This window comes from Aestuariivirga sp. (assembly GCF_020252395.1).
GTDB lineage: Bacteria > Pseudomonadota > Alphaproteobacteria > Rhizobiales > Aestuariivirgaceae > Aestuariivirga.
Genome location: NZ_JADCDB010000016.1, coordinates 1 through 55770 on the forward strand (window position 1 = coordinate 1; position 55770 = coordinate 55770).

At 66.0% G+C, this 55770-nt stretch carries 56 protein-coding genes (1 of these 56 only partly in view); 37 read left to right on the forward strand and 19 right to left on the reverse strand.

The annotated features are described in order from the left end of the window. Window positions 1-125: 125 nt before the first annotated feature. A complete protein-coding gene (locus IOC82_RS08600; protein WP_290545768.1) occupies window positions 126-1352 on the reverse strand; it encodes an MFS transporter in 1227 nt (408 codons plus the stop codon). A gap of 111 nt (window positions 1353-1463) precedes the next feature. Beyond that, complete coding sequence (gcvA, locus tag IOC82_RS08605) at window positions 1464-2354, reverse strand: transcriptional regulator GcvA (RefSeq protein WP_290545769.1); 891 nt, start codon at window positions 2352-2354, stop codon at window positions 1464-1466. 111 nt (window positions 2355-2465) lie between these two features. Between gcvA and IOC82_RS08610 the strand changes: the two genes are divergently transcribed. The 6 genes from IOC82_RS08610 (at window position 2466) to IOC82_RS08635 (ending at window position 11720) form a co-directional block, all read left to right on the forward strand. Continuing rightward, the gene (locus IOC82_RS08610; protein WP_290545770.1) at window positions 2466-3737 is read left to right on the forward strand and encodes an aminopeptidase P family protein; all 1272 of its coding nucleotides are present in this window, start codon (window positions 2466-2468) and stop codon (window positions 3735-3737) included. Window positions 3738-3862: 125 nt separating this feature from the next. Further along, window positions 3863-4978 (forward strand): ABC transporter ATP-binding protein, encoded by a 1116-nt coding sequence (locus IOC82_RS08615; RefSeq protein ID WP_290545771.1) that lies wholly within the window; start codon window positions 3863-3865, stop codon window positions 4976-4978. 9 nt (window positions 4979-4987) lie between these two features. Continuing rightward, window positions 4988-5704 carry a DUF1194 domain-containing protein gene (locus IOC82_RS08620; protein WP_290545772.1) on the forward strand — a complete coding sequence of 239 codons (717 nt, stop codon included), beginning with the start codon at window positions 4988-4990 and terminating at the stop codon, window positions 5702-5704. Window positions 5705-5723: 19 nt separating this feature from the next. Continuing rightward, window positions 5724-6857: an iron-containing alcohol dehydrogenase gene (locus tag IOC82_RS08625; protein ID WP_290545773.1), complete on the forward strand. Its 1134-nt coding sequence runs from the start codon at window positions 5724-5726 to the stop codon at window positions 6855-6857. A 2-nt stretch (window positions 6858-6859) separates the two neighbouring features. After that, window positions 6860-7660 carry an alpha/beta fold hydrolase gene (locus IOC82_RS08630; protein WP_290545774.1) on the forward strand — a complete coding sequence of 267 codons (801 nt, stop codon included), beginning with the start codon at window positions 6860-6862 and terminating at the stop codon, window positions 7658-7660. A gap of 115 nt (window positions 7661-7775) precedes the next feature. Beyond that, window positions 7776-11720, forward strand: a complete 3945-nt coding sequence (locus IOC82_RS08635) for a DUF4056 domain-containing protein (protein WP_290545775.1) — start codon at window positions 7776-7778, stop codon at window positions 11718-11720. A 24-nt stretch (window positions 11721-11744) separates the two neighbouring features. Here IOC82_RS08635 and IOC82_RS08640 read toward each other — a convergent pair whose 3' ends face one another. After that, a complete protein-coding gene (locus IOC82_RS08640) occupies window positions 11745-13202 on the reverse strand; it encodes an amidase (protein WP_290545776.1) in 1458 nt (485 codons plus the stop codon). Between the two features lie 92 nt (window positions 13203-13294). Between IOC82_RS08640 and IOC82_RS08645 the strand changes: the two genes are divergently transcribed. Genes IOC82_RS08645 through IOC82_RS08655 form a run of 3 tightly spaced genes read left to right on the forward strand, consistent with a single transcriptional unit; the run spans window position 13295 to window position 14838 of the window. After that, entirely contained in the window at window positions 13295-14215 is a 921-nt protein-coding gene (locus IOC82_RS08645) for a DMT family transporter (RefSeq protein ID WP_290545777.1), read from the forward strand. A gap of 38 nt (window positions 14216-14253) precedes the next feature. After that, window positions 14254-14535 carry a type II toxin-antitoxin system RelE/ParE family toxin gene (locus tag IOC82_RS08650; protein WP_290545845.1) on the forward strand — a complete coding sequence of 94 codons (282 nt, stop codon included), beginning with the start codon at window positions 14254-14256 and terminating at the stop codon, window positions 14533-14535. Window positions 14536-14547: 12 nt separating this feature from the next. Beyond that, window positions 14548-14838, forward strand: a complete 291-nt coding sequence (locus IOC82_RS08655; RefSeq protein ID WP_290545778.1) for a HigA family addiction module antitoxin — start codon at window positions 14548-14550, stop codon at window positions 14836-14838. Window positions 14839-14900: 62 nt separating this feature from the next. On the opposite strand, the gene IOC82_RS08660 is transcribed toward IOC82_RS08655, so the two are convergent. Both IOC82_RS08660 and IOC82_RS08665 read right to left on the reverse strand, forming a co-directional pair. Then, window positions 14901-16481, reverse strand: coding sequence for a trimethylamine methyltransferase family protein (locus IOC82_RS08660; protein WP_290545779.1), 1581 nt, complete (start codon window positions 16479-16481; stop codon window positions 14901-14903). Window positions 16482-16583: 102 nt separating this feature from the next. Beyond that, window positions 16584-17789, reverse strand: a complete 1206-nt coding sequence (locus IOC82_RS08665) for a cytochrome P450 (RefSeq protein WP_290545780.1) — start codon at window positions 17787-17789, stop codon at window positions 16584-16586. 73 nt (window positions 17790-17862) lie between these two features. Between IOC82_RS08665 and IOC82_RS08670 the strand changes: the two genes are divergently transcribed. From IOC82_RS08670 to IOC82_RS08700, 7 genes are read left to right on the forward strand one after another with little or no spacing between them, the layout of a single operon-like run. Beyond that, entirely contained in the window at window positions 17863-18660 is a 798-nt protein-coding gene (locus IOC82_RS08670; protein ID WP_290545781.1) for a M55 family metallopeptidase, read from the forward strand. Continuing rightward, entirely contained in the window at window positions 18660-19856 is a 1197-nt protein-coding gene (locus IOC82_RS08675) for a multidrug effflux MFS transporter (protein ID WP_290545846.1), read from the forward strand. Before IOC82_RS08670 ends, IOC82_RS08675 begins: the two co-directional genes overlap by 1 nt. Window positions 19857-19905: 49 nt before the next feature. Next, entirely contained in the window at window positions 19906-21165 is a 1260-nt protein-coding gene (locus tag IOC82_RS08680) for a sarcosine oxidase subunit beta family protein (protein WP_290545782.1), read from the forward strand. Further along, the gene (locus IOC82_RS08685) at window positions 21162-21407 is read left to right on the forward strand and encodes a sarcosine oxidase subunit delta (protein WP_290545783.1); all 246 of its coding nucleotides are present in this window, start codon (window positions 21162-21164) and stop codon (window positions 21405-21407) included. The genes IOC82_RS08680 and IOC82_RS08685 overlap by 4 nt, the downstream gene beginning before the upstream one ends. Next, on the forward strand, window positions 21404-24358 hold the full coding sequence (locus IOC82_RS08690; RefSeq protein WP_290545784.1) for a sarcosine oxidase subunit alpha family protein: 2955 nt from the start codon (window positions 21404-21406) through the stop codon (window positions 24356-24358). The genes IOC82_RS08685 and IOC82_RS08690 overlap by 4 nt, the downstream gene beginning before the upstream one ends. Then, window positions 24351-24890 carry a sarcosine oxidase subunit gamma gene (locus IOC82_RS08695; RefSeq protein WP_290545785.1) on the forward strand — a complete coding sequence of 180 codons (540 nt, stop codon included), beginning with the start codon at window positions 24351-24353 and terminating at the stop codon, window positions 24888-24890. Before IOC82_RS08690 ends, IOC82_RS08695 begins: the two co-directional genes overlap by 8 nt. A gap of 1 nt (window position 24891) precedes the next feature. Beyond that, window positions 24892-25686 carry a 2OG-Fe(II) oxygenase gene (locus IOC82_RS08700; protein WP_290545786.1) on the forward strand — a complete coding sequence of 265 codons (795 nt, stop codon included), beginning with the start codon at window positions 24892-24894 and terminating at the stop codon, window positions 25684-25686. On the opposite strand, the gene IOC82_RS08705 is transcribed toward IOC82_RS08700, so the two are convergent. Then, entirely contained in the window at window positions 25643-26695 is a 1053-nt protein-coding gene (locus IOC82_RS08705; RefSeq protein WP_290545787.1) for a carbohydrate kinase family protein, read from the reverse strand. The two genes, IOC82_RS08700 and IOC82_RS08705, sit on opposite strands and share 44 nt — an antisense overlap. Beyond that, window positions 26692-27681 carry a hypothetical protein gene (locus IOC82_RS08710; protein WP_290545788.1) on the reverse strand — a complete coding sequence of 330 codons (990 nt, stop codon included), beginning with the start codon at window positions 27679-27681 and terminating at the stop codon, window positions 26692-26694. The genes IOC82_RS08705 and IOC82_RS08710 overlap by 4 nt, the downstream gene beginning before the upstream one ends. A gap of 112 nt (window positions 27682-27793) precedes the next feature. Between IOC82_RS08710 and IOC82_RS08715 the strand changes: the two genes are divergently transcribed. Continuing rightward, the gene (locus tag IOC82_RS08715; RefSeq protein ID WP_290545789.1) at window positions 27794-28498 is read left to right on the forward strand and encodes an alpha/beta hydrolase; all 705 of its coding nucleotides are present in this window, start codon (window positions 27794-27796) and stop codon (window positions 28496-28498) included. Between the two features lie 178 nt (window positions 28499-28676). On the opposite strand, the gene IOC82_RS08720 is transcribed toward IOC82_RS08715, so the two are convergent. The 4 genes from IOC82_RS08720 to IOC82_RS08735 all read right to left on the reverse strand — a co-directional run bounded on the left by IOC82_RS08720 (window position 28677) and on the right by IOC82_RS08735 (window position 31333). After that, complete coding sequence (locus IOC82_RS08720) at window positions 28677-29396, reverse strand: YafY family protein (RefSeq protein WP_290545790.1); 720 nt, start codon at window positions 29394-29396, stop codon at window positions 28677-28679. A 75-nt stretch (window positions 29397-29471) separates the two neighbouring features. Beyond that, a complete protein-coding gene (locus IOC82_RS08725) occupies window positions 29472-29867 on the reverse strand; it encodes a Rid family hydrolase (RefSeq protein WP_290545791.1) in 396 nt (131 codons plus the stop codon). Between the two features lie 80 nt (window positions 29868-29947). Continuing rightward, window positions 29948-30835, reverse strand: a complete 888-nt coding sequence (locus IOC82_RS08730; RefSeq protein WP_290545792.1) for a cytochrome c — start codon at window positions 30833-30835, stop codon at window positions 29948-29950. 30 nt (window positions 30836-30865) lie between these two features. Next, window positions 30866-31333, reverse strand: coding sequence for a cytochrome c (locus IOC82_RS08735; protein WP_290545793.1), 468 nt, complete (start codon window positions 31331-31333; stop codon window positions 30866-30868). Between the two features lie 235 nt (window positions 31334-31568). Here IOC82_RS08735 and IOC82_RS08740 point away from each other — a divergent pair, with 235 nt between their 5' ends. Next, window positions 31569-31706: a hypothetical protein gene (locus tag IOC82_RS08740; RefSeq protein WP_290545794.1), complete on the forward strand. Its 138-nt coding sequence runs from the start codon at window positions 31569-31571 to the stop codon at window positions 31704-31706. A 53-nt stretch (window positions 31707-31759) separates the two neighbouring features. On the opposite strand, the gene IOC82_RS08745 is transcribed toward IOC82_RS08740, so the two are convergent. Continuing rightward, window positions 31760-32215 (reverse strand): response regulator, encoded by a 456-nt coding sequence (locus IOC82_RS08745; protein WP_290545795.1) that lies wholly within the window; start codon window positions 32213-32215, stop codon window positions 31760-31762. A gap of 96 nt (window positions 32216-32311) precedes the next feature. Beyond that, entirely contained in the window at window positions 32312-32959 is a 648-nt protein-coding gene (gene upp / locus IOC82_RS08750) for a uracil phosphoribosyltransferase (RefSeq protein WP_290545796.1), read from the reverse strand. Between the two features lie 171 nt (window positions 32960-33130). Between upp and IOC82_RS08755 the strand changes: the two genes are divergently transcribed. Then, entirely contained in the window at window positions 33131-33646 is a 516-nt protein-coding gene (locus tag IOC82_RS08755) for a VOC family protein (RefSeq protein WP_290545797.1), read from the forward strand. Between the two features lie 131 nt (window positions 33647-33777). Beyond that, window positions 33778-34851 carry an alkene reductase gene (locus tag IOC82_RS08760; RefSeq protein WP_290545798.1) on the forward strand — a complete coding sequence of 358 codons (1074 nt, stop codon included), beginning with the start codon at window positions 33778-33780 and terminating at the stop codon, window positions 34849-34851. 112 nt (window positions 34852-34963) lie between these two features. Here IOC82_RS08760 and IOC82_RS08765 read toward each other — a convergent pair whose 3' ends face one another. Next, a complete protein-coding gene (locus IOC82_RS08765; RefSeq protein ID WP_290545799.1) occupies window positions 34964-36067 on the reverse strand; it encodes a pyridoxal phosphate-dependent aminotransferase in 1104 nt (367 codons plus the stop codon). 103 nt (window positions 36068-36170) lie between these two features. Beyond that, the gene (locus IOC82_RS08770) at window positions 36171-36488 is read right to left on the reverse strand and encodes a hypothetical protein (protein WP_290545800.1); all 318 of its coding nucleotides are present in this window, start codon (window positions 36486-36488) and stop codon (window positions 36171-36173) included. Window positions 36489-36696: 208 nt separating this feature from the next. Here IOC82_RS08770 and IOC82_RS08775 point away from each other — a divergent pair, with 208 nt between their 5' ends. The 5 genes from IOC82_RS08775 to IOC82_RS08795 all read left to right on the forward strand — a co-directional run bounded on the left by IOC82_RS08775 (window position 36697) and on the right by IOC82_RS08795 (window position 41829). Next, window positions 36697-37476, forward strand: coding sequence for a hypothetical protein (locus IOC82_RS08775; RefSeq protein WP_290545801.1), 780 nt, complete (start codon window positions 36697-36699; stop codon window positions 37474-37476). Then, window positions 37427-38683, forward strand: a complete 1257-nt coding sequence (locus IOC82_RS08780; protein ID WP_290545802.1) for a patatin-like phospholipase family protein — start codon at window positions 37427-37429, stop codon at window positions 38681-38683. Before IOC82_RS08775 ends, IOC82_RS08780 begins: the two co-directional genes overlap by 50 nt. Window positions 38684-38928: 245 nt before the next feature. Further along, a complete protein-coding gene (locus IOC82_RS08785; protein WP_290545803.1) occupies window positions 38929-40071 on the forward strand; it encodes an AI-2E family transporter in 1143 nt (380 codons plus the stop codon). A 188-nt stretch (window positions 40072-40259) separates the two neighbouring features. Continuing rightward, entirely contained in the window at window positions 40260-40817 is a 558-nt protein-coding gene (locus IOC82_RS08790; protein WP_290545804.1) for a UPF0149 family protein, read from the forward strand. Between the two features lie 31 nt (window positions 40818-40848). Continuing rightward, a complete protein-coding gene (locus tag IOC82_RS08795) occupies window positions 40849-41829 on the forward strand; it encodes an NAD(P)H-binding protein (RefSeq protein ID WP_290545805.1) in 981 nt (326 codons plus the stop codon). Between the two features lie 42 nt (window positions 41830-41871). Here IOC82_RS08795 and IOC82_RS08800 read toward each other — a convergent pair whose 3' ends face one another. Further along, complete coding sequence (locus tag IOC82_RS08800) at window positions 41872-42522, reverse strand: GPP34 family phosphoprotein (RefSeq protein ID WP_290545806.1); 651 nt, start codon at window positions 42520-42522, stop codon at window positions 41872-41874. 213 nt (window positions 42523-42735) lie between these two features. Here IOC82_RS08800 and IOC82_RS08805 point away from each other — a divergent pair, with 213 nt between their 5' ends. Further along, the gene (locus IOC82_RS08805) at window positions 42736-43557 is read left to right on the forward strand and encodes an LssY C-terminal domain-containing protein (RefSeq protein ID WP_290545807.1); all 822 of its coding nucleotides are present in this window, start codon (window positions 42736-42738) and stop codon (window positions 43555-43557) included. A gap of 63 nt (window positions 43558-43620) precedes the next feature. Here IOC82_RS08805 and katG read toward each other — a convergent pair whose 3' ends face one another. Beyond that, window positions 43621-45828 carry a catalase/peroxidase HPI gene (gene katG, locus IOC82_RS08810; protein ID WP_290545808.1) on the reverse strand — a complete coding sequence of 736 codons (2208 nt, stop codon included), beginning with the start codon at window positions 45826-45828 and terminating at the stop codon, window positions 43621-43623. A 150-nt stretch (window positions 45829-45978) separates the two neighbouring features. On the opposite strand from katG, the gene IOC82_RS08815 reads away from it, so the two are divergent. The 9 genes from IOC82_RS08815 (at window position 45979) to IOC82_RS08855 (ending at window position 53779) form a co-directional block, all read left to right on the forward strand. Beyond that, window positions 45979-46902: a hydrogen peroxide-inducible genes activator gene (locus IOC82_RS08815; protein WP_290545809.1), complete on the forward strand. Its 924-nt coding sequence runs from the start codon at window positions 45979-45981 to the stop codon at window positions 46900-46902. Window positions 46903-46968: 66 nt separating this feature from the next. Next, complete coding sequence (locus IOC82_RS08820; RefSeq protein WP_290545810.1) at window positions 46969-48621, forward strand: GspE/PulE family protein; 1653 nt, start codon at window positions 46969-46971, stop codon at window positions 48619-48621. Further along, on the forward strand, window positions 48621-49829 hold the full coding sequence (locus IOC82_RS08825) for a type II secretion system F family protein (RefSeq protein ID WP_290545811.1): 1209 nt from the start codon (window positions 48621-48623) through the stop codon (window positions 49827-49829). Before IOC82_RS08820 ends, IOC82_RS08825 begins: the two co-directional genes overlap by 1 nt. Window positions 49830-49844: 15 nt before the next feature. Continuing rightward, window positions 49845-50300 (forward strand): type II secretion system major pseudopilin GspG, encoded by a 456-nt coding sequence (gspG, locus tag IOC82_RS08830; protein ID WP_290545812.1) that lies wholly within the window; start codon window positions 49845-49847, stop codon window positions 50298-50300. Then, window positions 50281-50730, forward strand: coding sequence for a GspH/FimT family pseudopilin (locus IOC82_RS08835; protein WP_290545813.1), 450 nt, complete (start codon window positions 50281-50283; stop codon window positions 50728-50730). The genes gspG and IOC82_RS08835 overlap by 20 nt, the downstream gene beginning before the upstream one ends. After that, a complete protein-coding gene (locus tag IOC82_RS08840) occupies window positions 50714-51088 on the forward strand; it encodes a prepilin-type N-terminal cleavage/methylation domain-containing protein (RefSeq protein ID WP_290545814.1) in 375 nt (124 codons plus the stop codon). Before IOC82_RS08835 ends, IOC82_RS08840 begins: the two co-directional genes overlap by 17 nt. Then, a complete protein-coding gene (locus IOC82_RS08845; protein WP_290545815.1) occupies window positions 51085-51777 on the forward strand; it encodes a prepilin-type N-terminal cleavage/methylation domain-containing protein in 693 nt (230 codons plus the stop codon). Before IOC82_RS08840 ends, IOC82_RS08845 begins: the two co-directional genes overlap by 4 nt. Next, entirely contained in the window at window positions 51774-52694 is a 921-nt protein-coding gene (locus IOC82_RS08850; RefSeq protein ID WP_290545816.1) for a hypothetical protein, read from the forward strand. The genes IOC82_RS08845 and IOC82_RS08850 overlap by 4 nt, the downstream gene beginning before the upstream one ends. A gap of 2 nt (window positions 52695-52696) precedes the next feature. Beyond that, on the forward strand, window positions 52697-53779 hold the full coding sequence (locus tag IOC82_RS08855; RefSeq protein WP_290545817.1) for a PilN domain-containing protein: 1083 nt from the start codon (window positions 52697-52699) through the stop codon (window positions 53777-53779). An 11-nt stretch (window positions 53780-53790) separates the two neighbouring features. Here IOC82_RS08855 and IOC82_RS08860 read toward each other — a convergent pair whose 3' ends face one another. Next, window positions 53791-54171: a hypothetical protein gene (locus tag IOC82_RS08860; RefSeq protein WP_290545818.1), complete on the reverse strand. Its 381-nt coding sequence runs from the start codon at window positions 54169-54171 to the stop codon at window positions 53791-53793. A gap of 96 nt (window positions 54172-54267) precedes the next feature. Here IOC82_RS08860 and gspM point away from each other — a divergent pair, with 96 nt between their 5' ends. Then, on the forward strand, window positions 54268-54843 hold the full coding sequence (gene gspM / locus IOC82_RS08865) for a type II secretion system protein GspM (protein ID WP_290545819.1): 576 nt from the start codon (window positions 54268-54270) through the stop codon (window positions 54841-54843). Further along, complete coding sequence (locus tag IOC82_RS08870) at window positions 54840-55514, forward strand: hypothetical protein (protein WP_290545820.1); 675 nt, start codon at window positions 54840-54842, stop codon at window positions 55512-55514. Before gspM ends, IOC82_RS08870 begins: the two co-directional genes overlap by 4 nt. Window positions 55515-55526: 12 nt before the next feature. Here the strand turns inward: IOC82_RS08870 and gspD are convergent, their stop codons facing one another. Then, window positions 55527-55770, reverse strand: the 3' portion of a protein-coding gene (gspD, locus tag IOC82_RS08875; protein ID WP_290545821.1) for a type II secretion system secretin GspD. It continues 1778 nt past the right edge of the window; 244 of the gene's 2022 nt are visible here — the last part of the coding sequence; its start codon lies off the right edge, out of view; the stop codon is at window positions 55527-55529.

Below are 55770 nucleotides of genomic sequence, written 5' to 3' on the forward strand. Positions count from 1 at the left end.
CTTAAATCCGCTCAGCCGCAACACCTGTGGAAATGTGGACAAGGCTCCGCCTTGCCCACAGTCCCACAGGAGAACAAAAGACAAGAAGCGGACATTTGATGTGCTACCAAAACCGGACAAGTTAATTAGCTATCGACACCTGCAGCTTGCGCGGCCATAAGCTGCTTCTGGCTGGGCAGGAACATCGCCAGGAGTCCGAAACCCGGCAGAAAGGAGCAGACGTGGAAAACGAAGCCGATGGAGGTCCAGTCCGCCACGATGCCCAGGAGTGCGGCACCCGCTGCCCCAATGCCGAAGGCCAATCCGAAGAACAGGCCTGAGATCATGCCCACCCGCCCCGGCATCAGCTCCTGCGCGAAGACCAGCATGGCCGAGAAGGCAGACGCGAGGATGAAGCCGATGGGCACGGAGAGCACCACCGCCCAGAAGTGGTTGGCATAGGGCAGGGCCACGGTGAAGGGGAGCGCGCCCAGCACGGAGAACCAGATGACGGCCTTGCGCCCGATCTTGTCGCCGATGGGGCCACCCAGCAGCGTGCCCGAGGCGAAGGCCGCGAGATAGATGAACAGGTCGATCTGCGCCTCCTTGGGGCTGAGGCCGAAAGTGTCGATCAGGTAGAAGGTGTAGAAGCTCGACATCGAGGAGGTGTAGACGAATTTCGAGAACATCAGGCAGAGCAGCACGGCGAGCGAGGTGACAACCATGCGCTTCGGCAGCGGACTCACGGGCACGGCGCTGCGCCTGGCCGCGTTCTTGGGCGAGAGGTGATGGGCATACCATTTCGCCGCATAGCTCAGCACCGCGACGGAGAGCAGCGCCAGCAGCGCCAGCCATGCGACACTGCCCTGGCCATGCGGCACGACGAAGAAGGCGGCGAGCAGCGGCCCGATGGAGGTGCCGAAATTGCCGCCCACCTGGAACACCGACTGCGCGAAGCCGAAGCGCCCGCCTGATGAGAGGCGCGCCAGCCGCGAGGCCTCCGGATGGAAGATCGACGAGCCGATGCCGATGAGCGTGGCGCCGGCGAGGATCATCTCATAGCTGTGGGCAAGGCCAACGACCACGAGGCCCACCAGCGACAGGGCGGGCGCGATGGGCAGCGAATAGGGAAAGGGCTTCCGGTCGGTGTAATGCCCGATCAGCGGTTGCAGCACCGAAGCCGTGGCCTGGAAGGCCAGCGTGATGAAACCCACCTGGGCGAAGCTCAGGTTGTGCAGGTCCCGCAGCAGCGGATAGATCGAGAGAAGCAGCGCCTGCAGCGTGTCGTTGATCAGGTGCCCCGCGGTGACGGCGAAGAGCACCGCATAGGTCGTGGTCTGGACGCGGGCGGGGGCGATGTGGGTGGTGGCCATGGGGAGTGCCTAGCGGGATTTGGCGGGGATGGCCAATGCCGGATGGGCAGGTTGGGTATGTGCGCGGTGGCCTTTCCTCTCCCCCGGTGGGGGACAGGAATAGATCGGGCCTTACTTCCCCTTCGCCGTCGACAGCAGCCAGTCCTTGAAGGTGTCCAGCGCCTCCGTCCGCCGGGCGATGCCGGAGGCGGGTTCGATGATCGAGTAGGCGTAGTCGTGCTTGATGTCGATGTCGAAGAGCTGCACGAGGCGGCCCGAGGCGAGGTCGTCGGCGATCAGGCTCCGGGGGCAGAGGGCGATGCCCTGGCCAGCCAGTGCTGCGGCGCGCAGCAGGTTGAAGTCCTGGAAGATGGGGCCGGGCGAGGGGCCGGCGTGCTTCAGGCCCGCATGGCGCATCCAGTTCTGCCAGTCCAGCCGGTCGGTGTCATGCAGCAGCGGCTTGCCGAGGATCGCCTGCGGCACGTCGAAGGGACCCTCCTTTTCGAGGTAGATGGGGTTGCAGATCGGCACCGTGCTGCCGGGCAGGAGCCTCGTCGAGCGGCAGCCCTCCCATTCGCCGGGGCCCCAGAGCACCGCGATATCCACTTCGTCGAAGTCGATCTTGTGACCGGCGAAGGCATAGACCACTTTGACCGAGATTTCCGGATGCTCCCGGAAGAACTGCGACAGCTTGGGGATCAGCCAGATGGTGGCGAAGGAAGGGAGTGCGGCGATGGTGAGCGCCGGGCCCTGTTCGCTCTGCTGGAGGCGGCGGCAGGCGGCGGACATGATGTCGAAGGCCTCCGCCAGCGACCGGGCCAGGTCCTGGCCCTTCTGGGTGGGCATGGTCTGGCGGCCCAGCCGGTCAAACAGGGTAAGGCCGAACCACTGCTCAAGCTGGCGGACCTGGTGGCTGACGGCCGACTGGGTAACGTTCAGCTCCTCCGCTGCCCTGGAGAAGGAGCCCGAGCGGGCGGCGGCTTCGAAGCAGCGAAGCGCATTGAGGGAGGGCAGGCGGGACACCGGGATGGCTCCATGAGGAAAACTCATGGAGTATGTGAGGGATCGTCTTTTGACACAAGGCCTCATTCGGGGAAGTTATTCCGTACATTTCAAACCCGGGAAAACGCCGTCATGAACCTCGCACGTCCTGCGCTCGTCGACTATCGCAACAATGGCAAGAAGCCAAAGCCGACCTTCTCGGACGCCGAGATGCAGCGCCGCCAGGACGGCATCCGCGGCTGGATGAAGACCGCCAAGGTCGATGCCTGCCTGTTCACCAGCTACCACAACATCAACTATCTCTCGGACTTCCTCTACTGCTACTTCGGCCGCAAGTATGGCCTGGTCATCACGCCGAACAAAGCGACCTCGGTGACCGCCGCCATCGACGGCGGCCAGCCGGCGCGCCGCACCTTCGGCGACAACGTTACCTATACCGACTGGTCGAAGGAAAACTACTTCGTCGCCATCCAGGGCCTGATGAAGGGCGCCAAGCGCATCGGCATCGAGTTTGACCATGTGAACCTCGACTTCAGGAAGCAGCTCGCGGACGCCTTCCCCGGAGTCGACTTCGTCGACGTCGCCGCTCCCTCGATGAAGCTGCGCATGATCAAGAGCGCGGAAGAGATCAAGCACATCACCAAGATGACGCGCATCGCCGACATCGGCGGTGCGGCCTGCGTGGAAGCCATTGCCGTGGGCGTGCCGGAGCACGAGGTGGCGCTGCATTCGACGCAGGCCATGGTGCGCGAAATCGCCAAGGTCTGGCCGCAGGGCGAGCTGCTCGACACCTGGACCTGGTTCCAGTCGGGTGTGAACACCGATGGTGCGCACAACCCCGTCACCTCGAAGAAGATCAGACGAGGCGACATCCTGAGCCTCAACTGCTTCCCGATGGTGGCGGGCTATTACGTCGCCCTCGAGCGCACGCTCTTCGCCGAGACGGCATCGAAGGAGCACATCCGCCTGTGGGAGATCAACTGCCACGTCCATGACGAGGGCAAGAAGCTGCTCGTCCCCGGCGCCAAGTGCTCGGACGTCGCCAAGGCGCTGAACGAGATCTATGCCAAGCACGATCTCCTCAAGTACCGCACCTTCGGCTATGGCCATTCCTTCGGCGTGCTGTGCCACTACTACGGCCGCGAGGGAGGCCTCGAGCTGCGCGAGGATTGCCACACGGTGCTCGAGCCCGGCATGGTCGTCTCGATGGAGCCGATGATCATGATCCCCGAAGGCCAGAAGGGTGCCGGCGGCTATCGCGAGCATGACATCCTGGTCATCACCGAGAAGGGCAACCGCAACATCACCGGTTTCCCCTATGGCCCCGAGCACCTCATCGTGAAAGCCGGCGGCGGGTCGAAGAAGAAGGCGGCGCCGAAGAAGGCCGCCAAGAATAAGCGCTGATCTCGCGCCAGGCACGAACTGAATTCATGGGGCGCGGCGCAGGAGGGACTTGCATCCCTAAGCCCGCGCCCTATGATATTTTTTCAAGGAGCTATAGAATACGTACAGGGTGAGGACACAGGGTAATGGCCAAGGACGCCGTCAACGACGCGATGGTTCGCTTCGTCAATGTGCAGAAGAGCTATGACGGCGAAACCCTCGTCGTGAAGAACCTCAACCTGGACATTGCCAAGGGCGAGTTCCTGACCATGCTCGGTCCGTCGGGCTCCGGCAAGACGACGACGCTGATGATGCTCGCGGGCTTCGAGCCCGCCACCCATGGCGAGATCTACCTGAAGGACCAGCCGATCAACAACGTGCCGCCGCATAAGCGCGGCATCGGCATGGTGTTCCAGAACTATGCGCTGTTCCCGCATATGTCGATCAACGAGAACCTCGCCTTCCCGCTGCAGGTGAGGAACGTGCCCAAGCCTGAGATCGAGGAGCGCGTCGCAAAGGTCTTGAAGATGGTGGAGCTGCCGCAGATGGGCAACCGCCGCCCCGGACAGCTTTCGGGCGGCCAGCAGCAGCGCATCGCGGTCGCGCGCGCGCTGGTCTTCGAGCCCGACCTCGTGCTGATGGACGAGCCGCTGGGCGCGCTCGACAAGCAGCTGCGCGAGCAGATGCAATACGAGATCAAGCACATCCATGAGCGGCTGGGCGTCACGATGGTCTATGTGACGCATGACCAGTCGGAAGCGCTGACCATGTCGAACCGCATCGCGGTGTTCAACGATGGCGTGGTGCAGCAGCTTTCGACTCCCGCCGAGCTCTATGAGCGTCCGGTCAATTCCTTCGTGGCGCAGTTCATCGGCGAGAACAACAAGCTCAAGGGCACGGTGGCCGAGATCGGCGCCGACAATGTCGCGACCGTGAAGCTCGAGACGGGCGAGATGGTGAAGGCGCTGGCCATCGGCCCGCGCGAGAAGGGTGGGCGCACGTTGCTTTCCGTCCGCCCCGAGCGCGTCGAGATCAACCCCAATGTCCAGACAGCCGACGTTATCCTGCCGGGCCGCATCGCCGAGCTGATTTACCTCGGCGATCACGTCCGCGCCCGCCTAGAGGTTGCGGGCGACAGCAACTTCATCGTCAAGGTGCCGAACAAGGGCGCTTCCAACGACGTGGCCGAGGGCCGCGAGGTGCAGGTGGGCTGGAAGGCCGCCGATTGCCGCGCGCTCGACTTCGCCGAGTTCCGGCACTGAGGTGAGGTGATGGCAGCCGGCCGCGGGTTTCGTCACGTCGCGTGCTGGCTCCTGGGCCTTGCGGTCTCCTTCTGCTTCCTGATGCCGCTGCCTGCGGGCCGCGCCGATGACTACCAGGTCGACCTCGCACTGGTGCTGGCGATCGACTGTTCCTTCAGCGTCGACTCGCACGAATTCGCCGTGCAGATGCGCGGCCTCGGGCAAGCCTTCCAGAACGAGGCCGTGAAGAAGGCGATCGCGCAGGGCGTGCGCCAGCGCATTGCCGTCACCGCCGTGCAGTGGTCAGACGACCGCAACCAGCGCGTTGTGCTGCCCTGGACCATCGTCTCCGGCGGGGCCGATGCCGATGAGCTGGGCCAGATCTTCATCCACACCCGGCGCCAGCTGACGGAAGGCGGCACGTCGCTCTCCACAGCACTCGTCTTCTCCGCCAGCCTGTTCGCGGCAGCGCCAGCCGCCGAGCGCATGGCGATCGACGTGTCGACCGACGGCCGCAACAACAGCGGCCCGCCCGTGGCCCCGGTGAGAGACCGCGTGGTGGCGCAGGGCATCACCATCAACGGTCTGACGATCCTCAACGAGTGGCCGACACTTAACACCTATTTCGAGGGCAATGTGGCGGGCGGACCCGGCCATTTCGTCATCCCCGCCAACGATTATGATGCCTACAGCGAAGCAATCTTGCGCAAGCTTGTGCGCGAGATCACCGGCCCGGGCATCACGTGACGTTTGCAATGAGCGCCTCATGTCCGGCTTCACGCTGAGCTTTATTCCCGAAATCCGCTTCGGCGCTGGCCGCCTCGCCGACCTCGTCCCCCTCGCGCAGGCCCGCGCCGGCCGGGAGGCCGTTGTGCTGCTGGTGGCCGACCCCGTCCTGAAGGGCCTCGGCCTTACCGGGCTGGCGCAGGATCTGCTGATGAAGGCCGGCCTCGAGTCGCATGTCTATGACGGCTTCGCCGGCGAGCCTTCGGTGGCCGATGCCGATGCGGCCACGGCACTGGCGCGGAAGCATGGGGCGAAGGCGGTAATCGGGCTCGGCGGCGGTTCGGCGCTCGACACCGCGAAGCTTGCCGCCTGCTGCGCGGTCTCGGGGCTTGGAGCCGCAGCCTATGCATTGTGCGCCACGCCGTTGCCCAGAAACCGCCTGCCCATCATCGCCGTGCCGACCACGGCGGGCACCGGCTCCGAGGTGACGCGCGTCTCGGTCTATGCCGATGCTGGCAAGGCGAAGGTCTGGGCCTGGGGCGAGGAGTTGAAGCCGGATGTGGCGATCCTCGATCCCGAACTCACCGTGGCGCTGCCGCCCGCGGTGACGGCAGGCTCCGGGCTCGATGCGCTGGTGCATGCGATCGAGGCCGCCACCAACAAGCAGGCCAATCCCGGCAACGATCTCTATTGCCTCGAGGCCATCCGGCTGATCACCAGAAACCTTGAGCGCGCGGTCACGCACCCGCAAGACATCGCGGCGCGCGGCGCCATGCTGCTCGCCTCCTGTTATGGCGGGATCGGCATCGACAATTGCGGCACGGCGCTGGCGCATAACATCTCGCATGCCGTAGCCAATCTTGCGGCCATTCCGCATGGCCGCGCCACCGGGCTTGCGATGCTCGCCACGATCGGCTGGGTGGCGGAGGGTAATCCGGCGGCATTCTCCCGCGTAGCAAAGGCTATGGGAAGAGATGATCCGGTGCCGGCCTTTGATCGCATCGTGCGGGCGAGCGGCATAGCCGTGGCGCCAGGCTTGGCAGACGTCATGCCGGAGGCGCTGGCGGCGCAGATGGCGGCCCCCGCCAACGCACCAATGCGCAAGTCGACGCTGCGCTATCCTACGGACGGCGACCTCGTGATGCTGGCCGGACGCTTCCTGTCGCTGGCCTGACAATGCTGAAGTTCGTCATTCTGCTCTCGGTGCTGGCTTATGTGGCGATTGCCGGCTTCATGTATCTGCAGCAGCGCAGCTTCCAGTATCACCCCGCGCACAAGGGCACGCCGCCGCAAGCGCTGGGCCTTTCGGGTGTTACCGAGGAGCGGGTCAAGACGCCCGACGGCGAGACCATCGTGCTGTGGTACGCCCCCGCCCAGCCGGGCCAGCCCACCGTACTGTTCTTCCACGGGAATGGCGGCGAGATCGCCGACCGCAGCGAACGTTTCGCCTTCCTGCAGGCGCAGGGCTTCGGCGTGCTCTTCCTCTCCTATCGCGGCTATGGCGCGAGCACGGGTGCGATCTCGGAACAGGGGATCATCACCGATGCGCTGACGGCTTATGAGTTCCTCATCGCCAAGGGCGTTTCACCCCGGCAGATCATGCTGCTCGGCGAATCGCTCGGCACCGGCGTTGCGGTGCAGGTGGCCGCGCGGAAGCCGGTCGCAGCCGTGGCGCTGGAGGCGCCCTATACCGCAACCGTCGACATCGCGGCGGAGACCTACTGGTGGCTGCCGGTGCGCCTGCTGATGAAGGACCAGTTCCGCTCGCGCGATTACATCGGAAAAGTGAAGGCGCCGCTGCTGATCCAGCATGGCGACGCGGACACCATCGTCCCGGTGGCCCAGGGCCGTGCCCTCTTCGCCATGGCCAATGAGCCAAAGCAGCTGGTGATCGTTCCGGGCGGCACGCATGACGCGGTGTTCGACAGGGGCGTGTGGGAGCGGGAGGCAGCCTTCCTGCTGGGGACGATCCGGTAACAGGCCCGCCATCTGGCACTACCCCCGGTTTCGACAAAAGCATTGCTATGAAACGTTCTTGTCATACATTTGTTAGGGTCCTATCGTTAGGTAAATAAGACGGTGGGAGCAAGCGATGGACAGCTATCCGGTTCGCCAGCAATACGTATCCGACACGCCGGTTCAGCTTCTGGCCAGGCCGGTGGGAGCGCTACTCTCCGTTTCCGTCGGGGCGGTGGCGCTTCTGGATGGTCTTGGCGTCAAGAGCGTGTTTGATCTCGGCGCATCTATGCTGTTCGGCACGGCACGGGCGATCGTGGAGGCCGCATCGGGCGTCCAGTCGATGCGGGCGATGGCGGTCTCGCGCGACATGATCGATTCCACTGTCGCGGATCTCACCCTCGCCGAACTGGCCGACCAGCCGCTGACGGCGCTGCGCATCGTCGATGCGCAACTGGGCCAAGCCATGGCCACGGCCTTCGGCACGGTAACAGTGCGTGAGCTTGCCGCCTGGCCGCCGTACCGGGCTGCACGGCGCATTTTCAATGACGCCTATGGCTTCGCAAATCAGCTGACTGACGACCCGGAGCGCCCCGCCGAACTCGTGCCCACGGCGCGCCAATACGCGACCGAGCGCGTCCAGTACGACGTGCTGGTTCTCGACCATGTGCTCGAGCCCGTGGACGAGGATGAGCGGCCCCGGTTGGATCTGAACCTGGGGATGATGGTCCCGGACTGGAACGGCAACGGCGGAACGCCCCGCGTCGAACTTGATGACGTGTTTCTCTTCAAGAAGAGCTTCGACATCCGCAATGCGGGCGGCATCGACGTGGCCGACATCGTGGCCGCGACGCTGATCGCCCAGCCGGCGGTAGGTGCCATCCTGACCTACCGCCAGAGCTGGTTCCAGCATGGTCTGGCGTTGGGCCAGCTGCTGCACTCGCTGGCGCTGGCACCGGGGGAGAGCACGCGCATCGCACTTGTGGACTGGACGCGCCGCGTGCGTGCCTCGAGCGACGAGTTCACAGAACAGATGGAGGCTTTGAGCGCCAGCGTCGAGCGTAACCGCTCCATCAGCGAGGTCACCTCCGCCGTGGCGCGCGAGGCGCAACAGGGCTTTTCCGAGTCCTCCACCACCGCCACCGCGCGTCAGACGGCCGAAACCGCCGGTTCTGCGGGGGTCGCGGCCTCGACCCCGGGGCTGCTCGGCGTCCTGGAGGCGGCGGTGTTCGGCGGCGACACCGCCTCGGTGGGTGTGCGCTCGACGGGCACGTCCTCCGCCACCTCCACCAACACCGGCTGGGCCTCCTCGCGCGCCTCTTCATCGGGCGAACGCACGCTGACGGGCGAGATGATGCAAAACGTCTCCGACCGCACCCAGCAGGCGGCCAACAGCACCCGCAACCGCCGTGCCACGGCGGTCACCGAAAGCTCCCAGTCCGAAAGCGAGAAGCTTTCGACCCGTGTGGTCACCAACTACAATCACATGCATGCGCTGAGCGTGCTCTATTTCGAGGTGGTGCAGGTTTACCGCGTGGTGCTTGAGGTGGCGCGGGCCACGTCGGCGCTGTTCCTGCCGATGAAGCTCGTGACCTTCAGCGAAACTGTCATCCGCCGCTATCGCAGCGTGATCGCAGCAGTGGGGCTGACGCCGGAGGTGCGCTCGCTTGCCATGGCGCGCGCGGGCCAGCTCGCCATCGCCGCGCCGCGCCGCCTGTTGTGGAACCGCGCCTTCCTGACGGAGGTCAGCAAGACGCTTGGCCTTCAGGTTGGGAACCCGGCGGATGCCGTGATCAACCTGCCGCTCAGCGAGCTGAAATTCTTCCAGGTGGGATCGTCCGATCAGGCCTTCTTCGATAATTTCTCAGGGGTCGCCGTGACCATGGCGAATGGCGCGCGCAGCGTCATCCCCATTGGGGACCGCAAGGAGGCGCATAGCGCCTGGACGGGGCGATTCGGCGCTGGCCTGCCGCAAGTGGATGCCCGCGAGATCGCGCGGATCGATCTCATCCAGAAGAAGGGTGAATTCGAGGGGGTCATCGAACTCCTCCTCTCCTTCGACGGGCGCCAGCCGGACGGCAAGCCGTGGTCTTATGCTCTGGATGTGCCTGTGATGGCCCTGAGCGTCAGCATTGAATGCCGCAAGGAGAAGGTGACGCCCGCCTTCGTCATGACTCCCGCCATCGGCAACAGCGATCTGATCGCGCATCTGGAGGAAAATGCGCTGCATTATTCCTCCGCCATCTGGCGCTCGCTCGATTCGGCGGCGATCACCACGCTGCTGGGTACCTACAGGCTCGGCGGCCAGCGCTTGATCGAGGTGATCGACCCCGTGCCAGCGGCGGTCTCGGGTAACTACCTCGTGTTCCGCTTCTATGGCGACCTCGGCACGGAGGCGTGGGAGGCGCTGCAAGAAAAGCTCGGCGAGGATGCCACCCCGCGGGAGGACATGGTGCCCCTGCCCAGCGGCGGCGTTTTCGCGGAAGCCGTACTGGGCCGTTCCAACGCGGCCGAAAAGCTCGACATCACGCGGTTCTGGAACTGGCAGGACTCGCCCATTCCCATCCTGCCCTCCGAGATCAGCCCGCTCAGTGCGGGCGGCAAGGCGAATGACAAGACGCCCCAGACGGGCGCACTCGAGGGCTCGATCGTCAACATCGTCAACCCGCCGTCGCTGCCTGATCCCGCAGGGCTAGGGCCCCTCTATTCCGCGGTCGCCAATGGCGGCATCTTCCGCGACATGAGCGGGCTCGCCCAGACGAGCGCCCTCGTCGGCGCGGCACTGCAGGCCGCACAGGCGGGTGCCGCAAACGCCACGGGTGCAGCGGGCGAGGCGCAGAGGGTGGCAGCCCAGCAATTGACAGAGGTCCTGAAGATCGCCGCACAGGTGGCACTCGCCGCCATGACGGGCGGCGGCAGCGCTGGCCTGAGCGCGCTTGGCGCCATTGGTGGTGCGGCGGCAGGTGGGGCTCCGGCCAAGCCCGGCGTCGCCAATACGCCGTCCAATGCCGGGGCGCTGATCAACCACGGCGCCGCGATGGATGCCCGGCCCCAGTCAGGTTCACCCGCTCCGGGAGGGGGAGGAGGCACGCCAACCCCCAGCAGCGGCATGGCACCACGCGGCGGCGCAGGCAGCGGAGGACAGACAACCAGCCGCGAAGCCCAGGCGGCTGACGTGGCGCTGACCGGTTCTGGTGGCGGGGGTGGGCCTTACAGCCTTCTCAACAAGGCGATTCAGGATACGATCCTGGCGGCGGCTCCATCTCCTGTTTCGGCATCACCTCCGCCCGCGGATAGGTGGTGCTGCGCGCTGATGTTCAATGACGCCATCGAGCCCGCCAGCGTGACCGGCCACCGGTACAATTCCTCGAGCACGAGCAATTGCGGCTATGTCTATACGGAGAAGGCCGGGCTGATCGATATCGGGCATATCCGCGATCATGTCGATCTCACCAAGCATGTCTATGACGAGATCGAGAAGGAAGTGCCGGTCATCCGTTGCCGGGAAGGCGTGGCGCGCCTGCTGTCTTCGCCGTCCGACAAGGTCCTGCTTGCCGAGGCCATTGCCTTTGTGGATTCCTGGGCTCATGAACTTCGGACCTATGAGGCAAAGGACGACTTTTCGTCCTTCTCGCCGGAGGACATGGTGTCGAATTTCCTTGGCACCTACATCGGCGGTATGGCGCTGAAGGGCGGAGGCGCGGCTTCCGTGCCGGCCTTCAACGCGATCGTCGATACGCTGCTGGCGGGCCTTCTCGCCGATCTGGGCGCCCGGTCCGCGGCGGACACGGAGGCTGTCATCGCATCGAAGAAGGGAACTGGAAAATGGTTCGATAGCTTTCCGCCGCGGCTCCTTCGCCGCAACTTCGAGGTCGTGCCATGGCCTGCCGGCATGCCCTACGACAAGTCCCCAGCACCGGCCTACATCAGCCTTGCCAGGCTGACGCCGCAGTTCGCCGAGTTCGAGTTCGACCTCAAGGAACCGTTGTATGATCGTTCTCGCCCGGCGCTTGCCGACTTCCCGGCGGCGACAGCGAAGATACGCGCACCCTTTGCGGCGGCGGGAACGGACAAGCCTTGAGTGATCGAGGTCCTTGCTGGCCGCTCAATAACCCGGCGGCGGCACGAAGCCGCCGTATTCCTTCTCCAGCAGTTCGGCGAAGCGGATGGAGGTCATGTCGCCATATGCCCGCGTGATGATCTGGATGCCCGCTGGAAGCCCTTGCGGCGTGAGGCCCATCGGGGCGACCGTTGAGGGCAGGTAGAAGCAGCCGGAATAGCCTGCCCAGAACAGCTGGTCGGTGGTGGGCACGCGCTTGTTGTTCACCGGGATCGTGCGCTCGTGGCGCTCGCCCGCATGGTCGTGCGGGAAGGCGGCAGACGCCGCGGCGGGGCAGATCATTACGTCCCAGTCGTTGAAGAACTGGTCCCACAGGAGCCGCATCTGGTGGCGGCGCTCGTTGTATCTGAGCCAGTCGCGGTGCGGCAGCACATAGGCACGCAGCATCTTGATGAGGTAGCTGTCATTCCTCGGATCGGAGGCCGCGACCCTGGCGGAATTGGCCGCGAACTCCGCATCCGACTGGCGGCGGCTGGTGGCCGAGCGCAGCAGCGCGATGTAGACGTCCATCGCCTCTTTCGTGGTGAAGGCGGGGCGGGCGGTGGTGGAGAGCTTCTTCACCCGCTTGCCGAGGAACTGGGTGAGCTTGCCGATCAGGTCCTGAACGCTCAAGTCCACCTCCGACTGCTCGTCGGTAACCATCACGGCTACGCGGAACTCCTTGAGCGTCTTCTGCGGCGCGGGCGGAAGGATGAGGGCATAGCCGCGGGCATCGGGGCCGACGGGTCCCGCGATGATCTTCATCATCGCCGCGAGGTCGCGCGCCGAGCGGGCCAGCGGTCCGGCAACGGTGATGTCGCCCGGCTGCACCACGCCCGGCAGCAGGTGGCCCTGATAGGGCACGACACCCCAGGTGGGCTTGTGGCCATAGACGCCGCAGTAGTGCGCCGGATTGCGTATCGAGGCGCCGATGTCGGAGCCGATCTCGAGGGCCGACATGCCGGTGGCGAGCGCTGCCGCCGAGCCACCCGAGGAGCCGCCGGGTGCGCGGGTCAGGTCCCACGGGTTGTTGGTGGTGCCGTAGATGGCGTTGTAGCTCTGCCAGTCCGCCAGCATGAGGGGCACATTGGTCTTGCCATAGACTACCGCACCTGCCGCCTCCAGCCGCTGTATGGCCACCGCATCGGTGGAGGCGATATTGTCCTTGAAACGCGGGTCGCCCCAGGTGGAGGGAAGGCCCTTCATGTCGAAGCTTTCCTTGGCCGTCATCGGCACGCCGTCGAAGGGGCCGATGGGCTTTCCGGCCGTTAGCCGCCGGTCCGCCGCGCGGGCGGCCTTTTTGGCGCGCGGGATGTCGGTCACCACCACGGCGTTGAGCGCCTTGTTGTGGGCCTGGTACTGGCCGAGGCAATCCTCCAGCAGGGCGGAGGCGGTGGTCTTGCCTGAGCGCAGCAAGCGGGCGAGCTCGGTGGCGGAGCGGAAGTGGAGGGGAAGGGCGGGCATGGCTTTCTCCTGTCGGGGCCAGCCTATCGCCGCATGCCAGAACTGCAATCGCCTTGGCTGACGGGCAGGTCTGCACGGTATAGAGAGCGGGGATGGACCGCCGCGCCCTCATTATCGGTTATCTGCTCGTCGCCGCGGGCTCGGCGCTGTTCGCCTCCAAGGCCATCTTCATCAAGCTCGCCTACCAGGAGCGCTATGATGCGCTCCTCATCCTGGCCTGGCGCATGGTCTTCGCGCTGCCCGTCTTCGTGGTGGTGGGCGCCTTCGAAGTGGCGCGGCGCAAGGCCGAGGGCAGGCCCATGCCGCGCCGCGGCGCGGTGCTGGGCGCGATCGGCATCGGCCTCATCGGTTATTATCTTGCCATGATCCTCGATTTCGGCGGGCTCCTCTACGTGACGGCCCAGCTGGAGCGGCTGGCGCTCTTCACCTATCCGATCTTCCTGATCTTCATCGGGGCGGCCTTCTTCGGCATGAAGCTGGCGCGGACGAGCCTGATCGCGGCGCTCATCTCCTATCTCGGTCTCGCCGTTGTCTTCGCCACGGATTTCTCGGAAGGCGGCTCCAACGTGCCGCTAGGCACCGCACTGGTGCTGGGCTCGGCCGTGGCCTTCGCGGTCTACCAGCTGATGGCCAAGCGCTACATTGGCGAGATGGGGGCGACGCTCTTCACCTCCGTGGCCCTCTCCGCCGCAGCGGTGACGACGCTCGCCCATGTCTTCATCGTGCGCGGCCATCTCGATACCTCGATGTCACGGCACTATTTCCTATTGGCGGCGGGCACGGGGCTTCTCGCTACGGTGATCCCGTCCTTCTTCGTCAACGCCGGCATGGCGAAGATCGGCGCAACCTCCACCGCCGTGATCTCCAATGTCTCGCCGCTGCTCACGATCTATTTCGCCGTCGTGCTGCTGGGCGAGGCCTTCACCTGGTCCCACGCGCTGGGCACGGCGCTGGTGGTGGGTGGGGTGGGATATCACACGTGGAAGGAGTTGAAGAAACCGGCGTCCGGATGATGCTTGCATCATGTATCATGATATGATACATGATGCCCATGATCGTGAGCGCCAAAGGTAAGCTTGCGTCCGAGGCGTTGAAGGGGCGCTTTGGAAAGGGCTTTCCTCCGGACCTCGTGAAGCGGGCTCGCGCGATGCTGTCCGCCCTCGATGCCGCTGTTGTGCTGGAGGACCTGCGCTTTCCGCCCGGCAACCACCTTGAGGATCTCAAGGGTGATCGTGTCGGCCAGCACTCGGTGCGGATCAATGATCAGTGGCGCATTTGTTTCCGATGGACCGAACAGGGCCCTGAGAACGTTGAGATCGTGGACTATCACTGAGGGAATGAAGACATGTCCTTACTCGTCAATCCATCCCACCCGGGTGACGTTCTTCAGGAACTCTATCTCACACCGCTCAATCTCAGTGTCATTTCCCTGGCCAAGCGCATCCATGTGCCGCGCACGCGCATTGAGCGGCTGGTGAAGGGGGAGACGGCCCTTTCGGCCGATACCGCGATGAGACTCGCGCGGTTCTTTGGCACGACACCCGAGTATTGGATGAATCTGCAGCGTGCCTGGGACCTCGCACGCGCACGAGAGACGATCGACGTTTCCAATATAAAGCCGCTGGCAGCCGCCTGAAGAGAAGAGGCCAGGCGTTGCGGCCCGGCCATGGAAGTTTGGGAGGAAATTGTCGCGTCGGCTCAGCTGACGTTGTCCGGCAGCACTTCCTTGCGCTTGGCCATGAAAGCCTGCAGCGCCTCGTCGATGCCTTCGTCGAGCGGCGGGGCCTGATAGTCGCGCAGCATCTGCTTCCAGCGTTCGTTGGCGCGGACCACGATGTCCTTCTCCCCCTCGTCGCGCCACTGCTCGAAGGAGTTGTTGTCAGCAAGGCCCGAACGCCAGAAGGCGGTTTCGAAATTGGCCTGGGTATGCGCGCATCCCAGGTAATGCGAGCCGGGGCCCACTTCGCGGATGGCGTCCAGCGCCTGGCCGTTCTCGGAGAAGTCCACGCCCTCGGCGAACTTCTGGTACATGGTCAGCTGGTCGGCATCCATGATCAGCTTTTCATAGCCCGAGGCGAGGCCGCCTTCGAGCCAGCCCGCGGCATGGAGGCAGAAATTGACGCCCGAGAGCAGCGTCGACCACATGGTGTTCGCACTCTCGTAGGCCGCCTGCGCATCCGGAAGTTTCGAGCCGCAGAGGCTGCCGCCGGAGCGGAAGGGAACGCCCATGCGGCGCGCGAGCTGGGCCGCACCGAAGGTGACCATGGCGGGCTCGGGGCTGCCAAAGGTGGGTGCTCCCGACTGCATGGACATGGAGGCCGCGAAGGTGCCGAACACCACCGGCGCACCGGGACGGCAGAGTTGGGTGAAGGCGATTCCGACGGAGGCTTCCGCCAGGATCTGAGTGAGCGTGCCCACCGTGGTCACGGGCGACATGGCCCCGGCCACGATGAAGGGCGAGATCACGGTCGCCTGGTTGGCGCGCGCCAGAACCTTCAGCGCGCCGAGCATGACGCCGTCCCACACCATAGGCGAATTGGCGTTGATCAGCGAGGTCATCACGCAGTTCCGGTCGACGAAGTCCTTGCCGAAGACCATCTCCGCCATGGCCACCGAGTCGGCCGAGCGTTCGCCCGCCGTCACCGAGGCCATGAAGGGCTTATCGGAATACTTGATGTGGGTGTAGATCATGTCGAGGTGGCGCTTGGCCACGGGAATGTCCACGGGCTCGCACAACGTGCCGCCGGCGTGGTGAAGGCTGGGCAGCATATAGACGAGCTTGGCGAAGTTGCGGAAGTCCTCGATCGTGGCGTAGCGGCGGCCCTCGTCGAGGTTGCGGATGAAGGGCGGGCCATAGACGGGAGCGAAGACCGTGTTGTTGCCGCCGATCGTCACGTTGTTGGCCGGGTTGCGGGCATATTGCACATATTCGCGCGGGGCGGTCTTGATCAGCGAGCGGACGAGGCCCCTGGGGAAGCGCAGGCGGAAGCGCTTGGGATCGCTGGCAGACGGCTTCACGTCGGCGCCGGCGGCCTTCCACATGCGGACGGCTTCCTCGTCCTCATAGATGTCGAGGCCCACTTCCTGCAGCACCGTCTCGGCGTTGGTCTCGATCAGCTCCAGCTGCTCGTCGGTAAAAGGCTCATAAGACCTGATGGCGCGGCGGATGAAGCCTGACTGCTTGACGGTGGTCGAGGTGCGGGCGGCGCGGCGGGCATCGGCGCCGCCACGGGCGCGGCGGCCGGAGGACGGAGCGGATGCGGGCTGGACGTCGGTCATGTCAAAGGCCTGTTGAACAGTTTTCACCTGAGGTGTGGTTTACGCGCTCCTCGCCCTGGCGGCGTGAAGGGAAACGTCAGGCGATGGTCGGGAAACGACGCCTCAGAAACTGACCTTCAGGGCCTCCAGCCCATGGAAATGATAGGCATTCCGGTATCTGGGCGGCTTTGCCAGCGTCAGCCGGGGCAGGCGGCGGAACAGGAGCGGCAGCGCGATCTGCAATTCCAGCCTTGCCAGCGGCGCGCCGATGCAAAAATGGATGCCGGCGCCGAAGGCCACCTGCGGGTTGGGCTCGCGGCTGGGAATGAAGCGGTCCGGCTGCGGGAAGCGGGCGGGGTCGCGGTTGGCGGCACCCAGCATGAGGCCCACGCTCTCGCCCTTCTTCAGGCGGGTCCCTGCATAGTCGAGGTCTTCCAGCGCATAGCGGGTGAAGAGGTGGAGCGGCGGATCGAATCGGAGCGTTTCCTCGATGCAGGCCTCGTCGATCCCGTCGCGGATGTTCTCCTCGATCAGGCACTTGATGCCGTTGCCCAGCGCATGGACGGTGGCTTCGTGGCCAGCGTTCAACAGCAAGATGGCGGTGGTGACGAGTTCGTCCACCGTCAGCTTGGCGCCTTGTTCCTCCACCCTTATGAGCTCTGATAGCAGGTCGTCCTTCGGCCGTTTCCGGCGCTCGGTGATGTAATCACGCATGAAGGCGGAGAATTCGACCGTGGCCTTCACAGCGCGCTCCTCGATTGCCCGGTCGCGGCGCGCCTGGTACATCGCCACCATGTCATGCGACCAGGCCAGCAACTGCTGCGCCATCTCTGCCGGAACGCCCAGCAGATCGCAGATGACGATCACCGGGATGGGTGTCGCGAAGGCTGTGAGCAGTTCCGCCTCGCGCTGGCTCTCGAAGCGGTCGATCAAACCATTGGCGAGACTCGTGATCGCGGGTCTGAGCCGCTCCACCCGGCGTGACAGGAAGGAACGGTTGATGAGGCTCCGGAGCCTGGTGTGCATCGGCGGCTCGAGTTCCAGCAGCGAGTGCGATTCGAAGTCGTAGAAGGGCTTGAGATGGTCCGGCGTTTCGGCCCAGCCCAGCTCCTCGCGGCTGGCAACGTGCAGGATCTGCCTGCCGAAGCGGCGGTCGCGCAGCAGCGCGTTCACATCCTCGAAGCGGGCGAAGCACCAGATGCCATAGTGTTCCCACTTAAAGACAGGGATTTCCGCCCGGATCGCGCGATAGGCGGGGTAGGGATCATTGTAAAAAGTGGGGTCGACCGGATCGAGGAAGACGGAACGGCGGGCTTTATCGATGCGCATGGCTGCCATCTTCCCGCGAAGTCGCCTATCGTGGCAAGTCCGGCTATGAAGGTCCGTGATTTGGGGGACGAACATGAAGGTCTATATCAGCGTCGACATCGAAGGCTGCGCCGGCATCACCCACTGGGACGAGGCCGAGAAGAACCATGCCGACTGGCAGGAATTCCGCGAGCAGATGACGCGTGAGGCGGTGGCCGCCATCGAAGGCGCCCAGATCGCGGGGGCGACTGAAATCCTCGTCAAGGACGCCCACTGCTCCGGCCGCAACATCATCGCTTCCATGCTGCCCGCCGATGTCCGGCTGATCCGCGCCTGGCAGGGGCACCCGCTCGGCATGGTGCAGGAGCTGGACGAGACATTCGATGCGGTGATGATGATTGGCTATCACGCCGCCGCGGGGTCCGAGGAGAACAGCCTCGCCCATACCCTCTCGCTCGACGCCGCCGAGATCCGCATCAACGGCCGGCGCGCCTCGGAGTATCTGATCCATGCGCTGGCCTCCTCCATGCTGGGCGTGCCCACGGTCTTCGTCAGCGGCGACAAGGGGCTGATGGATGAAATCGAAGAGGTGAACCCGCATGTTGGGCGCTGCGCGGTGAAGCAGGGCCGCGGCCAGTCAACCATTTCGATGACGCCTGCCGCGGCAGTGAAGGCGATCCGGGACGGTGCGGCCACCTCGCTGCGCGGCGAGCTCAAGGCGTCGCTGCTCGCGATGCCGGAGCACGTGATTGCCGAGATCACTTATTCCAATCCTGTGCTGGCCGCGCGCCACCAGTGGTATCCCGGCATGGAACATGCCGGAAACCGCACGCTTCGCTTCGAGACCAATCACTATTTCGACGTTCTGCGCATGCTGAACTACGTGACGTGATGCCCGGGACCCGCAAGCTCCGTGTCGAATTCATCCTGCTCGTGGCGCTGCTCAACGCCATGGTGGCGATGTCGATCGACACAATGCTGCCCGCCATCGGCGCCATCGCGCATGAGCTGGGTGCTGAGGACCCCAACAGCCGGCAGTTCATCATCACCACCTTCTTCGGCGGCTTGACGCTGGGCACGCTGATCTATGGCCCGTGGTCCGACGCGCTGGGCCGGAAGCCCACCATCATCATCGGCCTCGCCTTTTATGCGCTGGGCGCGCTGATCTGCCTGTTTGCGGTCAACTTCCCGATGATCCTGGTGGGCCGCGTCACCCAGGGTTTCGGCGCATCGGCGCCGCGCATCGTGTCGATCGCCATGGTGCGCGATGGGCAGGCGGGTGCGGCCATGGCGCGCGTCATGTCCTTCGTGATGATGGTGTTCATGCTGGTGCCGATGATTGCGCCCTCGCTCGGCACGCTGGTGCTGCTGTTCGCCGGCTGGCGCTTCATTTTCGTGGGCTTCCTGGTGGTGGGCATCATTGCCGGTTTGTGGCTGTGGTTCCGCCAGGATGAGACGCTGCCGCGGGAGAAACGCACGCCGCTGGCCGTGTCCTCTCTCGTTTCGGCGTCGGGCGAGGTGCTGCGGAGCCCCATCGCCATGGGCTATACGGTGGCGGCCGGCACCGTCTTCGGCGCCTTCATCGTCTATCTCGGCACCTCGCAGCAGGTGTTTGCGGAGCTTTATGGGCAGGGCGCCTATTTCGCGCTGTGGTTCGCTTTCTTTGCGGGCGGCATGGCGCTGGCGATGCTGGTCAATGCGCGGCTGGTCATGCGGCTGGGCATGCGCCGGCTGTCGAAATATGCGCTTCGGGCCTTCCTGGTGCTGGCGGCCATTGCCGTGGTGGTGAGCCTCCTGTCGGGAGGCCTGCCGCCCCTGTGGTTCATCGCGGGCTATCTGTTCCTCAGCTTCTTCTGCTCCGGGCTCCTGTTCGGCAATTTCAACGCCATCGCCATGGAGCCGATGGGGCGCATCGCCGGCATGGCGGCGGCCATCATCGGGTCGCTGTCTTCCCTCATCGCCATCGTGACCGGGGGCTCCATCGGCCAGCTTTACAACGGTACTGTCATTCCGCTGGTGGGCGGTTTTGCCGGGCTGGGGCTGGTCACCTTCCTCGTCACGGAATGGGCAGAGCGCCACCGCAGGTGAGGTTTCTACACCTTGCCGAGGAGCGGCCAAGTCTGATACCAACGCCGCCGTGTCCAAGCATTATTCAGCCTTAGCCCTCGCGCGCCACGCCCTCGACCCGGGTATGCCCTGGCCGAAGGCCTGGGAGTCGCCCGAACCCAAATCCTCCTATGACGTGGTGATCGTCGGCGGCGGCGGCCATGGCCTTGCAACAGCTTATTATCTCGCCAAGAACCACGGCATCACCAATGTCGCGGTGATCGAGCGGAGCTATATCGGCTCGGGCAATGTCGGCCGCAATACCACGCTGATCCGCTCCAACTACATGATCGGCGGCAACACCGCCTTTTTCGAGCATTCGCTGAAGCTTTGGGAAGGCCTCTCCCACGACCTGAACTTCAACTGCATGGTCTCCCAGCGCGGCCAGATCGTGCTGGCGATCAGCCCGGTGCAGATGGACGTCTTCGCCCGGCGCGGCAACATCATGCGGCTCAACGGCATCGACGCCGAGCTGCTGGACGCGGGCGAGGTGCGGAAGCTCCTGCCCTATCTCGATTATTCCAAGGATGCGCGCTGGCCGATCCATGGCGCCATCATGCAGCCGCGCGCCGGAACCGTGCGCCATGATGCCGTGGCCTGGGGCTATGCCCGCGCCGCCTCGGCCCTGGGCGTGCACATCATCGAGAATTGCGAGGTGACGGGCTTCGTCATCAATGACGGCAAGGTGTCGGGCGTGGAAACCCCGCGCGGCCGGATAAATGCGGGCAAGGTGGGCATCGCGGTGGCTGGCCACACGAGCCATGTGGCCAGCATGGCAGGCCTCAAGCTCCCGGTGGAGAGCCACATTCTGCAGGCTTTCGTGACAGAGCCGATCAAACCGATCGTTGACCATGTCGTATCCTGGGGTGCGGAGCTGTTCTATCTCTCGCAGTCGGACAAGGGCGGCCTCGTCTTCGGCGGTCATATCGACGGATTCAACACCTACACGCAGCGCGGCCAGTTCAACCGCATCCAGACGGTGGCGGAATGCGCGGTCTCGCTCATGCCCTTCATCTCGCGGCTGCGCCTGCTCCGGCACTGGGGCGGCATTCAGGACATGACGCCGGACGGCAGCCCCTTCATCTGCCGCACACCCGTCAAGAACCTCTATCTCAACGGCGGCTGGTGCTACCAGGGCTTCAAGGCCACGCCCGCCTCGGGCTGGACCTACGCCCACACCATCGCCCATGACCAGGAACATGAGCTCGTCCGCGACTTCGCCCTCGACCGTTTCGAGAAGGGCCGGGAGCTCGACGAGTTCGGCCTCGGCAACTGGACCTACAAGCAATGATGATCCCGTGCCCCCACTGCGGCGACCGCGACGTCTCCGAATTCCGCTATGGCGGCGATGCCTCCAAGCAGCGCCCCGCCCATGGAACGGGCGATCTCAAGGCGTGGCATGATTACGTGTTTCTGTTCGAGAACCCGAAAGGTCCGCACACGGAGTACTGGCAGCATGTGCTGGGCTGCCGCCGCTGGTTCAAGCTTGCCCGCAACACCGCCACCAACGAGATCGGCGGGGTGGTGTCATGACGCGTTTCCGCCGGTTGCCGCAAGGAGGCCGCATCGACCGCGCCAAGCCCGTATCCGCCCGCTTCGATGGCAAGGCGCTCGGCGGCTTCGCGGGAGATACGCTGGCCTCGGCACTGCTCGCCAATGACCAGGTGCTGATCGGCCGCAGCTTCAAGTATCACCGTCCGCGTGGGCTTGTGGCCGCCGGCATCGAGGAGCCGAACGGCCTGTTCACGCTGGGCGAAGGCGCCACCACCGAGCCCAACGTCGCGGCCACCATGGTGGACCTCGTCGATGGCCTCGTGGCGAGAACCCAGAACGCCTGGCCGTCAGCCGGGTTCGACCTGATGGCGGTGAATTCGATTCTGTCGCCCCTGTTCCAGTCGGGCTTCTACTACAAGACCTTCATGGGGCCCACGAAGGGCTCCTGGATGTTCTATGAGCCCTTCATCCGCGAGGCTGCGGGGCTCGGCAAGGCGACCGGCCTTCCAGATCCTGACCGCTATGACATGCGCTACGCTTTCTGCGACGTGCTGGTCGTGGGGTCCGGACCCGCTGGCCTCGCGGCAGCACTGACCGCGGGCCGCAGCGGCGCGCGCGTGGTGCTGGCCGATCAGGACTCCGACTTCGGCGGCTCGCTGCTCTCCGGAAATGATGCCGGGCATGAGGCCTGGCGCATTGCTTGCATCGGCGAATTGAAAAGCCTTCCAAACGCCGAGACCTGCGCCCGCACCACGGTACAGGGCCTCTATGACGGCAACCTCGCCGTGCTGGTGGAGAACCGCAGCCACCTTCGCCCCGATGCGAGGAAGGGCGAGGCGCGCATGCTGCTCACCCAGCTCCGCGCCAAGACCATCGTGATGGCGACGGGCGCCATCGAGCGGCCGCTGGTCTTCTCCAATAATGACCGGCCGGGCGTCATGCTCGCCTCTGCCCTTCGCAGCTACACCAACCGCTTCGCGGTGGCGCCTGACAAGCGCGCGGTGATCGTCACCAACAATGACACCGCCTATCAGGCCGCACTCGACCTCGCCACGGCTGGTGTCGCAGTCACCGTGGCGGACCACCGCGCATCGGTCTCGGCGGATATTCTGTCGCGCGCGGGAGCCAAGGGCATCGCCATCTTTCCGGGCAGCGGCATCTTCGATGTCGAGGGGGCCAAGGGTGTCACGCGTGTGAAGCTCGGCGGCGCCCATGCCGTCACCATCGAATGCGATGCGGTGGGTATGGCGGGCGGCTGGTCGCCGGTCGTCCATCTCTCGTCCCACGGCGGCATCAAGCCGAAATTCGACGAGGCGGCCGCGGGCTTCGTGCCGGGCGGTTTCCCGGCTTCGCATTATGGCGCGGGCGCGATGATGGGCACTTACGGTCTTTCGGCAGCGATCGCCGAGGGCAGCAATGCGGGCGCCTCCGCCGCGTCTTATGCCGGTTTCGGTAAGACGCGGCCCGTTTACGCGCCGGAACACGTGACGGACCGCAGCTATGCCATCCTGCCCACATGGGCCCCGGCCTACAGCGCCAAGGGCAAGGCTTTCGTCGACTTCCAGAGCGACGTGACCATCAAGGACGTGAAGATCGCGCACCAGGAAGGCTACCGCTCGGTCGAGCACCTGAAGCGCTACACGACGCTTGGCATGGGCACCGACCAGGGCAAGACCTCCAACATAAATGCCCTTGCGCTGATGGCGGAGTATCGCGGCATCACCATTCCGGAGGCGGGCACGACGACCTTCCGCCCGCCTTACGCGCCGCTCACCATGGGCGCCATCGCGGGCCGCACGGTTGGCGCGCATTTCCGCCCGGTGCGCCTGTCGCCGCTCCATGACTGGCATGTGAAGAACGGCGCCACCTTCATCGATGCCGGCCTGTGGAAGCGCGCCTGGTTCTATTCATGGGCCGGTGCGACGCCGGAGACAGCCTATGTGAAGGAGATGGAACTCGTTCGCCGCGGCGTGGGCCTTGCCGATGTCTCGACGCTGGGCAAGATCGATATCCAGGGGCCGGATGCGGCGGAGTTTCTCAATCGCGTCTATGTCAACGGCTTCGCCAAGCTGCCCGTTGGCAAGGTGCGCTATGGCGTGATGCTGAACGACGACGGCATCGTGCTGGACGACGGTACGACCGCGCGCATCTCGGACAACCAGTTCTACATGACCACCACCACGGCGCAGGCGGGCGAGGTCATGAGTTGGCTCGAATACCTGCTCCAGTGCCACTGGACGGATCTCAACGTGCAGGTCGCCTCGCTGACCGACGAGTGGGCAGGCATGGCCGTCTCTGGCCCCAAGGCGCGCGAGGCCTTGCAGCTGGCCTTCCCGGCCGAGGACCTCTCCAACGACGCGCTGCCCTATATGGGCTGCAAGGACTTCCCGTTCGAGGGCGTCACCGTGCGCCTGCTGCGCATGTCCTTCTCGGGCGAGCTCGCCTATGAGGTCCATGTTGCGGCGGACTATGCCATCAGTCTGTGGGCGCATATCCTCAAGGCGGCCGCACCCACCGGCATCAAGCCCTATGGCCTAGAGGCTCTGGCGAGCCTGCGAATCGAGAAAGGCCATGTGGCGGGCCTCGAGCTAGACCATCGCAACACGCTCGATGACCTTGGCCTCGGCAAGATGGCCGGCAAAGAGAAGGACTATGTGGGCCGCGCGCTCCGCTTCCGCGAGGATTGCCAGAGCCCGGAGCGCTGGAGCCTCGTCGGCCTCGAGCTGATGGAGCCTGACAAGAAGCTGCGCGGCGGGTCGATCCTCTTTGCCGCGACCGACGAGATCAAGGGCCATGGGCGGGGCTACATCACCTCGGTCACGTGGTCGACGGAGCTCAACACGTTCATCGCGCTCGGCCTCTACAAGGGTGGCCTCGGCCACGAGGGAGAGGAGATCATCGCCGCCTTCCCGCTCAAGAACGAGCAGGCGCGGCTGAAGATCGTGTCGCCCCACTTCATCGACAAGGAAGGAGCCCGCCTCCATGCTTGAGCGCAGATCGGCTCTGGCAAGCGCCAAGCCCTATGTGGGCAGCACGCTGAAGATCGCGGAGCGCCCCGGCTTCACTCTGACGCAGGTCGCGGGCCTCTCGCCCGACTTCGAGACGAAGCTTTCCACCGTTGTGGGTCCGCTGCCTGAGACAGTGGCGCGGGCGCAGGTGAATGACGCGCGCACGCTGTTCCGCCTCGGCCCTGGCCAATTCTGGATTGTCGGCCCCGAGACGGATGACGCGGCCGCGAAGCTGCAAGGCCAGTGCGCTGTGACGCCGCTGAACAGCAGCCGCGTGCGCGTCTCGCTGGAGGGCGCGCCGGCGCGCGAGGCGCTGTCGCGGCTCATGCCGGTCGACCTGCATCCATCGGTCTTCACGCCCGGCGGCGTGGCCCTGACCGGGATCCACCACACGCCCGTCACGGTGCATTGCGCGGCTGAGAACGCTTTCGACATCTACGTGATGCGCACCTTCGCGGTGACGGTGTGGGAGGCGATCACGGACGCGGCGCGCCTATTCGCGGATCGCAGCTAGCATGGCAATGCGCGACATCCTCGATCTCGACCGCTATCCGCTCGACAGGCCGGGAACGCCCGAATGGCACGCGCTGGTGGCGCGCTGCCGCGCCGAGCTGGCCCAGAACGGCATGTTCAACCTCGAAGGCTTCGTGACGCCGGGCGCACTGCAGCAAGCGATCGCCGAGATCCGCCCGGTGATGGAGACGCTGTCCTTCACCCACCGCCGCAACCACAACATCTATTTCCGCAAGGACGTGCCCGGCCTCGCCCCCGACCATCCCGCACTTGCCCTGTGCGAGACGGTGAACCGCACGGTTTGCGCCGACCAGATCATGCAGTCGGTCCCGGTGTGGATCTACGAGTGGTCGCAGTTTGTCACCTTCCTGGCAGCAACGATGCAGAAGGATGCGCTGTTCCCGGCGCGCGACGATCTCGCGAGGGTGAACGTGATGTCCTACCGCGAGTGCGAGGCGCTGAACTGGCATTTCGACCGCAGCGAATTCACCACCACGCTGCTGCTGCAGGCGCCGGAACAGGGCGGCGAGTTCATCTACCGCACTGACCTGCGCAGCGACAGCGACCCCAACTACGACGGCGTCGCCCGCCTGCTGCGCGGCGAGGACCCGGAGGTCAGGTCGCTTACGCTGTCTGCCGGAACGCTCAACGTCTTCCGTGGCAGGAACACCGCCCACAAGGTGGGCGCCGTGAAGGGCGGGCGGGACCGGATGATTGTGGTTTTTTCCTACTTCGACCGCCCCGGCGTGGTGTTCAGCCGCGAGGATCAGATGGGTTTCTATGGCCGGACGCGATGAGGGCTTCTTGCCAGGATCGCAGTCCCTTCGCCCTGGCATACTCCAGACACTCCGCCCACGGACGAATAGAGGCGCTAGTTGTTGGGGAATGGAGCGACGTCGCGGCGGCAGCGTTGCCGAGGCCGAGGCAGCGGTCCAGCGGCCAGTCCTCGTGGAGGCCGAAGAGAACGCCGGCATAGAAGGCATCGCCCGCGCCGGTGGAACCGGCGATCTCGGATTGGTCAACCTTCACCGAGGGGCGCTTGCAGACCTCGCCTGTGCGCGCCACGGCCACCGCGCCATCGGGGTGGTGGATACAGGCCAGTTCGGCAACGCCCATGGCGAGCAGCTGGCGGCAGGCCTCTTCGGCGACGGACCAAGAGAGCCGGCCACCGGGGGCCATGTCGAGGCCGGTGATGCTGGCGGCCTCGTAGTCGTTCACCACGAAGACATCCGTCAGGGCTAGGCAGGGCGGCACGAGCTTCGCCAGTGTCGCGGCAGGTGCGGGGCAGAGTTCGAGGCAGGTTTTCATACCGCGGGCCTTCGCCGCCTTCAGCAAGGCGCGCCAGCCATCGGTTTCGTCGAGGTGGCGGGCGGTTCCGGGGCTGCCGAGATAATAGAGCTTGGCGTTTGAGTTCTCGGGCGGCATCAGGTGCTCGACCGTCATCACATTGTTGCAACCCAGCTGCGCGAAGAAGGTGCGGCGGCCTGTATCCTTGCAGGACATGACATGGGTGTGGCTCGTCACCACGCCGGGGATCACCGTGACCTTCGACGTGTCGAGGCCATAGCCCCGCGCACTGGCCAGCATGATCTCGCCATAGGCATCATCGCCCGCGGCGGCGAGCAGCGTGACGGGGAACTCCGCGCCGAGCTTCAAAAGCCCGGCGCCCGCATTGTGCGGGGGGCCGCCCGCCGCCATCTCGGTGCGGTCGATGAAGGACAGCGTTTCCTCCGCGGGCCAGCGGTCGATCAGGTGCACGATGTCGAGCACCACGATGCCGGCCAGCACGATGCCGCGCCTGGTCACTTCCGGCAGCCCTCGAGCGCGGGCTCGGTGATCTTCAGGTCGTCCTCCAGCGAACGCTTGGGCTTCAGGCCTTTCTTGGAGAGGATGGCGTGATAGTGCTTCACCGCCTGCTCTGCCGTCACTTCCGATTCGATCACCGGGCGGAACAGCGCCACGAGGTCGAGCGGGCTTTCGGCCAAGTTGATCTTGCGGCCGAAGAGGGCGACCTTGGCGCCCGACTTCTCGCCTTGGCTCAGAAGTTCGAAACAGTCGCGCGTCGTTCCCGACGAGCCGCCGAGGATGCCGATGACGAGGCCCGGATCATGGCTTGCCAGCTCTTCCATCGCCATCCTTCCGTTGAACGGCATCTTGAGGAACAGCGGCCGCTCCACCTTGGCCATGCCGGCCAGCACGCGCATGATCATGTCGTTGACGAAGAGGGGCATCGCCTCGGCGCTCAGGTTCTGCGGCGCGTTGGGATTGAAGATCTCGAGGAAGTGGCGGAATTTGTGCTTCACCGCGTCCTGGCGGAAGTCGCGGTACTGCGCCACCGTGTCGAGGTCGCGCTCGAGGATGTTGTTGAAGGTCACCGAATAGAGGCCGAGGTCGCAGAACTTGCTCACATAGGAAAGATTCGCGGTGCGCCACGGGCGCGACGGCTCCTTGGCGAAATGGCCGCCGCGCGGGTGCCAGATGTCGGTGGTGTCATTGGCGCGGATGGCGGGCGTGACGCCCGACTTGTCGAACAGGCCTTCCCCGATCAGCGCCTCCATGTTGGAGACCGCGCCGAGCATCACGTCCATCTGCTTCTGGCGGACAATGTCGCGGATGGTCTGGCGGAACTCGGGGATGGAGCGGTGCTTGCCGGACTGGTCGAGATAATCGTGCGCCCCGGTGCCCTTGACACCGAAGGCATAGTCCGGGTCCTTGGCGTCGGCGAGGATGAAGTCCTTGCGTGTGTATTTGCCGGCGGCGATGGTCTTCAGCTTCTTGTCGAGGGATTTCACGGGGCTCGTCCTGCAGGTTGTTGTCAAGCCAGCCCTTGTACCAGCCCTCACGGTACGGACAACGGCAATGTGGGGCTTTTCAGGCGGACCCCGCCGTTGCAGGATGGCGGCCATGACAAATCTCGTGATGATCCCCGCCTTCGGCTGCGACGGGCGGCTTTATGGCGGCATCGCGCCACTGCTCCCCTCCAATGTGCTGAGCTCCACGGTGATCGCCGATGGCGTTGACTTCGCAGCTTGCGTTGCCCAGGTGCTGACTCAGGCGCCGGAGCATTTCGTGGTGCTGGGCACCTCCTTCGGCGGGCGCGTGGCGCTGGAAACCACACTCGCCGCACCCGGGCGCGTGCGCGGCCTCATCGTCATCGGCTCCAGCCCCGGACCGGTGGCGGACCCGCGGGCGGGACTTCGCCGTTCGGAACGCCTGCGCGCCGGCGAGGCGCAGCAGGTGGCCGAGGAGATGGGCGACATGATCGCCCATATGGAAGGCCCCAATGGGCCTGCCGCCCGCCGGGCCTTCATCGACATGTGCGCCACGCTGGGGCCGGACGCGATGACCCGCCAGTCGGACGCGCTGGCAAGGCGCGCTGACCTGTGGCCGCGCCTGGGCGAGATCGGATGCCCCGCGCTGATGCTGTGGGGCGTGCATGACAGGTTTTCACCCGCCGCCGATGGCCTGAAGATGTCGGCCGCCATTGCCCGTGGCTGCTACGTGGAACTCGCCGGCTGCGGCCACTTCCCCACCCTCGAATACCCGGACGAGACGGCGGCGGCGATCGACCATTGGATGGAGGACGTGGGGCTGTCGCCGAAACTCTGAAGTACCAGCGTCCTCTCCTGCGAAGCGGGAGAGGAGGGGGCCCTAACGAAGTTGGGGGAGATGAGGGGACGCGGGAAATGATCGTGCCGGCGTCCCCTCATCTCCCCGTTGCGTGCCGCAACGGGTCCCTTCTTCTCCCGCTGAAGGAGCGGGAGAAGACGACTTGCGCAGGTGCTTTTCAGCTGCCCATCTCTCGTCGGAGCAAGCGTTGCGGCGGCCCCGGCTGGGCGCAGCCTTCTTTCGCGTTGAAGGCCTTGAGGCTCTTTGAGTCATCGGGTGCGAAGCGATCGGGCGTCATTGCGAGTCGGGCGATCCGGTCCAGGCGGAAGGTGCGGAAGTCCTGGCGCAGCTCGCACCAGGCGGTGAACATCCAGCCATCGGGCAGGTTCCACACGGCGATGGGGCGCAGGCGGCGCGTCGAAATCTGCCCTTTGCCATTGGCATAGAGCATTTCGACGAAGCGGCATTCCCGGATCGCCGTGCGGATGAGCTTCGCATGGGCCGGGCTGCCGGTAGTGTGCGGAAAGGAGAAGTAAGGCGCATCCGCCAGGCGCCGGGTTTCGGGTCTGGGCAGGCTGGCCTGCAGCTTGGACCGTACCTCGCGGGCGGCGGCGGCCAGGCCCTCGTCATCGAGGCTTTCGGCGAAGGAGAGGCCGATGGCCAGCGCGTCCACCTGTTCATGGGTGAAGGTGACATTGGGCAGGTCGAAGCCCGGCCGGAGCAGATAGCCCACCCCGGCCTCGCCCTCGATGGGCAGGCCCGAGGCCTGCAGATGGGCGATATCGCGATAGACGGTGCGGAGGCTCACCTCGAAATGCGTTGCAAGGTCCTCTGCGCGGGTGACGCTGCGGGTCCGCAGCTCATTCACCAGTCTGAACAGTCGTTCGGCGCGGCGCATCGGTTTCAACTGCCTTAGTGCCTCCGCCGGTCAGGCCCAGCGGAGGTAGCGGCAGAATAGCCGGCCGGGGCGGCGTCAGTCCACGGCGGAGGCATCGAGTTCCACCAGCAGCATGGGCATCGCCAGCTGCGACACACCAAGCAGCGTCATCGGCGGAGCAACGCCGCAGGCTCCCAGCCTTGCGGCGATGACGTCCCAGTTCTGCAAGGTGGCATCGACATCCACCGTATAGATCGTGAGCTTCTTGAGATTGCCGAGCCCCATGTTCGCCGCACCCAGCACCGCCTCGAGGTTGGCCAGCGCAAGCGCAAGCTGGCCCCGCATGTTGCCGATGTGCTGGGGGTTGCCTTCGCCGTCGACCGCGGTCTGGCCCGAAAACACCAGCTCCCGCCGCGTCCCTTCGAGCATCAGCCCCTGCACATAGCCGTAGTTCAGCGACCAGGACCACGGGTTGACGTCAGTTCTCTGCATTTGTTGCCTCCATTGGTGAGTTGACAGAGGCAAGTCTGCGCCATGGCTCCTGACAGCGTTGTGGCAGGAATGATGACGGCCTATTTCAGGCTCGCAATATAATCCGCTATCGCCTGGATGTCGCTTTCGGGCAGCATCGCGATGTTGCGCTGGACCTGGCCCATGCCGCCCGATGAGAGTTTATCATAGCCCATGGCCCCGCCATATTGCAGGGCCGAGGCGAGGTCGGCGGCATCGCTGTAGCGGCCGCGTTCGATGAGGCCCAGCAGGCTCGGTACGCGGCCCTTGCCTTCCGGGTGCGGGCCGCCGGCGAAGGCCTTCGACGTGTCGAGTGCCATGAAGATGTTGCGCGGCGTGTGGCATTCCTGGCAGTGGCCGGGGCCGTTGACGAGGTAGGATCCGCGGTTCCAGCTCTCGGACTGCGTGGGATCGGGCTTCCATGGCGTGGTGTCGAGCCCCACCCACTTCCACAAGCCCACGCCGCGGCGGATGAGCGGCAGTGCGGTGATGTCCGCCGCGCGCTCCGGCGATCTCACCGGCGGCAGGGACGCAAGATAGGCGCGGATGTCCAGCACGTCCTCCGGCTTCATGCGGGCATAGGAGGTGTAGGGCAGCGCCGGGATCAGGTGCTCGCCCTCGGGCGAGATGCCGCGCATCACGGCGTTGAGGAACTGGAGGTCCGTCCATGAGCCGATGCCAGTTTCGGCATCGGGCGTCAGGTTCAGCGGGTAGAGCGTGCCGATGGGCGTGTGCAGCGGCGCGCCGCCCGCCGGGACGGTGGCCTCCACGCCGGCCAATTCGGAGGAGGGCTGGTGGCAGGAGATGCAGCCTCCCGCATGGTAGAGGCGCTCGCCATTGGCGATGTCCGCGGTGTGCCGGGGAACATCCGCCGCGGTGAGCGGGCGCGGCATGCTGAGCAGCCACAAGGCGGCGAGCCCCGGCACTGCAAGCAGAGCCAGGGCGATCAAGCTGCTTCTGACGCCGCGCCGCACGGGTGACTAGTCAGCCTGGCGGAACGTCTCGTGGCAACTCTGGCAGGACTTGCCGAGCGCGGGGAAGGCGGCCTTGAAAGAGGCTTCGTCGGTTGTTGCCTGCACCGCGGCTTCAGCCTTCACATAGGCCGCTCCGGCCGCTTCGAAGCCTGCCTTGTCCGTCCAGATCTCGGCCTTCGCCTCGGTCTTCGCGGCCTTGCCGGCGGGGGTGCCGGGCTTGGTGTCCTCGCCCCACCAGCCGGCCCAGCCGCCGCAGGCCTTCTGCGATTCGCCGATGGCGGCGTCGATCGCCGCCTTGTCATAGGCCTTCTGGCCCTTGATGATGGGGACCATCACCTTCATCATGCCGGCATTGGCCTTCATGCAGGCCTGGCGGGCCTCGATTGCGGCCTTGGCATCGGCCATGGCGGCCGAGGAAAGGCCGATGGCCAAGGCGGCCGCCGTGAAAAGTCCCACCGAAATCTTCGACACCATGAGAGCTGATCCTCCATTTGCTTGGTCCGCCCACATTACGCGCAAGACCGCTCCCTATTCCACCACAATTCGGAGTGTCCCGGCTGCAAGCCCCAAGGCCTTGTTAACACTGCCCCAAAACCGCCCGGATCGGGCCTCGCAGGCGCCATTGAGGCGCATCAAGCTGAAGTGGACGTCATCTTTAGGGTGACGTTAAGACCCTGGACCGACTATGCGCGCAATCGAGGACGGCAAGATGAGCAAGATGCAAGATGAAGAGAGCCAGCAACCGGCGCAAACCTCGGGCCGCAAGCGCAAGAGCGTGCTGAGCCCGGAACTGCGCGAGGTGCTTCACATGCTGAAGTCGCTGGAGACAAAGCCCGCCCAGGGCTGAGATTTCTGGCGATTGTTCTGGAAAAGGGCGGGTTCATCCCGCCCTTTCGCGTGTCAGTCTCCGGCCCTTATGCGCGCAAGCGCCGCCTTCACCGCCTCGTGGAGCTCGTTGCGGTTGGCGGGCTTGGGCAGTGCGATGTCGAAGGTGTCGCGCCATTCGCCGGTGCGGACCGAGTCCGCAAGAAAGGCCGACAGCGCCATCAGCGGCGTGGCGGCAATGGGACCGCCCATCCGGCGGATCGAGCGCGCGGCGGTGATGCCGTCCATGATCGGCATCTCGATGTCGAGCACGATCACGTCGAAGGCGTTCTCGGAAGCGCTCCTCACCGCCTCCTCGCCGTGGATCACGGCTTCCACATCGCAGCCCATGGCCTTCAGCATGGCGGCGGTGACAATGCGCACGGGGTCGGAATCCTCGGCCAGCAGCAGGCGCGGCCGTCCGCCGTGCCGCGCCTCGAGCTTCAGCGACTTCTTCTCCGGGTCCGCCACGACAACCGCCGGCTCTGACATAATTCCCACTAACCTCATCCCACGCAATCGACGCTACCCGGCCAATAGTTTGCAATTGGTGAGGCGGCGGCGCTGCCGGGGCCTATGGTAAACGGATTACTTGGTGCCAAACATGCGGTCGCCCGCGTCGCCCAGTCCCGGCACGATATAGCCGTGGTCATTGAGGTGGCTGTCGACGGCGGCGGTGTAGATCGGCACGTCGGGGTGCTCCCCGGTCACCCGCTTCACGCCCTCGGGCGCTGCCAGCAGGCAGACGAGGCGCACGTCCTTTGCACCCGCCTCCTTCAGCTTGGCGATGGCATAGGCGGTGGAATTGCCGGTGGCCAGCATCGGATCCACCACGATCGCCGGGCGCTCGCCAATGTCGGAGGGGACCTTGAAGTAGTATTCGACGGGCTTCAGCGTGACCGGGTCGCGGTAAAGCCCGATATGGCCGATGCGCGCCGAGGGCAGCAGGTCCAGCATGCCCTCCAGGAGGCCGTTGCCGGCGCGCAGGATGGAGACGATGACCAGCTTCTTGCCCTTGAGGAAGGGCGCGTCCATCTCGGTCAGGGGGGTCTCGATTTTCTGGGTGGTCATCGGCAAGTCGCGCGTCACCTCATAGGCCAGGAGAAGGCTGATCTCGCGCAACAGCTGGCGGAACACCGCGGAGGGCGTGTTCTTGTCGCGCATCAGCGAGAGCTTGTGGAGCACGAGCGGGTGATCGACCACAACGAGTGTCTTGGGGTGCTCGGTTTCGGCCATGGCGCCTCTCCTGTCGAAATACCTTCCGGTTTTGGGCAAGTCAGGCCGGGTTTTCAAGCACGCCCGGAACTCATCCACGGTTTTGCGCTTTTGGACGAAGGTTGGGGGTTGCGCCGGAACCGGGGCTTGCCTATATCAGTAACGTCTAGCGTTACAGAAAAGGAGACCTCCGTGTCCGTCCCACCTGCCACTGCCCCGATCCCGGCCGGCACGCGCATCGGCCATGTTCACCTCAAGGTGTCCGATCTTCAGCGCGCCCTCGATTTCTATTGCGGCGTGCTCGGTTTCGAGCTGCAACAGATGTACGGAAAACAGGCGGCCTTCGTTTCCGCCGGCGGCTATCACCACCACATCGGCCTCAACACCTGGGAGAGTGCCGGCGGGCAGCCGCCGCCCCCGGGCGCCACGGGCCTCTATCACGTTGCCATCCTCTATCCCACCCGCGCCGACCTGGGCAACGCGCTGAAGCGTCTGGCCGCCAACAATGTGCAACTCGACGGCGCAGCAGACCATGGCGTGTCGGAAGCGCTATACCTTCATGACCCTGACATGAACGGCGTGGAACTCTACTGGGACAAGCCGGAAGCCGAATGGCCGCGCAACGCCGACGGCAGCATCGCGATGACCACCCAGCGCCTCGACCTCAACGGCCTCGTCAACACCAGGCATGAGATGGAAAGCGCATGATCGCCCGCCCCCGGGCGGCAGTCTCCCGGCCTTCCGCAAGACCTGCTCGTCTCGCGCCACGAGCTGCCTGACAAGCGGCTTTCCAACCCATCCCAACCACGGCAACCACACTCGCTTCAGAAAGGCACTCAATGTCCATCCTCTATTCGCCGGCCAGGCTCGGCCAGCTCACGCTGCAGAACCACCTTGTCATGGCGCCGATGACGCGCAACCGCGCCATGAACAATGTGCCCAACGAGTTGATGGCCGAATATTACGGTCAGCGCGCCTCGGCGGGCCTCATCGTCACCGAGGGCACCTCGCCCTCGCCCAACGGGCTGGGCTATCCGCGCATCCCCGGCATCTTCAGCCCCGAGCAGGTCGAAGGCTGGCGCAAGGTCGCGACGGCCGCTCATGCCGGCGGCGCCAAGATTTTCGTACAGCTCATGCACACCGGCCGCATCGGGCATCCGCTTAACCTTCCCGCCGGCGCGCGCGTGCTCGGCCCCTCCGCCATTCAAGCCGCGGGCGAGATCTATACCGATGCCGAAGGCATGAAGCCCCACCCCACGCCCGAGCCGATGTCGGAGGCCGACATCAAGACTGCCATTGCCGAATTTGCCAATGCCGCGCGCAATGCCGTGGCCGCCGGCTGTGACGGTGTCGAGCTTCACGCCGCCAACGGCTACCTGCTCGAGCAGTTCATCCGCCCCACCTCGAACCAGCGCACCGACCGTTACGGCGGTTCGATCGAGAACCGGGCGCGCTTCGTGATCGATGTCGCGCAAGCTGTGATCGCCGCCATTGGCGCGGACAAGGCCGGCATCCGCCTCTCGCCTTACGGCACCTTCAATGACATGCCCCACTATCCGGAGATGGAGGCCGACTATGCCTATCTGGCGAAGAGGCTCAACGAGCTGGGCCTCGTCTATGTGCACCTGGTGGACCATTCGCCCATGGGCGCACCCCCGGTTCCGGCCACGATCAAGGAGACCGTCCGCAAGCTCTTCAAGCACACCCTGATCCTGTCGGGAGGCTATGACGCCGCGCGCGCCGAAAAGGACCTCGAAGAAAAGGCCTGCGACCTCGTCGCCGTGGGCCGCCCGTTCCTGGCCAATCCCGATCTCGTGGCAAGGTGGACGTCGGGAACGGCACTCAACGATATCGACTTCAGCACCTTCTATACGCCTGGCCCCAAGGGCTACACGGATTATCCGCGGCTGTAATCGCCGTCACGCGGAAGTCGTCATCTTGGCCGGGCTTGTCCCGGCCATCTTCGTTTGCGGCAACCAGAAAGAATGTGCCGGTCAAGCCAGCTCATGATGAGACGAGAGTCGATCAGCCCGCCGCCGTCGCCAGCGCCCTCGGCAACTCATCCGCGAGGATGCGCAAGTCTTCGTCCGTTCCCGCCGTCACGCGGATGCAGCGGTTCAGGGGCGCGACACCGGGCATGCGCACGAAGACTCCCGCTGCCAGCAGCGCATCGAGCACGCGCTTGGCGTAGCCGCCGTCGCGGCCGCAGTCGATGGCTACGAAATTGGTGGCCGACGGCAGCGGCGTGAGGCCGTGATTGCTGGCAATCTGGCCAATCTCATCGCGCGCCGCCGCAACCTTCGCCACCACACTCCGCAAGTGACTCTGATCGCCAAGCGCCGCGATCCCCGCCGCCTGGCCAAGTTTCGTCACGCCGAAATGGTTGCGGATCTTGTCGAAGGCGCGAATGAGGCCGGCATGGCCGATGCAATAGCCGAGCCGCAGGCCGGCGAGGCCATAGGCCTTGGAAAAGGTGCGGAAGCGAAGGAGCTTGCGGTTTGTCACATCGAGCGGCGGCAGTGTGCCATGCGGCGCGAATTCGCCATAGGCCTCGTCCAGCATGAGCAGCGCGCCATCCGGGATGCGATCGATCATGCGCTGCACGGCGGCCGCGTCCCACCAGCTGCCCATCGGGTTGTCCGGGTTGGCGAAGTAGATGAGGCGGGCCTTTTCGCGCGCCGCGAGATCGAGCAGCGATGCCGGGTCCTCCCGGTCATTCACATAAGGCGTGGTGACGAGGCGTCCGCCGAAACCATGGACATGGAAGTTGAAGGTGGGATAAGCGCCCTGCGATGTGGCAACCGTGACGCCGGGCTCGACGAAGAGCCGCACGGCATAGCCGAAGAGCCCGTCGATCCCTTCACCCACCATCACGTTTTCGGGTGCGACGCCCAGATGCTGCGCAAGGGCCGCCTTGATGGCGTGGTTCTCCGGGTCGCAGTACTGCCAGCTCTCCCCTGCTGCGGCCGCGATGGCGGCTGCCACCTTCGGCGAGGGGCCGAAGACACTCTCGTTTGCGCCGATACGGGCGCGGAACCGCTTTCCGGAGCGGCGTTCGAGGGCTTCCGGCCCGACGAAGGGCACGGACGCGGGGAGCCCCTCGGCGAGGCTTGTGAAGGGGAATGGCATGGCCCCGTTGTTAGGAGGGCCGTGCTGAAGTGGCAAGCGCAACGACCGGCCCGCCAGCACCCAGGGCAGAACGCTGGCCCCTCTGCCGTGTCGTGGTCCTGCCTCAGCGCCGGGTGCTGCCGGGCTCGAAGCAGGAATAGGTGCCGGCATCGTAATCGATCCGCGGCGTCGCGCCGGAGGGGTATTTCGGGCCGCTGCAGTCCTTACGGGCCTGGTCGAACAGCTGCTGGCCGGATTGGTTCTGCGGGCGGCTATAGCTGACATTGCCGCGGCCGCCATCGGTGTGGCTGCCACCGCCGAAGCCGCCGCCGCCCCCGCCCCCAAGATTGCCGCCGCCACCCTCGCGCGCAAAGGCGGCTTCCATCGGCAGCGTTGCGAACAGGGCTGCGGCGAGGATTGCCGGAATCAGGTGTTTTTTCATTGCGGGCTCCTGTCTTGAAATAAGCCCCATGCTAGCAGATTGTGGCCTACCGCATTCAGACTTAGCGTCGCAACCCCGATTTTCGAAGGTGTTGCAGGGATGTGTCACCCTGCCGCAAAGATGGCCCGGGGAGTGAGGATTGTCGCCAGACGCACTTTCTCTCCATGGCCGGTTGTGTATAGCTTCACGCTACTGGGGAGAATCTGGCATGTTCCTGAAATCGCTGAAATCCATTGCCGCCGCCGCCCTGCTTGCCGTGGCGCTGTCAACCGGTGCCCGCGCGGCGGACCTGCCGCCGGGACCCGACACCGGCGACTGGAAATTCGTCGCCGCGCTTTATGGCTGGGGTGCGGGCCTCAATGGCGATGTGGGCGTTTTCGGCCTGCCGGCGCAGAACGTCGACCTTCCCTTCAGCGATGTGATCCAGAACCTCGACTTTGCGGCAATGGGCATGGCCGAGGCCCGCAAGGGCCGCTTCATGATGGGCATGGACGCGACCTACACCAATGTCAGCATGTCCGTGAACACGCCCAAAGGCATTTTGGCCAACAAGATCGACGTGACCAACACCAGCCTGATGCTCTCCGGTGTCGCGGGCTATGGCATCGTCGACACCGGCATGGCCCGGCTCGATCTCATCGCCGGCGCGCGGCTGTGGTCGGTGAACAATGATTTCGACGCGAGGGGCGGCCAGCTCGGCGGCAGGTCGAAAAGCGATGGGGCCACCTGGGTCGACCCGCTGGTCGGCGCCAAACTGCGCGTCGATCTCTTGCCCAGGGTCTACATGACCAGCTGGGCGATGATCGGCGGCTTCGGCGTCGGCTCCGACCTGATGTGGGACTTGATGGGCGGCGCAGGCTATGACTTCACCGACAATTTCTCGCTGTTTGCCGGCTATCGCGCCGTGAGCGTCGACTACAGCAATGATGGCTTTGTGTATGATGTGGTTGAGCAGGGGCCTCTCGCGGCGCTGGTGGTCAAGTTCTGAGGCGGGAGCGCAATCGGGCAGCGGCGGATTTGATCGTGATGTCCTGAAACGGCTTCTCCTCGCCCTGATGGGCCTCGTGCTGGCGGCCTGCGCCGGCCCCACGGTCGAATCGCTGCGCAGCCCGGTGCCGGAGCCGCTGGCCGGGCGCTCCGCCGTTCCGGGCTACAGCCAGATCCGCTTCTGGGGCGACAATGGCGAGGGCCTGAGCCCTGCCATGGTGAATGAGGTTATCGCCCAGCAGAAAGCCGCCGGACTGCCGCCAAATGAGCGCAATTTCCTGGCGCTGTCGGGCGGCGGCAGCAATGGCGCCTTCGGGGCGGGGCTGCTTACCGGCTGGACCGAGGCCGGAACCCGGCCGGAGTTCACCATCGTCACCGGCATCTCGACGGGCTCGCTGACCGCACCTTTCGCCTATCTCGGGCCCCCCTATGACAAGCTGCTGACCGAGGCCTATACCCAGATCTCGGGGCGCGACGTGTTCCGCCGCAAGCCCGTGCTGAGCCTGCCCGGCGCCAGTGCGGCCGCCGACAACACGCCGCTCCGGCAATTGGTGGCGCGCTATGTAACCGACCGGATGGTGGCCGACATCGCGGTGCAGAACGGCCGCGGCCGCAAGTTGCTCATCGGCACCACCAATCTCGATGCCGGGCGGCCCGTGGTGTGGGACATCGGCGCCATCGCGGCAAGTGGCGAGCCGGACCGCAAGCAGCTGATCCAGGACATTCTGGTCGCCTCCTCCTCTGTTCCCGGCCTGTTCCAGCCGGTCAAGATCAAGGTGGTGGCCGACGGCAAGACCTTCGACGAGATGCATGTCGATGGCGGCACCACCAACCAGGCTTTCCTCTTCCCCTCCAGCTTCTCGGTGAAGGCCAAGGATGCGAAGCACGGCCGCAGCGGCATCGCGCGCACGCTCTATGTCGTCCGCAATGGCCGGGTGACGCCGGAGTATGCGATGGTGAAGCCGCGGCTCGCCTCGATCGTCGGCCGCGCCGTCAGCACGCTCATCACCTCGCAGGGCGTGGGCGATCTCTATCGTCTCTATGCCAACGCGATGCGCGACGGCATCGCCTTCCGCGCCATCTGGGTGCCTGACAGTTTCACCATGCAGGAGCCGGAACCCTTCGACCCCGCCTTCATGCAGGCGCTCTACAAGACCGGTTTCGAAATGGGCCGCAGCGGCATTCCATGGGCTGCCCAACCGCCGTGAGGGTGGGTACCACCCGCTGTGGACGCTGCGCATCGCCGGCTGCACCGGCGCGATCGGCGATCCCGGCTATAACCAGAAACTACCGCTCGCTCGCGCCAAATCGTTGAAGGCGGCGCTGGTCAAGCCCGGCATTGCGCCCAGCGGAACCTGAAGCGGGCCGGCAGGCCCGCCGCCACGCGGCCGGCGGTACCCTCAGCGGCGTCCGCGTGCTATAGCGCGGCTGCACCGCAGAAGGATCGAGGGTGATGCAAGAGCCGGACGATGCGCGGCCCGCGACGGCCGGCACCGCGTCGCTGATGGAAAAGTTCGCGCTTCTGCTGCTGTTCAGCTTGCTGCTGGCCGGCGTCTATCTGGTGCTCAAGCCCTTCATGCTGGGGCTCGCCTTTGGCGCCATCCTGGCCGTCGCGGCGTGGCCGCTGCGGACATGGCTGGTGGGCAAGGGGCTCCCGGGCGCTGTTGCCGCCGGGCTGATGCTCACCTTGCTGCTGGTCTTCGTGCTGGTGCCGGTGGCGCTGATGGCGCCGGGCCTGGCGCTCGGCGTCAAGCAGCTTGCCGAGCAGGGCATGGACTGGATCAGCGCCGCGCCGCAGCTTCCTGGCTGGCTCACCGGCCTGCCGCTGGCCGGCGTCAAGATCGCCGAAACGTGGAATGGCCTGCTGGCCCAGACGCCGGAGACCAAGGCGATGCTGATGTCCTATATACAGCCTTTACGGCAATTCCTCACCGAGGCGGCGCTCGGCCTTGCCGCGAGCATCCTGGACATTTCCGTGGCGCTGATCGTCGCCACCAGCTTCTGGGCGCGCGGCGACAGGATCGCCGCGGTGCTGCGCGACAGTCTGGCGCGGCTGGGCGGTCCGCAGCTCGCGGCACTGACCGGCGTTGCGGCGGGCGCCACCCGCGGCGTGTTCTACGGCATCGTGGGCACGGCGGCGGTCCAGGGCTTGCTGATGGCGGTGGGGCTGCTCATCGCCGGCGTTCCCGGCGCGGCGGCGCTTGGCTTCGTCACGCTGATCTTCGCCATCAGCCAGCTCGGCGCGGTGCTCATCAACGTGGTGTGGGCCGGAGCGGCGTGGTGGATTTATTCCACTTCCGGCATGGGCGCCGGCTTCTGGTTCGTGGTGGGCTGGGGATTGATGGTGACCGTCAGCGACAATCTGCTGAAGCCGCTGCTCATCGGCTCCAGCCTCAAGCTGCCCCTGATGCTGGTGATCCTCGGTGTGTTCGGGGGCTTTGTGTCCTTCGGCTTCCTCGGTCTGTTCATTGGTCCCACGCTGCTCGCCGTCGCCTTCGAACTGCTGGCCGCATGGCGGCAGAGCAAGGCCGCCCCGGTGGATCGGCAAGGCGGGACCGCCGGCCGGCCAGCACGGACCGGCGAACCGGCCGCGTGAGCATGATCCGGAAAAGTGGAACCCACTTTTGCGGTAAGATCATGCTCAAGCTATTGATCTGGCGCATGTTCTTATCGATCAGGTGATTCCGCCCGAGCGGAATGCAGGCGGGCGGGGCATCTTGCGTAAGTCAATCTTAACCACGGTGCGCAATCCTTTCCCGACGACAGCCAAGACGGTTCAGCCCCATGTCAGACCAACTTCTCGCGCAGCTTCTGTGGTTCGGGCGCTACATTGAATCGGGGAGGGCCCCGGCCTGGACCATGGGTCCGGCGGACCTCCACGGCTTCCTGACGGCGCTGGCCATGGCAGGTCCCTTGCCGGAGGGGCATTGGACGAGCTGGGTGTGGTCCGGCGACAGGCCAGAGTTCGACACCGAGGCGGAAGAACAGAACATCATGGATGAGCTCCTCGCCTTCGAGGAACAGGTGCGCCGCAGCCTCAACGGCTACCGTCCCCTCAGCGTCACGACCCTGCCGCATGCGGGCGGTGGATTTTATTTTGCCGCCGACTGGGCGGAAGGCTTCATGCAGGCGATCGAGGTCAACCCGCAGCCGTGGCAAACGGCGCTCGATGAAGCGGAGAACTCCGTCGCGGTGGTGCTGGGCGCCTGCTACAGCAATCATGACGAGGACACGACCGGCTATATCGGCCTCGAGGCGCTGGACGAGCTCAACTACCACATCCGCGTCCTCCATTCCGTCATGCGGCGCGCCGCTAGCCGCCAGGTCGTCCGCGCCGCCTGAGTGGGGCCTGAGCGGACCCCCTTATCGCGCCATGACCAGCACCGGGGCCGCCTCGCACACTCCCCAGCGCGTGATGCTGCTTGGCGCCACCGGCGCCATCGGCCGTGCCACCGCCCGGGCCCTGCTGGAGGATGGCCACGAGGTCATCTGCTTCGTGCGCCCCGGTGCGGAAGGATTGCCGGAAGGCGCCGGGCTGCGAATAGGCCAGGTGACGGATGCCCGCTCCCTGCGCGGCCATGGCTTTCGCGGCGAGCGCTTCGACGTGCTGGTCTCTTGCCTCGCCTCGCGCAGCGGCGCGCCGGAGGATGCCTGGGCCATCGACCATGCGGCCCATGTGACGGCCCTTGCCGAAGCGCGGCGTGCTGGCGTGCGCCACGTGGTGCTGCTCTCGGCGATCTGCGTGCAGAAGCCGAAGCTCGCCTTCCAGCACGCCAAGCTCGCCTTCGAGACGGAACTGATCGAGTCAGGCCTCGCCCATTCGATCGTCCGTCCCACCGCCTATTTCAAGTCGCTGTCGGGCCAGATTTCGCGAGTCAGGAAGGGCAAGCCCTTCCTCCTGTTCGGCGATGGCCGGTTGACGGCCACGAAGCCCATCAGCGATGCCGATCTCGGCCGCTATCTGGCGCTCTGCCTGCGCGACCCGTCCTTGCGCGGCATCCTGCCCATCGGCGGTCCAGGCCCCGCCATCACACCGCGCGAGCAGGGTGAGTGGTTGTTCGCGCTGCTGGGGCAAGAGCCCCGCTTCCGCCAGGTGCCGGTGGCCATGCTCGATGCCATCATTGCAACGCTCTCGGCGCTGGGCCGCCTTTCGCCCAGGCTCCGCGCCAAGGCCGAGCTCGCCCGCATCGGCCGCTACTATGCGACCGAGTCGATGCTGGTGTGGGATGAGACAAGAGGCTGCTACGACGCCGATGCCACGCCATCCTTCGGCAGCGATACGCTGCGCGGCCATTATGCCGCGATAGCCGCGGGCGCGGCGGAGCAGGACCTGGGCGCGCACCGCGTGTTCTGATCGGGTCAGGCCAAGCCGGCGAGGATAATCTTCCCGCGACGCCTACATATGGGCCGGCGTGGCGAGCGCCATGGCGCGCTCGAAGATCTCCACATAGTGTTTCACGTTCTGCCCGATGAGTTCCGTGTGCGAGAACTTATCGATGCGTTCGCGCGCCAGCTTCAGCTCCGACTGCGGCACGATCTGGCTGATGATGCCGCAGGTCTCGGCCAGCGACATCAGGCAGCAGTCGCGCGGGCTGGGCACGCCGTCGCGCAGCAGCACCTCAAGCAGGCGCAGCTTCACCTCGCGCATTTCCCTGCCGTCGGCCGTGGGGTAGCGGCGGGTCTTGAGAAACCACAGCAGGCGGCCTTCGGTCTCGACCAGCACCTTCTTGTCGCATAGCCGCTTCAGCGATTGCTCGCGCACCGTGTCGCCAAGCTCGATCAGCTGGTCGATGAGGTTGTCGGGGTTGCTGTCGAAATCCGCCGCCGCCATGCGCGCCAGCACGGGATCGAGCGCCGCATTGCCGGTCGGCGTCTTGTCCACGATCCACACGCGTGTGGCGTCATTGGCGAGGCGGCGTTCGATCGCCAGCTCCATCACCGCGGCGCCGACGAAGCCGGCGCGCTGGTATTCGAGCGGAATATCGACGAAGCCGCCGTCTTCATCTTTGAGGGTGAGCAGGAGGAATTCCTCCGGAACTGTCAGCATGGTCATTCCCGTCACAAGACGATCCGCTGACAGCATATCCAGTTTCGCAACCCAACGGAAACATCAATTGTCACTGCCGGCGCAACCCGCTAATATGCAAAAGAAATAATAACAATCCGCCGGTCCGGGGGTCTTGCATGTCCCTGGCGGATGACTTCGAGGAGGTGGCTGCGGTCCGATGATGTCTCTCAGCTTCGCCATTAGTCCTGAACGATGAGACTGCTGCAGCGGCTCTGGCGCCACAGTCTGGTTTTCCTGCTCGGCATCCTGACGGTCTGGGTCATCGTCGACGTGGTGTTCCGCATCACCGACAACCGGCTGCCGTGGATTCTCGCCATTGCGGTGACCTATGGGATCGCCGCCTACATCATCCTGCCGCGCGCCATCCGGCTGGGCGTCACGCTCCTTCACCGCCAGAACGTTCCGGCCTACACGGCGACAGGCGACGGGCTGCCCGGCGATCCCGTCAACTTGGCGCTCATCGGCACGCTGCCGCAGCTGCGCGCCGCCTTCGCGAAAATCGGCTGGACCGAGGCCGATGCGCTGGGACTTGTCAGCTCGTGGCGCATGGCCAGGGCCTTCGTATTCAACAAGGCCTATCCTTCCGCCCCCTTCAGCACGCTGTTCCTGTTCGGCCGCGGCCAGGATATCGGCTTCCAGAAGGTGATCGGCGGCAGCCCGCGCAAGCGCCACCACGTGCGTTTCTGGAGCATCAGCCGCGCCCTTGCCGACAAGACGCTGGGCACGACCGGCTTCTGGCTCAACACCGGCCGCGCACCCGATGACGAGCAGGCCCTGTGGGTGGGCGCGGCCACGCGCGACACCGGCTTCTCGCTCGCCTGGCTTACCTTCCAGATCACCCACGCCACCGCCGCCGACACCAATGCCGAGCGCGATCTCATCATCGCAGAGATGCAGAAGATGGGTCTCGTCAGCTCGGTGACCGCCTATAATGACCGTAACGAACTGCCGGCGAAGCGGGTCAACCACTATCTTTTCGATGGCGACGTGAGCGTGGCGGCGCTGAAGGGCTGAGCGATCTGGCAAACGAAAAGGGCGGCTTGCGCCGCCCTTCCGCCACTGCAGATGAGGTTTCGCTCACTTCACGTCGAAGCGGTCGGCATTCATCACCTTGGTCCAGGCCTTGACGAAGTCCCGGACGAAAGTCTCCTCGCCGTCCGACTGGCCATAGACCTCGGCCAGCGCGCGCAGTTGCGAGTTGGAGCCGAAGACGAGGTCGATGCGCGTCGCGGTCCACTTCACCGCGCCCGTCTTGCGGTCACGCAGCTCGAACACGTCCTCGGCCGGCGTCGTCGCCTTCCACTCCAGCCCCATGTCGAGGAGCGTGGTGAAGAAGTCGTTGCTCAGCGTCCCGGGGCGCGTGGTGAACACGCCGTGCTGCGCATGGCCGTAATTGGCGTCGAGCACGCGCAGCCCGCCGACGAGGGCCGTCATCTCCGGCGCGGTCAGCGTCAGGAGCTGCGCCTTGTCGACGAGCAGTTCCTCGGCCGAGAGCGAGTACTTGGTCTTGAGGTAATTGCGGAAGCCGTCCGCCGTCGGCTCGAGCACGCCGAAGGACTCGACGTCGGTCTGCGCCTGCGTGGCGTCGACGCGGCCCGGTGTGAAGGGCACTTCAACGCTGTGGCCGGCCTTCTTCGCGGCCTCCTCGATGGCGGCAGAACCGCCGAGCACGATAAGGTCGGCGAGCGACACGCGCTTCTTGCCCGTCTGCGCGGCGTTGAAGTCCTTCTGCACGCCCTCGAGCGCCGCCAGTACCTTGGCGAGCTGCGCTGGCTGGTTCACTTCCCAGTCCTTCTGGGGGCTAAGACGGATACGCGCGCCATTGGCGCCGCCGCGCTTGTCGGAACCACGGAAGGTGGCGGCCGAAGCCCAAGCCGTGTTGACGAGGGTGGCGATGCCGATGTCCGTGGCAAGGATCTTCGCCTTCAGCGCTTTAACGTCGGCAGCGTCGATCAGGTCGAAGTCACGCGCCGGCAGCGGGTCCTGCCAGATCAGGTCCTCGGCGGGCACCTCCGGTCCGAGGTAGCGCACCTTCGGGCCCATGTCGCGATGGGTGAGCTTAAACCATGCGCGCGCGTAGGCATCGGCGAACGTGTCCGGGTTCTTGTGAAAGAAGCGCGAGATCTTCTCGTAGGCGGGGTCCGCCTTCAGCGCGATATCGGTGGTCAGCATGGTCGGCGCGTGGCGCTTTGACGGGTCGAACGGATCGGGCACCGTATTCTGCGCTTCCGCATTCTTCGGCTTCCACTGCCATGCTCCGGCCGGGCTCTTGGTCAGCTCCCAGTCATAGGCGAAGAGATTGTGGAAGTAGTTGTTGCTCCACTGGGTGGGCGTCGTGGTCCACGCACCTTCGAGGCCCGACGTGATGGCATCCCCGCCCTTGCCGCTCTTGTACTTCGACATCCAGCCGAGCCCCTGTGCGGTGATGTCAGCACCCTCGGGCTCAGGCCCCACATTGGTGGCAGGGCCCGCGCCGTGGGTCTTGCCGAAGGTGTGGCCGCCGGCGATCAGCGCCACGGTCTCTTCGTCGTTCATCGCCATGCGGGCGAAGGTCTCGCGGATGTCGCGGGCCGCGGCCACCGGGTCCGGCTTGCCGTTGGGGCCTTCCGGGTTCACGTAGATGAGGCCCATCTGCACGGCGGCGAGCGGGTTCTCGAGCTCGCGGTCACCGCTGTAGCGCTTGTCGCCCAGCCAGGTGTCCTCGTTGCCCCAGTAGATGTCCTCCTCCGGCTCCCACACGTCGGCGCGGCCGCCGCCGAAGCCGAAGGTCTTGAAGCCCATGGTCTCCATGGCGACGTTGCCGGCCAGGATCATCAGGTCGGCCCAGGAGATCTGGTTGCCGTATTTCTGTTTGACCGGCCACAGCAGGCGGCGGGCCTTGTCGAGGTTGGTGTTGTCCGGCCAGCTGTTCAATGGTGCAAAGCGCTGCGTGCCGTTGCCCGCGCCGCCGCGGCCGTCGCCCGTTCGGTAGGTGCCGGCGGAATGCCAGGCCATGCGCACGAAGAGCGGGCCATAGTGGCCGTAATCCGCCGGCCACCAGTCCTGCGACTGGGTCATCAAGGCGGCCAGGTCCTTCTTCAGCGCGGCGTAGTCGATCTTGCTGAAGGCCTCGGCATAGTTGAAGCCTGGGTCCAGCGGGCTGGACAGCGCGGAGTTCTGGTGCAGGATCTTGAGGTTCAGCTGGTTCGGCCACCAGTCGGCGTTGGAGCGCCCGGTGAACGTGGCGTGTTTCGGCGCGCCGTGGAACGGGCACTGGGCGGCGGTGTCGGCAACCTTCTTGTCCATGATTTTTCTCCGAATGATACAGAATTTACGTGCGATGCGCGGCATCGGACCGCTTCTTGCCCGCGCCATGTGTCAGTGCTGCACCTTCTCTACAACAGGCCCACGATTAGGAATAGTTGAATTTCCTGATCGTTACGATTAGAAGAACTTATGAACAATCTGACCCTCCGCCAGCTGCGCTATTTCGAAGCGCTGGCGCAGCATGGCCACTTCGGCCGTGCGGCGGAGGCCTGTGCCGTGTCGCAGCCCGCCCTCTCGCTGCAGATCCGCGAATTGGAGCTGTCGCTCGGGACCGACCTGTTCGAGCGCAGCCCGCGCCAGGTGCGCCTCACCCGCTTCGGCGAGGACTTCGCGCCCCGCGTTCGCGGCATCCTGCGCGCCGTGGATGAGCTGGGCGATCTTGCCCGCGCGTCCAAGGGCTGGTTCGCGGGCCGCCTGCGGATCGGGGTCATCCCCACCGTCGCGCCCTATCTGCTGCCCGGGCTGGTCGGCAGTCTGAACCGGCTTCTCCCCGGGCTCGACATTCATGTCCGCGAAACCCTCACCGCGAGGCTGCTGCGCGAGCTTTCCGAGGGCCGCCTCGATGCCGCCATCGTGGCGCTGCCGGTCTCCGAACCGTCGCTTTCTGAAGCCCCTCTGTTTGTTGAGGAATTCTTGTTCGTTCGGCCGCCGGAGCAGGCCAGCGAGCCGCTGCCCAGCGCTGACATGCTGAAGGATATGCGGCTGCTGCTGCTGGAGGAGGGGCATTGTTTCCGCGAACAGGCGCTGGCCTTCTGCAACATTGCCCCGGCGCAGCCGCGCGAAATGCTGGAGGCAAGCTCGCTCTCGACCCTCGTCCAGATGGTGGCTGCGGGGATCGGCGTCACCTTCATCCCGGAAATGGCCGCCCCGGTCGAGACCCGTTCGGCCGCCGTGGCGCTGTCGCGCTTCGCCGAGCCGCGGCCCCGCCGCACCATCGGCATGATCTGGCGGCGGTCGAGCCCGCTCGCCGGGCAGCTCCATCATATTGCCGGGATCGTCCGGCAAACGGCGGAGGCGCTGCGCGCGGCGCCCAGCCCGGCGCAACCCGCCTGATTGGGCTCCGGCGGCGCAGCCACCATTTGTTGTGCGGTTAAGCGTCCGCCTGTACAGTGTGTTGCCGTGAAACACCTTCTCAGCGATCTCTCGAAGCGGGCCCTCATCTCGGATGAGCAGGCGGCGCGGATTCTCGGCGAAGCGGCGGATGGCCGCGACACCGCAATCCGTCTGCTGCTGCGCCACGGTCTGGTTGACCAGCAGGTGCTGGCGACCGAGCTGGGCCGGGTGTTCGATCTGCCCGTTGCCCGCACCTGGCCCAGCGAGCGCGTGCTGCCGGAGGCGATCTCGCTGCGCTTCATGCGCGAGCGCCACGTGCTGCCGGCGGCGGCCGGCGGCGGCCGGCTGTCGGTGATCGTCAGCGACCCGTCCGACGAGGCGACGCTCAACGCGCTGCGGCTTGCCTCAGGGCTCGATCTCTCGCTCTCGCTCGGCACCGACAACCAGATCCTCTCCGCCATCGAGCGCCTCGACGAGGGCCGCGGCGCAGCCGGGCAGACAGGTCCCTCGGGCCGCGACGATGACGACACGCTGAAAGACCTCGCCCTCGACGCGCCGGTCATCGATCTCGTCAACCGCCTGTTCCGCGAAGCCTCGGCGGCGCGCGCCACCGACCTCCACATCGAACCTGCACGCGGCTATGTGATCGTCCGCCACCGCGTCGACGGGTTGCTGGAAGAACGCGAGCGTCTGGGCAATGAGCTGGGCCGCGCCGCGGTCTCGCGCCTCAAGATTCTCACCAACCTCAACATCGCGGAAAAGCGCCTGCCGCAGGACGGCCGCGCCCGGCTGCGCATCGCCGAGCGCGAGCACGACATCCGTGTCGCCACCATGCCGACGATCCATGGCGAATCGATCGCCATCCGTTTCCTCAGCTCCAACACGCAGGCGCCTGACATCAACCGCCTCGGCCTGTCGCCGCCCGATCTCGCCAAGCTCCGCCAGCAGATCCAGCACGCCCATGGCATGATCGTGGTGACGGGCCCCACTGGCAGCGGCAAGACGACGACGCTCGCCGCCGTGCTCGGCGTGCTCAACGATCCGCGCCGCAAGATCGTGACCATCGAGGACCCGGTCGAATACCAGGTCGAGGGCGTCAACCAGATTCAGATCCACAGCGAAATCGGGCTCAGCTTCGCCCGCACGCTGCGCTCGCTGCTGCGCTTCGACCCGGACATCATCATGGTCGGCGAAATGCGCGATTCGGAAACGGCGAGCATCGGCGTCAATGCCGCCTTGACCGGCCACCTCGTGCTGACGACGCTGCACACCAACTCCGCCGCGGGCGCGGTGGTGCGCCTGCTGGACTTGGGCGTTCAGGCCTATCTCATCGCCTCGACGCTGCGATGCGTCGTCGCCCAGCGCCTGGTGCGCAAGTTGTGCATCCACTGCCGCGAGCCCTATGAGGCGCCGCACGAGCTCCTCGCGCAATTGCCGGAAAGCGCCGGCGCCCCGGGCTATGGCAACGTCACGCTCTACAAAGCCTGTGGCTGCACCTATTGCGGCAACACCGGCTTTGCCGGCCGCGCCGCCATTTTCGAAGCCCTAGTGATCGACGACCATGTGCGCCGCCTCATCAAGCCGGGCGTGTCGGCCGACGTCATCGCCCATGCGGCGCGCAAGACCGGCACGCCGAGCATGATGGCTGACGGCTTCGCCAAGTGCCGCGAGGGCCTCACCACCATCGAGGAACTCGGCCGCGTGACGTCGGAGGATTGATGGCCAGCTTCCGCTATTCGGCGATCAGGGACTCGGGCGAAAGGGTGGCCGGGATCATCGAGGGCGCCGACCGCTCTCTGGCCATCAGCCGCCTGTCGGAACAGGGCCTCCACCCCATCGACATCCGCGAGGATGACGGCAGCGGCGCCACCGCTTTCATGAGCTTCACGGGCAGCCGCATTCCGCGCGCCGAGCTCACCGGCTTCACCCGGCAGCTCGCCTGGCTGCTGCAGGCTGGCACCTCGCTCAACCGCTCGCTCGAAATCCTCTCGGGCGAAACCTTCTCTAAACCGCTCGCCGCGGCGCTTGGCGATGTGAGCGGCGCCATCCGCAAGGGCCGCAGTTTTCATGACGCGCTGGAGGAGACAGGCGCCTTCCCGCCCTTCTATCTCTCGATGGTCGAAGTGGGCGAAGCGACCGGCACGCTGGGCCCGGTGCTGGACCGCCTGGCCACCGCGCGCGAGCGCGAGCAGAAGGTGCGCGGCAAGGTCACCTCGGCGCTGGTCTATCCGGTCATGCTGGTGGTGCTGTCGATCGGAGTCGTCATTTTCCTCATGGTCTCGGTGGTGCCCGGCATCAAGGACATGATCTCGAGCAGCGGCGCCCCCATTCCCGATTCGGCGAAGATGGTGCTCAACGCCTCCGACTGGCTCATCGCCAACGGCCTCACGCTCGCCGCCGCCGCCGCCCTCGCCGTTCTGGCCATGGGCTATCTGTGGACCCGCAGCGCGCTTCCCCGCCTGATGCGCGACCTCGCCCTGCGCCTGCCGCTGCTCGGCAAGCTGCTGCTGAAGTCAGAGGTGGCGCAGTTCTGCCGGCTGCTCGGCACGCTCTCCGCCGCGGGCATGAACCTGCAGGCGAGCCTCAAGCTCATCGCCTCCACCAGTCCAGACCGGCGCATCCTCGGCGCGGCGGAGCAGATGGAAGTGGCGCTGCGCAGGGGCGAGGATTTCGTGGAGCCGCTCGAACGCTCGAAGATCCTGCCGCCCTTGCTCGCCCGCATGATCAAGGTTGGCGCCGAGACAGGCAACCTCACGCCCAGCCTGCTGCGCGTCACCGACATTCTCGACGACGAGCTGGACCGCCTGACCGACCGCACCGTATCGCTGTTGGGCCCGGTCATCATCCTGGGGCTCAGCGTCTTCGTCGGCTTCATCATCACCTCGCTCATGAGCGCGGTCATCTCCATCAACGATCTGGCACTATAGCAACAGGGTTTCGTCATGATCTCGATCGCCATCCAGAAGCGGCTCCGCAACCGGGCACGGCGCAGAAAGGACGAGGGAGGCTTCACCCTCGTCGAATTGCTTGTGGTGCTGGTCATCCTCGTGCTGCTGGCCTCGATCATCGGTCCGCGCGTCATCGGCTATCTTGGCAGTTCGCGCGCCAAGACGGCGCAAGTCCAGATCGAAAGCATGGTGACGGCGCTTCAGCTTTTCCACATCGACGCCGGCCGCTATCCCACCTCCACCGAGGGGCTCGCCGCGCTGGTGAAATCGCCCGGCAATGTTGCGGGCTGGAACGGGCCCTATCTCTCCAAGGCCGACGTGCCGCAGGACCCGTGGGGCCGCCCCTACATCTACCAGTCCGGGCAGAACGGCAGTTCCTTCGAAATCAAGACACTGGGCGCTGACGGCAAGGAAGGCGGCTCCGGCGAGAATGCCGACATCTCGAACTGAGACAGAGGCAGGTTTCACCCTGCTCGAATTGCTGGTGGTGCTGGTGATCCTGGCGCTGTCGGCGACGGCGGTCATGTCGATCGGCCAGTCGAGCCTCGAGTCGGCGCGGGCCCGTTCCTTTCTGGTCGAGGCCGAGGCGCTGTTCCGCGACGCGCGCACCCAGGCCATCGAAACCCGCAGCCCGACGGCGGTGACGATCGACGTGAAGGCGCGCCGCCTCAGCCTGGCGGGTGGCCGCTCGCTGGTGATGCCGGGCGGCCTGTCGCTCGATGCGCGGATCGCCGTTCCCAAGGATGGCGGCCTCCCGGCCGTCCGCTTCTTTCCATCCGGCGCCTCGACCGGCGGCGAACTCGCCTTCGGCTTCCGCGGCCGCACCTATGACCTTCGCATCAACTGGCTGACGGGCCGGGCCGATGTCCAGGCGCTATAAAGGCGAGACGGGGTTTTCGCTGGTCGAGGTGCTGTGCGCCCTCGCGGTGGCGGCGAGCGCCATCGCGGTGCTCACCAGCGGCGTCGGCAGCTCGCTGAAGGGCGTGTCCACGCTCGATCAGCATCTGGGCGCCCGCATCATCCTGCAGTCCATCCTCGAGGACGAGCTGGCCGCCGCCCAGACCGAGCCCGCCCGGCGCACCGGCGATTCCGGACCCTACCGCTGGCAGCTGATGATCGAGCCCGTGGCGGCGCCGGCCAAGCTCGACGGTCCCTACCGCATGTACCGCCTCACCGCCTCGGTGGGCTGGGGCCGCGGCGGCCAGGTCACCGGCACAGCGCTGAAGCTCAGCCGATGATGCGCCTGCCCTCAGGCCGCAGCGAGGCCGGCTTCACGCTCGTCGAGGTGCTGGCAGCGCTGGTTCTGGCCTCGCTCATCCTCGTATCCCTCAACATGGCGATGTCGGCCGTGGACAAGGGCGCCGCCCGGACGCGCCGCAGCCTCGGCGAACAATCGGAGATCGGGTCGGCTGTCAGCATTTTCGGGCGCGACGTGGCGCGCATTGCCAAGATCCGGCGTCCGGCCCCGCCGGACCAGTTCGACGGCTATGTCTTCGACGGCGCCCGCAACGTCATGGTCTATCCCCTGCGGGAGGAGGCCGCCCTCGCCGATGCCGGCCTTTACCTGGTGCGGCTCAGCATCGCCCGCAAGAATGGCCAGAGCGTGCTGCTGCGCGAGCGCGCGCCGTTTCCGCTGCGTGGCGATAATGCGCTGCCGAAGTGGCGCGACCCCGTGGTCCTGCTTTCCGGCCCCTTTGACATCGCTTTCGCCTACCGCGCCCAGCGCTCCGGCCAGCGCCAATGGAGCGACCGCTGGGTGGCGGTGGAGGCGATGCCCGAACAGATCCGCCTGACGGTCACCGACACCGCCACCGGCCGGCTGCGCGTGCCGGGCTTCGTGCAATCGCTGGCCATCGATTCTGAGGTCGATTGCGCCGGCAGCCGCGACGCGCGCTGCGGCGGCGGCGAAGCTGAGGCCACGCAATGAGCCGCGCGCGGCAGGCCGGCGGCGAACGCGGCATCATCCTCATTGCGGTGCTGCTCGCCGTGGCCATGATGGCGGTGATGGTGGTGGCGGCTGCCGCGCTGACGCGCGCCGGAATCGGCAACGAGCAGCTGGAGCAGCGCCGCCTCGCCTCGCATCTCGCCCTGCGTTCCGGCATCGAGGCCGCCAAGGCGCTGATCCTCGCCGCCCCGGAAGCCGAGCGCCTGTCGTTCATGGGCGATAACGAGCCGGTCAATCTCGGCAACGGGATCTCGGCCATCGTCAGCCTGCGCGATGCCGGCGGTCTTGCTGACCTCAACCGGTCGGACCCCCAGCTGATCGAGGCCGTGGCCCGCATGGGCGGCCTCGGCAAGGCGGCGGATGGCCTGGCGGACAAGATTGCGGAACTCCGCAAGCAGGCCGCGCCCGATGCGGGCGTGGGCCCGCCTCCCGCCAACAGCAACCCTAACCCGGCCGCCCCCGGCAGCGAGGAGGCGAAGCCGCCGGCGGTGCCTATCGTCTTTCTGTCGCTGGACCAGATGCCCGCCCTGCTGGACATCGAGTCCGCCGACGCGAAGACGCTCGCGTCGCTTCTCACGGTCTATAATCCCACCGGGCAAATAAATCCGCTTGCAGCGCCCGATGAGGTGCTGCAGTCCATACCGGGTCTGACGGACAGGGACATTTCGGACATCGCGATGGCGGGCAAGACGGGGGCAGGCAAGGACGACAGCCGGCTGCAGCAGCTGATCCAGCGGCTGCCGGGCCTGTTGAGCCTGAGGCAGCCGCGCGTCTTCATGATCGAGGTCAAGCTCGATGGCGGCCCCGGTATCCTGCCGGGCAGCGCGGCGCGCGCCGTGGTGCGCCTGACGCCGCAGGCGCTGATGCCCTTCGGCACGCTGGCGCTCGAGGAAGAATGACGATGGACGACAGCAGCATCACGCTCTCCTTCGCCAGCATCTGGAACGGCCTGCGGTCTCCGGTGCTGGCGCTGGCCGAGGAACTGGCGCTGCGCCGGGCCTCGGGCGAGCAACCGGCGGTGGAGATCCGTGTCCATGCAGGCGGCCTCGAGGTGCTGCGCCACCGGGGTGGGGCTGCCGAGGTGCTCCTGTCCGCCGCGGGCCGCCCGCAGGCGGCCCTGCTGGACATCATTCGCCAGCTCGCCCGGGGGCTGGGGTCCCAGGCCGCGCTCAGTTTCGCGGCCGACCAGTCGGTCAGCCAGCAGATCGTCCTGCCGCAGCAGCCCGACGCCGTGCTGCGCGCCATCGTCCGAAACAAGGTCGAAAGCCTTGCCCCGTGGCCGCTTGCGCAATGTCTCCACGGCATGCGCGCCTCCGCCATCGCCGGCGATCCGCAGCATGTGCGCGTCGACGTCGCGGTGGTAAGCCGCTCGCTTCTGGAAGATCTCGCCGCCACGCTGCGCCGCGCGGGCGTGGAGGTGAAGGCCGTCTCGGTGCAGCTGCCGGACGGCCAGCCGGTGGCCATCGATCTGGGTGGTGACGATGTGCGCCGCGAGGCGCGCGCCCACGCCGCGCGGCTGGCCCGGACCGCCGCCGCGGTTTTGGCGCTGCTCACCGGTCTCGGCCTGCTGTGGATCTACCGGACGTCTTCGGAGGCCACCCGCCTCGAGGCGGAAACCGCATCGCTTATGGGGTCGCTGAAGCCGGGCGGGACGCCCGCCGGCGAAACTCCGCAGGTGTCCGCCGCCAACCGCCTGTTCCAGGCGCGGCAGGACCGGCTGTCCGCCGTCGCCGTCCTTAACGAATTGTCCAAGCTGCTGCCTGACAACGTGCACCTTCTGTCGCTCGATCTCGAGGGCGACCAGATCACCATCAAGGGGCAGGGCAGCGGCGTTCCAGATCTCATCCAGCTGCTTGAGGCCTCGCCCGAATTCGAGGGCGTCAATTTTGCCGCCGCCACCGAGCTCGACCAGAACAGCAATGCCGATGTGTTCTCCCTCGTCGCAACGCTCGCGAAGGCGCCGCCGCCCGGAGGCGTGCCGTGAGCGGGCCGCTGTCAGCGCGGAATTTCGCAGCTGCCGAAATCGACCGCCGACATGCCGGCCGCCAGCAGCGAGGTGCTGAGCGCCCCGGTCACCCGGTTCATGAACACCGCGCGGGCGGAAATCTCCGGGCCCTCCTTGCTGATGCCCACGATCGACGTGTCGCGGATGTCGAACTGCATTGGCGCTTCGCTGCAATCGCGGTCCGAGAAGCGGTTGGGGCACAGCCGGAAGCTGCCCGCGGCGAGGTCCAGCACCATGCGCTGGGTCTTGCCGCTGTTGGTGCAGCCGGTGGAGAAGCACAGGTTGCCGCGGCTGATCAGGCAATCGAGCGTTTCCGCCCGCGCCGCTGGCGCGCCGGCCAACACCGCCAGAGTCATGAAGGCGACGGACATGGGTAATCGGACCGGTGCAGGCAGCATGGAGCCAGTCATAGCGGTAGCGCCCCCGCTTGTCGACGCGGCAGAACCGGGCGTGGGGGCCGCTGCCCGATGATCGTTTCCACCGTCAAGAACCTGTCGGGCGAGGCGCGCAAGGGCGTCGCCGTTCTCGCCGTCGCGGCGCTGGCGGCAGTGGTCCTCGCTTATCTGCTTTTGGTATGGAACGCCCAGGCGGCCGAGCGGCTGGCCGAGGCCCGGTCCGGGCATGATCTGGTTGCCGCCCGCACGGCGAAGGCCGTGCGCGAGGGCGCCACGCGCCTCACCGCCGCCGATGACGTGGCCCCGATGTTCCTCGAAGGGGCAACGCCGGGCCTCGCCTTCGCCGAGTTCCAGTCGGTGGCCGGCGACGCCGCCACGGCCGCCGGCCTTGCGGTCAAGCGCATGCAGCCCGTCGACCCGGGCGACAGCGAGGGCTCAGCGCCCTACCGCCTGAGCATGGATGCCGAAGGCAGCATCGGCCAGCTGCGGGATTTTCTCGCCGGCATCGAATCCCGCCTGCCGGTGATGTTCGTGACCGGCCTCGAGATACAGCCCGCCGCCGGGGCGGGCGAGGGCGATCCCTACCCGTCCGAGTCGCTGCGCATGACGGTGCGGATTGAGGCCTATGGATGGAGGGTGCAACCGTGAACAGGCGGCTGGCAGGGCTGACGGCCGTTGCCGTCCTTCTTGGCGGTTACCTCGGCTATGAGTATCTGGGCCATTTCCAAGCGGGCAGCGGCGGTGACTCCGCAGCCTTGAGCGCCGGGGGCCCGCGCGCCGCTGGCGTGAAGCTGAACCCGCTGCAGGGCCTCGATCCCAAGGTCTTCCTGGCTATCGTCGACCGGCCGCTCTTCAACCCCTCGCGCCAGCCGCGCCCGGCGGAGCAGCCGCCGATGCCGGTGGCGCCGGTGGCCGAGCCGCCGCCGCCTCCTCCGCCTCCTCCGCCGCCCCCGCCGGTGCAGGGTCCGGGGCCGGAGAATTACCAGCTGCTGGGCGTTGCCTCAGGGCCTGATGGCCGCATCGCGGCGTTGCGCATTGCCTCGAGCGGCGATGTCGTTTACCTGCGCAAGGGCGAAAGCGTCGACAGTTGGAGCGTCATCGACATCGGAGAGCGCACGGTGGCGATCGGCACGCCGGAGAACGCCGTTACCTACAGCCTGTTCACCACCACCGCCCAGCCGGCCAGTGACCCGGCCATGACCGATCAGGGCCAGGCGCAGCCCCTGCCGATGCCAATGCCGCTGCCGCTTCCCATGCCACAGCCGGGGCGGTCCCGCGGCATGCCAGACCCCCGCCTCCTGCCCGGCTCCGGAGGCTAGCGCGACGGGTCCTCAGTCGAAGTTGAGGTTCTTCATCTTGGCGCGCAGGTCCTGCGACATGCGCGAGGCCTCCTCGCCATTGCGCACGATGGTGGGTGTGATGAACACGATCATTTCGTTGCGCGTGGCGATGCCGCCCGTGGTGCCGATCAGGCGGCCCAGCAGCGGCAGCTGGTTGGCGCCCGGCACGGTCACCCGGCTGCGGTCCTCCGTGCCGTTGATGAGGCCGCCCAGCAGCACCGTCTGCTGGTCGTTC

Coding starts and splice junctions, on each gene's coding strand:
- IOC82_RS08600 (WP_290545768.1), bottom strand. CDS start 1,352: ATGGCCACCACCCACATCGCCCCCGCCCGCGTCCAGACCACGACCTAT.
- IOC82_RS08610 (WP_290545770.1), top strand. CDS start 2,466: ATGAACCTCGCACGTCCTGCGCTCGTCGACTATCGCAACAATGGCAAG.
- IOC82_RS08615 (WP_290545771.1), top strand. CDS start 3,863: ATGGCCAAGGACGCCGTCAACGACGCGATGGTTCGCTTCGTCAATGTG.
- IOC82_RS08620 (WP_290545772.1), top strand. CDS start 4,988: ATGGCAGCCGGCCGCGGGTTTCGTCACGTCGCGTGCTGGCTCCTGGGC.
- IOC82_RS08625 (WP_290545773.1), top strand. CDS start 5,724: ATGTCCGGCTTCACGCTGAGCTTTATTCCCGAAATCCGCTTCGGCGCT.
- IOC82_RS08630 (WP_290545774.1), top strand. CDS start 6,860: ATGCTGAAGTTCGTCATTCTGCTCTCGGTGCTGGCTTATGTGGCGATT.
- IOC82_RS08635 (WP_290545775.1), top strand. CDS start 7,776: ATGGACAGCTATCCGGTTCGCCAGCAATACGTATCCGACACGCCGGTT.
- IOC82_RS08640 (WP_290545776.1), bottom strand. CDS start 13,202: ATGCCCGCCCTTCCCCTCCACTTCCGCTCCGCCACCGAGCTCGCCCGC.
- IOC82_RS08645 (WP_290545777.1), top strand. CDS start 13,295: ATGGACCGCCGCGCCCTCATTATCGGTTATCTGCTCGTCGCCGCGGGC.
- IOC82_RS08650 (WP_290545845.1), top strand. CDS start 14,254: ATGATCGTGAGCGCCAAAGGTAAGCTTGCGTCCGAGGCGTTGAAGGGG.
- IOC82_RS08655 (WP_290545778.1), top strand. CDS start 14,548: ATGTCCTTACTCGTCAATCCATCCCACCCGGGTGACGTTCTTCAGGAA.
- IOC82_RS08660 (WP_290545779.1), bottom strand. CDS start 16,481: ATGACCGACGTCCAGCCCGCATCCGCTCCGTCCTCCGGCCGCCGCGCC.
- IOC82_RS08665 (WP_290545780.1), bottom strand. CDS start 17,789: ATGCGCATCGATAAAGCCCGCCGTTCCGTCTTCCTCGATCCGGTCGAC.
- IOC82_RS08670 (WP_290545781.1), top strand. CDS start 17,863: ATGAAGGTCTATATCAGCGTCGACATCGAAGGCTGCGCCGGCATCACC.
- IOC82_RS08675 (WP_290545846.1), top strand. CDS start 18,660: ATGCCCGGGACCCGCAAGCTCCGTGTCGAATTCATCCTGCTCGTGGCG.
- IOC82_RS08685 (WP_290545783.1), top strand. CDS start 21,162: ATGATGATCCCGTGCCCCCACTGCGGCGACCGCGACGTCTCCGAATTC.
- IOC82_RS08690 (WP_290545784.1), top strand. CDS start 21,404: ATGACGCGTTTCCGCCGGTTGCCGCAAGGAGGCCGCATCGACCGCGCC.
- IOC82_RS08695 (WP_290545785.1), top strand. CDS start 24,351: ATGCTTGAGCGCAGATCGGCTCTGGCAAGCGCCAAGCCCTATGTGGGC.
- IOC82_RS08700 (WP_290545786.1), top strand. CDS start 24,892: ATGGCAATGCGCGACATCCTCGATCTCGACCGCTATCCGCTCGACAGG.
- IOC82_RS08715 (WP_290545789.1), top strand. CDS start 27,794: ATGACAAATCTCGTGATGATCCCCGCCTTCGGCTGCGACGGGCGGCTT.
- IOC82_RS08720 (WP_290545790.1), bottom strand. CDS start 29,396: ATGCGCCGCGCCGAACGACTGTTCAGACTGGTGAATGAGCTGCGGACC.
- IOC82_RS08725 (WP_290545791.1), bottom strand. CDS start 29,867: ATGCAGAGAACTGACGTCAACCCGTGGTCCTGGTCGCTGAACTACGGC.
- IOC82_RS08735 (WP_290545793.1), bottom strand. CDS start 31,333: ATGGTGTCGAAGATTTCGGTGGGACTTTTCACGGCGGCCGCCTTGGCC.
- IOC82_RS08740 (WP_290545794.1), top strand. CDS start 31,569: ATGAGCAAGATGCAAGATGAAGAGAGCCAGCAACCGGCGCAAACCTCG.
- IOC82_RS08745 (WP_290545795.1), bottom strand. CDS start 32,215: ATGTCAGAGCCGGCGGTTGTCGTGGCGGACCCGGAGAAGAAGTCGCTG.
- upp (WP_290545796.1), bottom strand. CDS start 32,959: ATGGCCGAAACCGAGCACCCCAAGACACTCGTTGTGGTCGATCACCCG.
- IOC82_RS08760 (WP_290545798.1), top strand. CDS start 33,778: ATGTCCATCCTCTATTCGCCGGCCAGGCTCGGCCAGCTCACGCTGCAG.
- IOC82_RS08765 (WP_290545799.1), bottom strand. CDS start 36,067: ATGCCATTCCCCTTCACAAGCCTCGCCGAGGGGCTCCCCGCGTCCGTG.
- IOC82_RS08770 (WP_290545800.1), bottom strand. CDS start 36,488: ATGAAAAAACACCTGATTCCGGCAATCCTCGCCGCAGCCCTGTTCGCA.
- IOC82_RS08775 (WP_290545801.1), top strand. CDS start 36,697: ATGTTCCTGAAATCGCTGAAATCCATTGCCGCCGCCGCCCTGCTTGCC.
- IOC82_RS08780 (WP_290545802.1), top strand. CDS start 37,427: ATGATGTGGTTGAGCAGGGGCCTCTCGCGGCGCTGGTGGTCAAGTTCT.
- IOC82_RS08785 (WP_290545803.1), top strand. CDS start 38,929: ATGCAAGAGCCGGACGATGCGCGGCCCGCGACGGCCGGCACCGCGTCG.
- IOC82_RS08790 (WP_290545804.1), top strand. CDS start 40,260: ATGTCAGACCAACTTCTCGCGCAGCTTCTGTGGTTCGGGCGCTACATT.
- IOC82_RS08795 (WP_290545805.1), top strand. CDS start 40,849: ATGACCAGCACCGGGGCCGCCTCGCACACTCCCCAGCGCGTGATGCTG.
- IOC82_RS08800 (WP_290545806.1), bottom strand. CDS start 42,522: ATGCTGACAGTTCCGGAGGAATTCCTCCTGCTCACCCTCAAAGATGAA.
- IOC82_RS08805 (WP_290545807.1), top strand. CDS start 42,736: ATGAGACTGCTGCAGCGGCTCTGGCGCCACAGTCTGGTTTTCCTGCTC.
- katG (WP_290545808.1), bottom strand. CDS start 45,828: ATGGACAAGAAGGTTGCCGACACCGCCGCCCAGTGCCCGTTCCACGGC.
- IOC82_RS08815 (WP_290545809.1), top strand. CDS start 45,979: ATGAACAATCTGACCCTCCGCCAGCTGCGCTATTTCGAAGCGCTGGCG.
- IOC82_RS08825 (WP_290545811.1), top strand. CDS start 48,621: ATGGCCAGCTTCCGCTATTCGGCGATCAGGGACTCGGGCGAAAGGGTG.
- gspG (WP_290545812.1), top strand. CDS start 49,845: ATGATCTCGATCGCCATCCAGAAGCGGCTCCGCAACCGGGCACGGCGC.
- IOC82_RS08835 (WP_290545813.1), top strand. CDS start 50,281: ATGCCGACATCTCGAACTGAGACAGAGGCAGGTTTCACCCTGCTCGAA.
- IOC82_RS08840 (WP_290545814.1), top strand. CDS start 50,714: ATGTCCAGGCGCTATAAAGGCGAGACGGGGTTTTCGCTGGTCGAGGTG.
- IOC82_RS08845 (WP_290545815.1), top strand. CDS start 51,085: ATGATGCGCCTGCCCTCAGGCCGCAGCGAGGCCGGCTTCACGCTCGTC.
- IOC82_RS08850 (WP_290545816.1), top strand. CDS start 51,774: ATGAGCCGCGCGCGGCAGGCCGGCGGCGAACGCGGCATCATCCTCATT.
- IOC82_RS08855 (WP_290545817.1), top strand. CDS start 52,697: ATGGACGACAGCAGCATCACGCTCTCCTTCGCCAGCATCTGGAACGGC.
- IOC82_RS08860 (WP_290545818.1), bottom strand. CDS start 54,171: ATGTCCGTCGCCTTCATGACTCTGGCGGTGTTGGCCGGCGCGCCAGCG.
- gspM (WP_290545819.1), top strand. CDS start 54,268: ATGATCGTTTCCACCGTCAAGAACCTGTCGGGCGAGGCGCGCAAGGGC.